Source organism: Streptomyces sp. NPDC059649 (assembly GCF_042734445.1).
In the GTDB taxonomy this organism is placed as follows: Bacteria; Actinomycetota; Actinomycetes; order Streptomycetales; family Streptomycetaceae; genus Streptomyces.
The window spans coordinates 582869-640374 of the sequence record NZ_JBHWDV010000001.1; the positions used below are offsets into that span (position 1 = coordinate 582869).

44 protein-coding genes and 6 pseudogenes (2 of these 50 running past the window's edge) are annotated in these 57506 nt (G+C 69.2%); 26 read left to right on the top strand and 24 right to left on the bottom strand.

Going from position 1 to position 57506, the window contains the following annotated elements; translation table 11 throughout:
- On the top strand, positions 1–467 hold the 3' portion of the coding sequence (locus ACFV1J_RS02535) for a hypothetical protein (protein WP_385855332.1). The gene continues 115 nt to the left of window position 1, outside the view; only the last 467 of its 582 coding nucleotides appear in the window; its start codon lies beyond the left edge, outside the window; it ends in the stop codon at positions 465–467.
- Positions 468–552: 85 nt separating this feature from the next.
- On the opposite strand, the gene ACFV1J_RS02540 is transcribed toward ACFV1J_RS02535, so the two are convergent.
- Positions 553–1755 (bottom strand): hypothetical protein, encoded by a 1203-nt coding sequence (locus ACFV1J_RS02540; protein ID WP_385855333.1) that lies wholly within the window; start codon positions 1753–1755, stop codon positions 553–555.
- Between the two features lie 648 nt (positions 1756–2403).
- Here ACFV1J_RS02540 and ACFV1J_RS02545 point away from each other — a divergent pair.
- Positions 2404–2742, top strand: a complete 339-nt coding sequence (locus ACFV1J_RS02545; protein ID WP_385855334.1) for a peptidoglycan-binding protein — start codon at positions 2404–2406, stop codon at positions 2740–2742.
- Positions 2743–2817: 75 nt separating this feature from the next.
- Here ACFV1J_RS02545 and ACFV1J_RS02550 read toward each other — a convergent pair whose 3' ends face one another.
- From ACFV1J_RS02550 to ACFV1J_RS02560, 3 genes are all read right to left on the bottom strand, one after another.
- The gene (locus ACFV1J_RS02550; protein ID WP_385855335.1) at positions 2818–3669 is read right to left on the bottom strand and encodes an oxidoreductase; all 852 of its coding nucleotides are present in this window, start codon (positions 3667–3669) and stop codon (positions 2818–2820) included.
- A 129-nt stretch (positions 3670–3798) separates the two neighbouring features.
- Complete coding sequence (locus ACFV1J_RS02555) at positions 3799–4680, bottom strand: helix-turn-helix transcriptional regulator (RefSeq protein ID WP_385855336.1); 882 nt, start codon at positions 4678–4680, stop codon at positions 3799–3801.
- A 349-nt stretch (positions 4681–5029) separates the two neighbouring features.
- On the bottom strand, positions 5030–5290 hold the full coding sequence (locus ACFV1J_RS02560) for a hypothetical protein (protein WP_385855337.1): 261 nt from the start codon (positions 5288–5290) through the stop codon (positions 5030–5032).
- Positions 5291–5417: 127 nt separating this feature from the next.
- Between ACFV1J_RS02560 and ACFV1J_RS02565 the strand changes: the two genes are divergently transcribed.
- Both ACFV1J_RS02565 and ACFV1J_RS02570 read left to right on the top strand, forming a co-directional pair.
- Entirely contained in the window at positions 5418–6509 is a 1092-nt protein-coding gene (locus ACFV1J_RS02565) for a hypothetical protein (RefSeq protein WP_385855338.1), read from the top strand.
- 45 nt (positions 6510–6554) lie between these two features.
- Positions 6555–6959 (top strand): hypothetical protein, encoded by a 405-nt coding sequence (locus ACFV1J_RS02570; RefSeq protein WP_385855339.1) that lies wholly within the window; start codon positions 6555–6557, stop codon positions 6957–6959.
- A gap of 175 nt (positions 6960–7134) precedes the next feature.
- Here the strand turns inward: ACFV1J_RS02570 and ACFV1J_RS02575 are convergent, their stop codons facing one another.
- The 3 genes from ACFV1J_RS02575 to ACFV1J_RS02585 all read right to left on the bottom strand — a co-directional run bounded on the left by ACFV1J_RS02575 (position 7135) and on the right by ACFV1J_RS02585 (position 10925).
- Positions 7135–7737, bottom strand: coding sequence for a hypothetical protein (locus ACFV1J_RS02575; protein WP_385855340.1), 603 nt, complete (start codon positions 7735–7737; stop codon positions 7135–7137).
- Positions 7738–7848: 111 nt separating this feature from the next.
- Positions 7849–8487, bottom strand: coding sequence for an LPXTG cell wall anchor domain-containing protein (locus tag ACFV1J_RS02580; RefSeq protein WP_385855341.1), 639 nt, complete (start codon positions 8485–8487; stop codon positions 7849–7851).
- A gap of 995 nt (positions 8488–9482) precedes the next feature.
- Entirely contained in the window at positions 9483–10925 is a 1443-nt protein-coding gene (locus ACFV1J_RS02585) for a cellulase family glycosylhydrolase (protein ID WP_385855342.1), read from the bottom strand.
- A gap of 570 nt (positions 10926–11495) precedes the next feature.
- On the opposite strand from ACFV1J_RS02585, the gene ACFV1J_RS02590 reads away from it, so the two are divergent.
- Both ACFV1J_RS02590 and ACFV1J_RS02595 read left to right on the top strand, forming a co-directional pair.
- The gene (locus ACFV1J_RS02590; protein ID WP_385855343.1) at positions 11496–12461 is read left to right on the top strand and encodes a trypsin-like serine protease; all 966 of its coding nucleotides are present in this window, start codon (positions 11496–11498) and stop codon (positions 12459–12461) included.
- A 197-nt stretch (positions 12462–12658) separates the two neighbouring features.
- Entirely contained in the window at positions 12659–13156 is a 498-nt protein-coding gene (locus ACFV1J_RS02595; RefSeq protein WP_385855344.1) for a protein kinase, read from the top strand.
- A gap of 299 nt (positions 13157–13455) precedes the next feature.
- Here ACFV1J_RS02595 and ACFV1J_RS02600 read toward each other — a convergent pair whose 3' ends face one another.
- Positions 13456–13812: an antibiotic biosynthesis monooxygenase family protein gene (locus tag ACFV1J_RS02600; protein ID WP_385855345.1), complete on the bottom strand. Its 357-nt coding sequence runs from the start codon at positions 13810–13812 to the stop codon at positions 13456–13458.
- 394 nt (positions 13813–14206) lie between these two features.
- On the opposite strand from ACFV1J_RS02600, the gene ACFV1J_RS02605 reads away from it, so the two are divergent.
- A complete protein-coding gene (locus ACFV1J_RS02605; RefSeq protein ID WP_385855346.1) occupies positions 14207–15442 on the top strand; it encodes a hypothetical protein in 1236 nt (411 codons plus the stop codon).
- 478 nt (positions 15443–15920) lie between these two features.
- Here the strand turns inward: ACFV1J_RS02605 and ACFV1J_RS02610 are convergent, their stop codons facing one another.
- On the bottom strand, positions 15921–16814 hold the full coding sequence (locus ACFV1J_RS02610; RefSeq protein ID WP_385855347.1) for an NADP-dependent oxidoreductase: 894 nt from the start codon (positions 16812–16814) through the stop codon (positions 15921–15923).
- A 70-nt stretch (positions 16815–16884) separates the two neighbouring features.
- Here ACFV1J_RS02610 and ACFV1J_RS02615 point away from each other — a divergent pair, with 70 nt between their 5' ends.
- Both ACFV1J_RS02615 and ACFV1J_RS02620 read left to right on the top strand, forming a co-directional pair.
- Positions 16885–17460 carry a TetR/AcrR family transcriptional regulator gene (locus tag ACFV1J_RS02615; RefSeq protein ID WP_385855348.1) on the top strand — a complete coding sequence of 192 codons (576 nt, stop codon included), beginning with the start codon at positions 16885–16887 and terminating at the stop codon, positions 17458–17460.
- Positions 17461–18210: 750 nt separating this feature from the next.
- The gene (locus ACFV1J_RS02620) at positions 18211–19230 is read left to right on the top strand and encodes a hypothetical protein (RefSeq protein WP_385855349.1); all 1020 of its coding nucleotides are present in this window, start codon (positions 18211–18213) and stop codon (positions 19228–19230) included.
- Positions 19231–19318: 88 nt separating this feature from the next.
- Here ACFV1J_RS02620 and ACFV1J_RS02625 read toward each other — a convergent pair whose 3' ends face one another.
- Positions 19319–19492 carry a hypothetical protein gene (locus tag ACFV1J_RS02625; protein ID WP_385855350.1) on the bottom strand — a complete coding sequence of 58 codons (174 nt, stop codon included), beginning with the start codon at positions 19490–19492 and terminating at the stop codon, positions 19319–19321.
- A 381-nt stretch (positions 19493–19873) separates the two neighbouring features.
- On the opposite strand from ACFV1J_RS02625, the gene ACFV1J_RS02630 reads away from it, so the two are divergent.
- From ACFV1J_RS02630 to ACFV1J_RS02640, 3 genes are all read left to right on the top strand, one after another.
- Positions 19874–20437, top strand: coding sequence for an ArsR/SmtB family transcription factor (locus tag ACFV1J_RS02630; protein ID WP_385855351.1), 564 nt, complete (start codon positions 19874–19876; stop codon positions 20435–20437).
- A gap of 101 nt (positions 20438–20538) precedes the next feature.
- A complete protein-coding gene (locus ACFV1J_RS02635; protein WP_385855352.1) occupies positions 20539–21900 on the top strand; it encodes an alpha/beta hydrolase family protein in 1362 nt (453 codons plus the stop codon).
- Positions 21901–22159: 259 nt separating this feature from the next.
- Positions 22160–22282 carry a helix-turn-helix domain-containing protein gene (locus ACFV1J_RS02640; protein WP_385855353.1) on the top strand — a complete coding sequence of 41 codons (123 nt, stop codon included), beginning with the start codon at positions 22160–22162 and terminating at the stop codon, positions 22280–22282.
- A 58-nt stretch (positions 22283–22340) separates the two neighbouring features.
- Here the strand turns inward: ACFV1J_RS02640 and ACFV1J_RS02645 are convergent, their stop codons facing one another.
- On the bottom strand, positions 22341–23318 hold the full coding sequence (locus tag ACFV1J_RS02645) for a zinc-binding alcohol dehydrogenase family protein (RefSeq protein ID WP_385855354.1): 978 nt from the start codon (positions 23316–23318) through the stop codon (positions 22341–22343).
- A gap of 92 nt (positions 23319–23410) precedes the next feature.
- Here ACFV1J_RS02645 and ACFV1J_RS02650 point away from each other — a divergent pair, with 92 nt between their 5' ends.
- From ACFV1J_RS02650 to ACFV1J_RS02665, 4 genes and pseudogenes are all read left to right on the top strand, one after another.
- Positions 23411–23755 carry an ArsR/SmtB family transcription factor gene (locus tag ACFV1J_RS02650; protein WP_385855355.1) on the top strand — a complete coding sequence of 115 codons (345 nt, stop codon included), beginning with the start codon at positions 23411–23413 and terminating at the stop codon, positions 23753–23755.
- Between the two features lie 298 nt (positions 23756–24053).
- A pseudogene (locus ACFV1J_RS02655) lies at positions 24054–24609 on the top strand (ABC transporter permease); the annotation flags it as partial.
- Positions 24602–24886, top strand: coding sequence for a hypothetical protein (locus ACFV1J_RS02660; RefSeq protein WP_385855356.1), 285 nt, complete (start codon positions 24602–24604; stop codon positions 24884–24886). The pseudogene ACFV1J_RS02655 and the gene ACFV1J_RS02660, both read left to right, overlap by 8 nt.
- Positions 24886–25875: a glycine betaine ABC transporter substrate-binding protein gene (locus ACFV1J_RS02665; protein WP_385855357.1), complete on the top strand. Its 990-nt coding sequence runs from the start codon at positions 24886–24888 to the stop codon at positions 25873–25875. The genes ACFV1J_RS02660 and ACFV1J_RS02665 overlap by 1 nt, the downstream gene beginning before the upstream one ends.
- A 1083-nt stretch (positions 25876–26958) precedes the next feature.
- On the opposite strand, the gene ACFV1J_RS02670 is transcribed toward ACFV1J_RS02665, so the two are convergent.
- The 4 genes from ACFV1J_RS02670 to ACFV1J_RS02685 all read right to left on the bottom strand — a co-directional run bounded on the left by ACFV1J_RS02670 (position 26959) and on the right by ACFV1J_RS02685 (position 29637).
- Positions 26959–27660, bottom strand: a complete 702-nt coding sequence (locus ACFV1J_RS02670; RefSeq protein ID WP_385855358.1) for a bleomycin resistance protein — start codon at positions 27658–27660, stop codon at positions 26959–26961.
- Between the two features lie 247 nt (positions 27661–27907).
- Complete coding sequence (locus tag ACFV1J_RS02675) at positions 27908–28204, bottom strand: DUF1330 domain-containing protein (protein WP_385855359.1); 297 nt, start codon at positions 28202–28204, stop codon at positions 27908–27910.
- Between the two features lie 420 nt (positions 28205–28624).
- Positions 28625–28960, bottom strand: a complete 336-nt coding sequence (locus ACFV1J_RS02680; protein WP_385855360.1) for an AzlD domain-containing protein — start codon at positions 28958–28960, stop codon at positions 28625–28627.
- Positions 28957–29637 carry an AzlC family ABC transporter permease gene (locus ACFV1J_RS02685; protein WP_385855361.1) on the bottom strand — a complete coding sequence of 227 codons (681 nt, stop codon included), beginning with the start codon at positions 29635–29637 and terminating at the stop codon, positions 28957–28959. The genes ACFV1J_RS02680 and ACFV1J_RS02685 overlap by 4 nt, the downstream gene beginning before the upstream one ends.
- 66 nt (positions 29638–29703) lie before the next feature.
- On the opposite strand from ACFV1J_RS02685, the gene ACFV1J_RS02690 reads away from it, so the two are divergent.
- Positions 29704–30273 (top strand): helix-turn-helix domain-containing protein, encoded by a 570-nt coding sequence (locus tag ACFV1J_RS02690; RefSeq protein ID WP_385855362.1) that lies wholly within the window; start codon positions 29704–29706, stop codon positions 30271–30273.
- Between the two features lie 446 nt (positions 30274–30719).
- Here the strand turns inward: ACFV1J_RS02690 and ACFV1J_RS02695 are convergent.
- Positions 30720–30897: pseudogene (locus ACFV1J_RS02695) on the bottom strand (IS5/IS1182 family transposase); the annotation flags it as partial.
- Between the two features lie 508 nt (positions 30898–31405).
- On the opposite strand from ACFV1J_RS02695, the gene ACFV1J_RS02700 reads away from it, so the two are divergent.
- From ACFV1J_RS02700 to ACFV1J_RS02710, 3 genes are all read left to right on the top strand, one after another.
- Positions 31406–32587, top strand: coding sequence for an FAD-dependent monooxygenase (locus tag ACFV1J_RS02700; protein WP_385855363.1), 1182 nt, complete (start codon positions 31406–31408; stop codon positions 32585–32587).
- Positions 32587–34125, top strand: coding sequence for a hypothetical protein (locus ACFV1J_RS02705; protein WP_385855364.1), 1539 nt, complete (start codon positions 32587–32589; stop codon positions 34123–34125). Before ACFV1J_RS02700 ends, ACFV1J_RS02705 begins: the two co-directional genes overlap by 1 nt.
- A gap of 294 nt (positions 34126–34419) precedes the next feature.
- Positions 34420–35667 carry a DUF2993 domain-containing protein gene (locus ACFV1J_RS02710; protein ID WP_385855365.1) on the top strand — a complete coding sequence of 416 codons (1248 nt, stop codon included), beginning with the start codon at positions 34420–34422 and terminating at the stop codon, positions 35665–35667.
- 152 nt (positions 35668–35819) lie between these two features.
- On the opposite strand, the gene ACFV1J_RS02715 is transcribed toward ACFV1J_RS02710, so the two are convergent.
- On the bottom strand, positions 35820–37040 hold the full coding sequence (locus tag ACFV1J_RS02715; protein ID WP_385855366.1) for a metallophosphoesterase: 1221 nt from the start codon (positions 37038–37040) through the stop codon (positions 35820–35822).
- Between the two features lie 406 nt (positions 37041–37446).
- Positions 37447–37698: pseudogene (locus ACFV1J_RS02720) on the bottom strand (phosphotransferase); the annotation flags it as partial.
- A gap of 145 nt (positions 37699–37843) precedes the next feature.
- On the opposite strand from ACFV1J_RS02720, the gene ACFV1J_RS02725 reads away from it, so the two are divergent.
- Entirely contained in the window at positions 37844–39049 is a 1206-nt protein-coding gene (locus ACFV1J_RS02725) for an alpha/beta hydrolase family protein (protein ID WP_385855367.1), read from the top strand.
- A 368-nt stretch (positions 39050–39417) separates the two neighbouring features.
- On the opposite strand, the gene ACFV1J_RS02730 is transcribed toward ACFV1J_RS02725, so the two are convergent.
- Positions 39418–39858 carry a VOC family protein gene (locus ACFV1J_RS02730; RefSeq protein ID WP_385855368.1) on the bottom strand — a complete coding sequence of 147 codons (441 nt, stop codon included), beginning with the start codon at positions 39856–39858 and terminating at the stop codon, positions 39418–39420.
- Between the two features lie 188 nt (positions 39859–40046).
- Positions 40047–40220 (bottom strand): annotated as a pseudogene (locus tag ACFV1J_RS02735) (IS982 family transposase); the annotation flags it as partial.
- 70 nt (positions 40221–40290) lie between these two features.
- Here ACFV1J_RS02735 and ACFV1J_RS02740 point away from each other — a divergent pair.
- Complete coding sequence (locus ACFV1J_RS02740; protein ID WP_385855369.1) at positions 40291–40680, top strand: hypothetical protein; 390 nt, start codon at positions 40291–40293, stop codon at positions 40678–40680.
- 161 nt (positions 40681–40841) lie between these two features.
- On the opposite strand, the gene ACFV1J_RS02745 is transcribed toward ACFV1J_RS02740, so the two are convergent.
- The 4 genes and pseudogenes from ACFV1J_RS02745 to ACFV1J_RS02760 all read right to left on the bottom strand — a co-directional run.
- Complete coding sequence (locus ACFV1J_RS02745) at positions 40842–41321, bottom strand: DUF6193 family natural product biosynthesis protein (protein ID WP_385855370.1); 480 nt, start codon at positions 41319–41321, stop codon at positions 40842–40844.
- Between the two features lie 303 nt (positions 41322–41624).
- Positions 41625–43316, bottom strand: a complete 1692-nt coding sequence (locus ACFV1J_RS02750; RefSeq protein ID WP_385855371.1) for a DUF6895 family protein — start codon at positions 43314–43316, stop codon at positions 41625–41627.
- A gap of 34 nt (positions 43317–43350) precedes the next feature.
- Positions 43351–43563 (bottom strand): hypothetical protein, encoded by a 213-nt coding sequence (locus tag ACFV1J_RS02755; protein WP_030410179.1) that lies wholly within the window; start codon positions 43561–43563, stop codon positions 43351–43353.
- A 184-nt stretch (positions 43564–43747) separates the two neighbouring features.
- A pseudogene (locus ACFV1J_RS02760) lies at positions 43748–44248 on the bottom strand (transposase family protein); the annotation flags it as partial.
- Between the two features lie 104 nt (positions 44249–44352).
- Between ACFV1J_RS02760 and ACFV1J_RS02765 the strand changes: the two are divergent.
- The 4 genes and pseudogenes from ACFV1J_RS02765 to ACFV1J_RS02780 all read left to right on the top strand — a co-directional run.
- On the top strand, positions 44353–44553 hold the full coding sequence (locus ACFV1J_RS02765) for a type II toxin-antitoxin system VapB family antitoxin (protein WP_356935954.1): 201 nt from the start codon (positions 44353–44355) through the stop codon (positions 44551–44553).
- Positions 44554–44614: 61 nt separating this feature from the next.
- Positions 44615–45214: pseudogene (locus tag ACFV1J_RS02770) on the top strand (phospholipase domain-containing protein); the annotation flags it as partial.
- A gap of 375 nt (positions 45215–45589) precedes the next feature.
- Positions 45590–53119, top strand: coding sequence for a SpvB/TcaC N-terminal domain-containing protein (locus ACFV1J_RS02775; protein ID WP_385855372.1), 7530 nt, complete (start codon positions 45590–45592; stop codon positions 53117–53119).
- An 88-nt stretch (positions 53120–53207) separates the two neighbouring features.
- A protein-coding gene (locus tag ACFV1J_RS02780) for a neuraminidase-like domain-containing protein (protein ID WP_385855373.1) crosses the window boundary here: on the top strand, positions 53208–57506 show its beginning. 5586 nt of this gene lie beyond the right edge of the window; only the first 4299 of its 9885 coding nucleotides appear in the window; it begins with the start codon at positions 53208–53210; its stop codon lies off the right edge, out of view.

Here is a 57506-nt window from a genome sequence, read left to right on the forward strand (position 1 = left end):
TGGGGGTGGATCTGCACGAGGCCGAGCGGGTGGTCCACGCGCGATACGAGGCCCTCGGCGACCGAGTGCGGCGCACGCCGCCCGACCCGCTCGACCTGCCCTCACTCGCGGCCCGCGCCGCGGCTCTTTCGGGCCGTGTGGCCGCGGTTGAGGCGCTTTGGGACGGCGATACCGTGCACGACTGGTTCGTGATCCTGGTCGCGGTCCTGGACGCCCCGGACGGGGAGGGTCACCTGGCGACCGTCTACCACCGCCCTGATAGCTCTCCACCCGGCGTTGCCGCCGCCGAGGCCGGCCAGGCGCTGGCCGGCCACCTTGGCGTGCCGTTCCACTTCGCTTCCCCGGATGTCCCGGATGACGACGCCCCGCGCTGGCGGACACCCTCGACGTGCCCGGCAAGGTCGCCGACTTCCTCCGCACCGCCGAACCGGAGCCTGTCGAGCGAGCCAGGCTCGACCACGGCGTAGCCCTACGGAGTGGTCAGGGCACCCTCGTGCGAAGCCTGACCATTCTCACCGAGAGCCGCTGTAGCGATGTTGGCCGAGGCCGTGGTCACACAAGGTCCGGCTTCCAGATGACCCGATCGGGATAGACGTGCGCGGTGGGGGCCAGCTCGTACGAGCCTGCGTTGGCTTCCTCGGCGAGTACCCAGCCCACTCCTTGGTAGGCGAAGGGGGTTGTCGCTTCCCGGGGCACGGCGCACTGCCTGGGATCCGTGATGACCGTCTTGCCTGCCGGGACGTTGAGGAGATGGGTGTTCGGCGCCTTTGGGCAGGAGTGGAACTTGCTGGTTTGTGCGTACTCCAGACGGATCTTGACCGTGGTTGCTGCCCGGCCTCGGTTGGTGATCTTCAAGGCAAAGGAGACGTGCTCCTCGTCCACGCGTGCGCATACCCTCCACGTGATCACGTCTGGGCCCGGGAAGGGTGCACTGCACCGGCTGTCTTCGCCCAGAGCCCCCTTTTCCAAGCCTGGGGTCTCCAGCCCGGCGGCTCTTGCCAGGCCGCTGTGGACGGGAGAGTTCGGCAGGGTGTGAGGGGCGTCGCTTGCTGACGGCGGCTCAGCCCCCTTGCCGTCGTCGGATGCCGTGACCACTGCCGCAGTAATGACCGCCGTAGTGGAAACAACGACCGCGGCGACGCTGCCCAAGACATTGATCCAACTGTGTTGGGGGTGTGGTGGTCGCTGCCTGTCGTGGGGGCACGGGGCGCCGGGAAGGTCGCCGCCGGCGGCTGGCGGCGACCAGACGGACGCCTCCTCCTCGGCCGTGGCAGTGGACGATGCCCTGGCTAGGGGCTTACCGGGGAGCGCCTCGGAAGACTCGGGAGTTTCCCGAGAATTCCCGGCCACAGGAAGCGGAGTAATCGATGTCGTGCTGTGCTCTGCTCCCACCTCCTCGCCGGGGCTGTCCTCGTGCACAAGGCTCGCAAGGACAGCGTTCCGCCACCCCGCCCCGCCTTCGTCTTTCAGGCGGCGCGCCAAGTCGGCGATTTCCCTTCCGAGTCCGGGTAGTTGCTCGGTGCGGCGGCGAGCCTTCTTCGCAAGGACGTGGGCGATGGCTGCGCTGTCCTCCTCGCTGGGCAGCCTGTTCCTCTTTCTGCCCACGAGCAGCTGATCACGGCCCTTGAGCCAGTACGCCAGCAGAGGCTCATCAATCCTCTTTCGAGCCTGACCGAGGCGCTCGGCTTCTCTCCGATCCCGCTCCAACTCCGCAATCAACCCTGTGCGTGTGGGCCGCTTGTCGGTGTCGGTCACCTCGCCTACCACGGCCGCCCATGCGTCGAGAGCCTGGACTAAAGCACGCGCCAGCTCCGTGAAGAGCGCGGTCGGTTCCCCCACAAAAGCCTCCGGCTGACGAGAACTCGTTGCGGTGCAACAGAAGGAGCAGCAGGTTACGGCGGTGCAACTTGCAATGCAAAAACGTGAGGCCGCTGGGGCCCTCAACTGGCTCTCGCCCAGGGCAATCTGTTGCCGGCGGACGGATCGTCGGCATCACCGGTATCCGAGTGATCCGAACGAGGCCCGCATCGGCCGGCACGATATTCCCGCCGGCCCATCACACCTGCTGACAGTCAAAAACGACTCAACTGCGAAAGGACACACCATGTGGAACAGGTGCCAGCGCTGTAAGGGCAATGGAAAGTGCACCACCTGTGACGGCTCCGGCTATCGAGGTGTATGGAAGTGCGACAGCTGCCGAGGAAGCGGCGACTGCAAGGCGTGCGACGGTCGCGGCTGAACGAACTCCAGCACCGCCCGGCAGACCCGAAAGCGCAAGTCCTGCCCCGGGTGCAGAGGGGCCTTCACGGACTGGCGAATCCACCGATCGACTCAATCGCATTGATCGCTTCGCGAAGACCCCAAAAGATCCAACCTGAAAGGAAAACACACTTGAGGAAACTCATGACAAGCTCCCTGAGCGTCGCCGCACTGACGGTATCGCTGGGCATCGGAGCGACACCGATCGCCCATGCCGGATCTTCCTACGCCTGTCACTACACCAGCGCTGAGCCTGTGCTGTCACGAGGCGACACCGGCACCGTCGTGAAGCAGCTTCAATGTGAGCTCAACAACTCCATCCTGGGCGGAAACCTCGTCGTCGACGGAACCTTCGGCAGGGGTACCGAAGCCAAGGTGAAGACCTTCCAGAGGTGTGAGGGACTCTCAGCCGACGGCATCGTCGGCCACAAGACATGGGCACGCCTCAACTACTGGACATCCTCGGGCGGATTCGGCTGCTAGAACCACCCGCAGCAGCCCCCGGGCAGTAACTCCGCCCAGGGGCTGCTCGCGGCCTCACGTTGGCCCACCCCAGTGTCAGGCGACTGTTACTCCGCCTTCGGTGGAGTCGGTGGAGCGGCTGAGTTCCTCCCAGGCGTCGAAGTCGTCCTGGACGCGTTGGCGCCCGGCGGCGACCAGGCGAAGCGCGTCCGAGCCGAGCAGGACATGCACGGGAGGCTTCTCCGCGTCCAGGAGGGTGAGGATCGCGTCGCCCGCGCGATCGGGGTCACCGATGCCCTGACCGGCGAGGGCCTGGCGGCGGGTCCGGATCGGGTCGAACAGTGCGTCGTAGTCGGCGATGCTGCGTGGTGCGCGGACCAGTGACCTACCTGCCCAGTCGGTTTTGAACGCGCCGGGAGCTACGGCGGTGACCCGCACGCCGAACTGGGTGACCTCTTGGGCGAGGGTGTCGGTGATGCCTTCCAGGGCGTGTTTGCTGCCTTCGTAGAAGGCCAGTCCGGGGAAGGTGGTGTGCCCGCCCATCGAGGTGATGACGAAGATGTGGCCGCCGCGCCGCTCGCGCATGCCGGGCAGGACCGCTTTCACGGTCGCTACCGTGCCGAAGACGTTGACCTCGAACTGGCGGCGCAGATCGGCCATCGATGACTCTTCGAAGGTGCCCTCGAGCCCGTAGCCGGCGTTGGCCACGAGCACTTCGATCGGGCCCAGTTCCGCTTCGGCGGCCCGCACCGTGGGCTCGATCCGGTCCGCGTCGGACAGGTCGAGGAGGAAGGCCCGGGCGCGGTCGGGGTCCAGTGCCTGGAAGGCGGCCGCGTGCTGCTCGGTGCGTACGGTGCCCGCGACCCGGTGCCCGGCCGCCAGGGCTCGTCGGGCGATGGCCAGTCCGAGGCCGGTGCTGACGCCGGTGATCAGGAATGTCTTGCTCACTACGGGTGTCCTTTCGTGGATGCGTGTCAGGCCGCGGGGCGTGCGTGGGCACGGCGGCATCGACCCCGCGGGTATGGCGGGGTCGTGTCTGGGTGGTGTGGGTGCTGGCTCGCCCGGTTCGGGCGGTGGTCAGGACTCGGCGGCGGTGTCCCGGGTGGTCGCGGTGGCGGGTTCGCTGCCCCAACTGGCCAGCAGTCGCAGGCGTTCCTGAGAGGGCGAGCCGGACGGCGCGCAGTAGACGACGAGCGATTGGCCCGGGTCGGCGACCGAGGTGAAGATCTCGTACTGCAATTCCAGGTCACCGACGACAGGGTGGTGGAGGCGTTTGAGGCCGGTGCTGCGTTCCTGGACGCGGTGTTCCGACCACCACGCCGGGAACTCGGGTGAGCGCATCATCAGCTCACCGATCAGGTGGGCGATGTGCTGGTTTCGCGGCTGGGCGGCGGCGGCCAGCCGCAACCCGTGCACATAGTCGCGGGCGACGCGTTCCCAGTCGCACCACACCAGGCGAGCACGCGGATCCAGCAGCGTCCAGCGCGCCATGCTGCGCTCCCGGCGCGGCAGCTCGGCCACATCGGGAAACAGCAACGCCCACAACCTGTTCCCGCCGACGACAGTGAGGTTCCGGTCGCTGACAAAAGCAGAGGTCAGAGCCAGATCCATCGACTCCAGCACCTGTCGCAGCGCTGGTCGTAGCCGTGACGAGCGCTCGGCCCGGTCCTTGTGCGCGGCTGTGGTGCCCGCGAGGGCGAACAGATGCCGCCGCTCGATGTCATCGAACCGCAGCGCGTCGCAGAGGGCATGCAGGACCTGTTCGGACGGCTGCCGGGCGCGGCCTTGTTCCAGACGGGTGTAGTACTCGGTACTCACCCCGGCCAGCTGCGCGACCTCACCGCGCCGCAGACCGGCGACCCGGCGACCGGCGCCGAACTCGACCGGCAGACCGACCTCATCCGGCGTGAGTCCAGCACGGCGGGCGCGCAGGAAGTCGCCCAAGTCGTTATTGCCCATGCCTCAAGTCTGCGCTTCACCCCGCCGGTCACCAAGGGCATGGCTGGCCCTGCCAGTACTACGCACCAGGTCGTCCGAGGCCGCGAGACTGGGCAAGGTCCGCCGAGAACGGGCTTGAGTTGGCCACGCCCATTGCGTCCTCGGCGGGGCGCCGAGACTGCCGCTGAGGGCGAGTCCGAGGCGCTCCCTCGGGATGACTTCGAGGTCGTCACCCCCGCGCTCAGCGACAACTGCCAGGTGGCCGGAGGACTGTGGTGCACGAAGTGTGGCGCTGTCACTTCCCAGGCAGGACGCGAGGGGCGGGGATGGACACAGCCTGAGAAGTGGAACGTGCCCTGGAGCACGACGCTCACTCAAGGGCCAGGTACTCAGGTGACGGGTGGGCCAGTTCGGGGTGTTCCACCACGTACCGATCACCGTGAAGCGCCAGCATCGCCCAGTGCCACGCCTCATCGTGAAACAAGAGCCCACGGTACGGGGCGTCGTCCGGCTCGTACGGGTACCGCTCCAGGGCAGCTTCCCGCGCCTGCGCCTGCGTGAGCCCACCATGGTGCTGCATCACCCACGCGTAGCCGCGCCGCTCGGACCGCAGACAGTCGAGGTAGTCCACCTCACTCCACTTCACGGCCTCAACCCCAAATGCCCGCCCCGGACCTGCCCTCTTCTCGCTCTGTGTCATTATGCGGACGCGTCCCAGGGGAGTGGGCCGCGGTCTACTGGTTGCCAGGGGGTTGGGAATGGGTGCGGGTACGGAGCCGGACGGCTCGTCCAGATCCGACGAGGAGTGGGAGCGGTTTCTGCGCGAGTCGATGGCCGGGGCCGCCGACGCGCCCAAGGAGCCGTCGGCTCGGGCCCGTGATGTGGCCAGGCGGCTGGGCGCGGAGCCCGTCCGTGGCCCGGAGGGCTGGCGCAGTCACACGCCCGCGCGGCCCAAGCGGCGCACGGGCTGGTACGCGGCTGGGTTGCTGGCCTTGCTGGTGCTGTTGGTGGTGGCGCTCGCGCCGGGGCGGGTAGTGGACCTGTTCGCCGGCGCTGACTCCTCACCGCTGGCGGCCGAGACCGCCCGCCCGACCCAGGCGCCCCCGGTGCAGGCGGCCCAACGCCCCACCAGGGACGAGCCGTTCCGCGGCTCGCCGGCGGCGAACTGGGCGAGCGGAGCGGCCGGGATCACCGTGCCGAAGGCCGGGCCGGTCGGCTGGATGAGCGCCGCCGAGGTCGAGCGGGCCCTCGCCCGCAGCCGGGACTTCCTCGTCGCGTCCGGCCTGGACCGCGGGGTGCTGCGGGGCGAGCGCCCCGAGAAGGCGATTGCACTGATCAACCCGCACCAGAAGGACGTCCAAGACCTTCTGAAAACCGCTTTCCGAAAGCCGAGCGAGAAGAACGACCCCCTCCTCCTCTTCAGCCGCTTCCAGCCCGCCCGCACCCACCTGGTCGGCGACGTCGTGAAGACCCGTGGCCGGCTCACCTACCGGGAGGGCAAGCGCGGCGCGCTCCAGGTGACCGCCGACGTCACCTTCGTCTACCCGGTCACCCGCGCGGACGAGGGCGACGACGAGATCGTGCGCACGATCGTCCGGCGCGAGCTGGTCCTGAGCTGGGACAACCCCGACAAGGTGATCACCGAGCCAGGCACGTTCTCGATCGTCTCGTACAAGTACGACATGACCAACGGCGGCTGCGGCGCCCCGACGGGCTACTTCACCCCTCCCTTCGGCACGGATCGCCAGGCGGACGAGGCCGGCACGGAGATCGACCCGTACGACCGCAGCGTGCCGGTCGGTCGGGGCGAGTCCGCTGGGGACGAATGCGGGAGGGCTACGCGGTCGTAGCGGGCGTTACTCGGTGACGCACCAATCCCGGCGGAAGGCACACGCATGGAGACAACGGAGCGGCGCTTCCCCGTGGGAAAGAAGGCCGAGTACAGCGCGGCCGCCTGGCTGATCGGGTGGGTGGTCTTTCTGGGGTCCGGATGCATGGCCTCGTTGGTGTTGATCAGTACCTGGGCGAACTGCGACATCGGCACCAACGGCTCCTACCAACTCGTTGCATGGGTGGTTGCGTCGATCGGCGTGGCGACCGTGTCCACCGTGCTGTGGGCGGTGATGCGCAAGATAACGGGTCGCCGACGCCTCTTGCTGCCACTGCTGTTGACGATCCTTGCCAGTGCGATGCTGCTCTGGCCGGAGCTGGCAGTGTGGTACGTGTCGCCCGGCCACCCGGACAGCATGTGCGAACCAGGCGGCACGCCCGTGGGGTGGCCCAGTTGGCTGCCCTTGTAAGGCGGGCCGCAAGCAGCGCGGCCAGAAGTCGGCCGGCGGGGTCTCCGCGACGACGCCAACTACGTGATCACACCCGCCACGGCAAGTCCCTCTCACCTGCGACCAGGAGTTACGGGACGGTCCTTGGGGGACTGCCGCCGTCTGGGCGCGACGGCGGCAGCCCTCCCCGCGGGCTTCAGCCCTTGCGGGGGTAGAAGCCGCCGCCGGCGTCGCCGTGGGCCGTGCAGTCCATGTCGCGGTAGCGGTCGACGAAGGTGCCGGTGAGGCCGGTGAACGCGTCGTACGTCTGGTCCAGGGGCAGGTCTTTACTCACCCTGAACCGCAACTGCACATGGACGGACTCGCGGGGCTTCAGCGTCTTCGGGCCGGGGATGGTGCCGCGGGCGTTGCCGCCGGGCTGGCGCAGCGTCTTCCAGGCGCGCTGCGAGGTGTCCCAGTACTGCAGATCGCCGTACGGGCTCAGGTCGCGCTCGCCCGCGTTGTAGACATAACTGCCCAGCTTGGCGCTGAGTTCGAAGGACTTCAGCTCCTTCGCCGAGGCGTTGGTGAGGGTGGCGGTGTAGGTCGTCCAGTGAGTGCCGAGAGTGATCGACTTGGGTATGCCGAACGAGCGGCCCACGAAGGTGTTGTTGTGGTACTGCCCGTAGGCGGTGTCGAGGTCGTAGCACGTGGGGATTTCCGCGGCAGGGGCCGCCTGGGAGGCGGGCGCGGCGGCCACCGCCAGGGGGAGCAGGGCGGCCGTCGCGGCGGAGACCGACAGGGCGCGGCGCAGTTTCATGCAGATCTCTTTCCCGGTTCTTCGGACCCTGGGAGCCCTCGTTTCCAGTGTCATTGAGCTCTGGGGCCGTGGATCCTTGGGTTATCAGGTTCTTTAGGGAAATGGTGGGGCTTACGCGGTGACGTCCGTGGCGCCCGGACCGGCCACGCCCTTTCGACGGCGCACGCCGATGACCGCACCCGCACCGACCACCATCGCGGCTCCGCCGGCGAGAACGATGGCCGGGAGCGCGGACGAGGCGCCGGTCTCGGCGAGGTGGGCGCCGCCCTGCGGGCTGGGGCCACCGGTGGAATCTGAGCCACCCGTACCACCGCCGGACGCGGCGCTCTGGCTGGGCTCGGCCGTGCCACCCGGCTTGCCAGGCCCACCCGGCTTGGTGGTCGGGGGATGCGTCGGCTTCGCGCTCGCGGGGAGGATGGTGAAGTCGTACCAGGCTTCCTTGGCCGAACCGCAGGAACCGTCGCGGTTGCGGTAGTCGCCGGCGGCGAGCGCGTACCCGGCGCCGGGCTTGGCGTCCTTGACCACCCGGGTGCGCAGTTGGAGCGTGATGGTGCTGCGAGGACCGACGGCGAAGAAGCCGAACAGGTCGTCGGGCGTCGCGTCATGGAAGGTCTTCCACCGCCCCGTCTTGGCATCGCGGTACTCGGTCTCCAGCTCCCAGTACGGCCGATCGACATCTTCGGCGGAGGACACGAGCAGGAAGGGCTGGACCTCTCCCAGGGGCTTGCCGGTGGTGTTGGTGAGCGTCATGGAGAAGGGGGTCCAGGCACCGCCCGCAGTCAGCTGGGGCGGCAGCCCGTGGACGGCCACGTGCAACTGGTCGGACTCGAACGCGCAGGACTGACCCGCACCACCGGAATCACCGGCGTCCTTGCCTCCACCGGTGGCACCACCCCCGCCGGTGGTCCCCTCAGTGGTCCCATCGGCGGTCCCGGCGGGCTTCGGCGGCTTCCCTGGGGCGGGACGGGCGGCCCCGTCGCGCCCCAGGGAAGCCGGGTCACCGGCAGCGGCTTCGCCCGGGTGCCGCGGGTCGTGCGGGTTGCCTGTTCCGCCGTCGCTCGTTGCGGAAGCCGCTGGCCGGTCCGCCGGCGTTGCGGCATCGGGGGAGTGGGGAGAGGCGGGCGTGCGAGGACCGGCCTCGGACACCGGCTCCGTTGCGAACGCGGCGGCGGGCGCGGTCAGTACGGCGGCGGGCGCTAACACGGCAGCCGCTGCGGCGGCCGTCAGGGCGCGGCGAATCTTCATCCAGCAGACCTCTCGTATCCCAAGTGCCGCCTGGGCGGCAGAGGTTGACGTTCGTCATGGTCAGGTCATGCATGACGCATGGTGTGCGTGACACATGGTGTGCGTGAGGGCGCTGGCAGACATGCGTGTGCACACCTGCGCCTCATGTAGGAGCACTCGCACTGTGAAAAGGTTCCACGCTTAAGCCACTGAAGTGGTGCATAAGTGCTCATAACGCAACGCTGGTAGCCGTGTCGTCTGGACGGATGCGTCGGTTGGTTGGGTTTGGGCAGGGGGAACCCTCACCGTGGCTGGTCGGCGATGAGTTGTGGGTGAGAATCGAGCCGTTGCTGCCATCGCCCTCCGATGGTCGGCGGCTGCGGCACTGGACCAACGCCGGTGTGTGGCAGCGACTGCACGAGGTGCTGCTGGACGAGCTGCGGGACACCGACTGTCTGGACCTGTCGCGGGCGGTGATCGGGCTTCCTTGCCGGCGCACTTGGCCGTGTGAGGTGGGTGGGCTACCTCGGGCTGATCGTGACCCTGTAGGTGGCTGCGGTCCTGCCGCGGGTGCTCACGGTGACGGTCTGGCCGTGGTGGCCCCAACGGGCGTTGTTGCCTTGGATTTCGACGCGGTAGCCGCGTGGGTAGGTGTCCCTGGGTACGGTGATCCGGGTGGGTCCCTTTGCGTGGTCGCGGGTGCGGAAGGTGAGCGTGTAGGTGCGGGTGGCCGGGTCGTACGCGAACGTGAGCGGGTCGCCCGCGACGGCCTGCGCGTACGGCTGGACGAGCAGTTGGGCGTTGGGCTTCGCGGCGCCCGTATGGTCGAGGAAGCAGTAGCCGCCGCCTCTGCACCACTGCCACCACGTCCAGCCACTGGAGAAGCAGTCCAGGGAGGCCGTCATGTCGGTGACGAACTGGCTTGCGTGGGGAAGGTAGGGGTTGCCGCCCCACTCCCCGACGATCACCGGCATGCGGTGACGGGTCGGGTAGTCGCTGATGGCGGCCTCGTAGGCGGGGATGAAGGTGCCGCCTGGGTCGTAGTCGGCGCCGGTTTCCATCGCGGTCTCGTAGAAGTGCGGCGCGTAGCCGGCGTGCGGGTCGTCGATGTGGCCCATCCGGGTCGGGACGCCGACACCGACGATGACGGTTGGTTCGACGAATATCCACGACCTGTGGTCGACCAGGCGGATCGCCCGGGCAAGGCGGTTCCACAGCTCGGTGAGTTCGGTGGCCTCGAAGCGGGCCGCGGCGGCGGGGAGGTCCTCGCCTTCGAGGAACTTCGCGAACGGCTCATTCATCAGGTCGTAGCCGAGCAGCGCCGGGTGCCTGCCCAGGGCGGAGGCGACCGTCATCCACATGCGAGCGTGCGCGGCGCGGAAGTCGGCGTCCTTGTACAGGTGGTCAAAGGCGGTCTGTACGGATGGCTCGAAGTACTCGGAGAACCAGTCGTCCGGTATCGGCGTGAACGGCAACCCCTCGTCGCGGGTGGCCCAGTCGGGGATGCCGCGGGAGCCGAAGTGGGGTCCGTATACGTCCTGGTGGGCGTCGAGGATGACCTTGATGTGGTAGCGGTTGGCCCAGTCGAGGATGCGGCGCATCTTGGTGAGGTAGCCGCGGTCGTAGTGCCCGGGGGTGGGTTCGAGGTCGTCCCAGAAGAACGCGAGGCGCGCGAGGTTGAAGCCCCGGGCGGCCATGTCTTTGAGGTCGCTCTCGTGGATGTCGGCGAACGCGTGGGTGCCTCGGCTGCTCTTGTCGGCGAGGTTGAAGCCGCGCCACTGGAGCGCGCGGCCCTGGCCGTCGGCGATGAAGGTGCGGTCACCGACCGTGACCCGGTCGGGGGCGCGGTCGGAGGCGCGGTCGGGGGTGCGGTCCGGGTGAGCCTGGGCCTGCGCGGGGAGGACGCCGAGCAGGAGGGCGGCCACGGCGAGGACGGTGGGCGCGACGCGGGAGGCCAAGCGCATGCAGGAGCCCCTTTCGAGGATGGCTGCTGGGCGGCGTGCTACTGGCCGGCCGGATGCTACTGGCGGGTGGGTCAAGTTCCCAGGCATTCAAGGGAGTTCACGGGAGTTGGCGGAAGTTGGCAGGCTTCCTTTCCCGGTCATTGCACCTCTTCAGATGCGAAGGCGCGCGCTGACCTCACGCGCCGATTCGCCTTTTTTGTCCAGCCGCCGGCGGGGCATTCGCCGCTTCGGGCCGTTCCGCGTCGTGGCTGGCTCTCCAGTACGGCCTGCATGAGCGCGATGAGGACCTACGTCTGCGCCCTGGCTCCCCGCTCGGTGACTCTCTCCGGGGGTCTTCTCCGGCGCTCTGTGAAGTGCTCCGTCGTGAAGTCCTCCGTGGGGAAGTCTTTCGTCGTGGAGTCCTTCGTCGTGAAGTCCTTTATCGGGCAGCCATACCCCGGGCCCCGAGTTTTCCCAGTACAGAGGGGGGCTAGCCCCACCATCGACCGACCCGTTGCCCGGATGGTCCGGCAGGCATCGAACAACGAGGCTGCATGCCTACGGATCCATCGAGGAAAAAAGGGACCCTCTGTGTTCAGCTTCAAGCCACTGCGCCCCCGTACCGCCCGCACCGCTGCCGTCGGCGCTCTCGCCGCTGCGGCCTGCGTCACCGTCATGGCCGGCAGCGCAGGAGCCATCGTCAACGGGTCGGACTCCACCGAGAGGTACCCGTTCATGGCCGTCATCCCGTCGTCGGCCCCGGACCAGGGTCTGATCGATGGGAACTGCGGGGCGTCCCTGATCGATCCGCAGTGGGTGCTGACGGCGGCCCACTGCATAAAGGTCGAGGGGCTCAAGCTGGACGGCATCGTGCGGGTCGGCAGCGACCACCGCAAGTCCGGTGGCACCGTCCGGAAGATCGACCGGACCTTCGTCCACCCCGGCTACGTGAACGGCGACAACAAGGTCGCCAACAAGAACGACATCGCGCTGATACGCCTGGACCGCCCGGTCGCCCAGAAGCCCATCAAGATCGCCGAGCAGGCAGGGCCGCCCGGCACACCGACCCGGCTCCTGGGCTTCGGCACCACCGTCGACACCGAGTTCAAGTTCCCGGACCGACTGCAGGAGCTGAACACCCGCAGGGGCACCGAGTCCGAGTGCGCGCCCGGCTACGCGGACCGGACCCGGCTGTGCACGATCACCACCGTGCCCAAGGCCATGGCGTGCCACGGGGACTCCGGCGGACCGCAGGTCCAAAAGGGCCGGAACGGCCGCTGGGAACTGATCGGCGTCACCTCCGGGCCCGGCGCCCCGAACGTGCCGTGCTCGCAGGGCCCTGGCCTCTACACCAGCGCGCCCGCCTACGCGGGCTGGATCAACAAGACCATGAAGACCAACAGCGCCCCGTTGACCGCGGCCAAGGGCTCCGACCTCGCCGAGACCGGCACGAACGACAACACCGCGGCGATTGCCGGCCTGGCCGTCGCACTGATCGCCGCCGGTGGCGGCACCGCCCTCGCAGTACGCCGCCGCAAGACCCGCCACGCCGCCTGAGCCGAACCGCCGCACCCAAGGCGGCCCCCTCGTCACGGGGCCGCCGCCCTTTGTCGCGACGCGGCACTGCCGTCATTTCTCTTGGATGTCGTCAGCGCCGACGAAGGTCCAATCGCGCCTTTCTGCTGCCAGTGCTGAACTGCTCCGACCAGCCTTGGCCCGCCGCGGTGATGTTCAAGGGGAGGGAGCCACCGGCCGTGCAGCCTCTGCAAGAACAGGACCCCGACCGGATCGCTGACTACCGGCTCATCGGCAGGCTGGGGGAAGGCGGCATGGGCGTGGTCTACCTGGCCCGGTCGCCGCGTGGCCGGATGGTGGCGGTGAAGACCATCCGCGCCGAACTTGCGGCGGCTGCGGACTTCCGGCGCCGGTTCGCCAAGGAGACCGCCGTGGCCCAGCAGGTCGGCGGGGAGTGGACGGCCGCCGTGCTGGACGGCGGCCCGGAGGCGGCATTGCCGTGGGTGGCCACGGCGTACGTCGCCGGCCCGACCCTGTATCAGGTGGTGGCGGAGCAGCACGGGCCGTTGCCCGAGCGCTCGGTGCGCGGTTTGGCCTCCGGGTTGTGTCGGGCGCTGGGCGACATCCACGATGCCGGGCTCATCCATCGCGATTTGCACCCTCGGCGGCAAGGCGACGGGCGACTACGGGATGGACGTCACCTTGTACCGCAAAGCGCCGCGTGGCTGCCTGATTAGCGGCGAAGCGCCCGGGATCGCTGTCGTAGTCAGCGGGGATCGCATCGCCCTTACCCGTTCTGGCTCGTCGTCGAGAACTCATACGGTCGAGTCTGGGCCGGACCAACCCGCGATGCATCTCATGAAGGGGCAGCCCATGGGCTCTTGGTGCAGCAACCGTATGTGCGGCCTCGGCGTTGGCAGTGGCGGGCTCGGATCTGACCGTGGCACCGGGAGCGTGACCAGCGTGGGCGGTCCTGCTTTGGACGGCCCCGGACTTGCGGAGGTCCTTGAGCCCGGGGCTGCATGCGCCCCAAGCGCTACATCCGCGTCTCCTCGTGGTAACTGGCGACAACCTCGTACAGGGCTGGGTTTGCCGATACCTCCACGCTTCGGTCGTCTTCGAGGGCGCGCATCCGGGCTTGGAATTCGGGGTTGGACATGGCTGCCTCCCACGCCTGGTGGTTGTCCCAGTGAGCTACGTTGACCAGTTGGAAGCGCGCCTTCGACGTCACGGCCCGGTGCAGCCGTGAATCACGGAATCCAGGCGCAGTGCTCATGATTTTCGCGCGCTCACGCCATTGAGCGATGAACATGTCGACCTGCTCGGCAGGCACCTCGATGACGTTGATGAAGGTGACCGATGCGTCACCGGCTGGTTTGCTGTCTTGACTCATAGAGCGCATTTTCTTACCTCAACTGCACTTGAGGTCAAGGCGCCATGGCGGGCACATGCTGTCACAACCTCTCGGCTGGGGTCGGTGATGGTGAGAGTCGGTGATGGGTTTGGGCATCGAGCTCAGCCTGGACGCCATCGACATCCAGGGCCGTCGGCCCATCGCCGGCCGCGGAGGACGGCGCGCGGACGTCTCAAGGAAGAAGAAACAGCACGAACCTCACGCTGTTCCGCCCGCTGCAGTTGGCTGGCTCCGTGCCCGCATCGTTGGCTTTGCCCGGGTACCAGGCCATGAACCAGTTGTCAGGGATAGCCACGCGGGTAGGGAAAACCCCCTGCTGAGTGGGGTGTTGGCCGCAATGCGCCGAGTGTGCCGGGAACGGCAGAGTCCAGCTATGAACATTTCCCGGTTCGACGGAAGATCCGCCAAGCGCGCCGCCCTCGCCCTGGTGTGTGCCGTGACCGTACTGGCGGCGGCCGGGTGCGACGACGACAGCCAGCGCTCCTCCTCGCCCGCTCACCAGCATTCCGCATCGCGCGGTTCGGTGGTCTCCGTGACCCCGGTGGCGGACCTGGACGCCAAGGAGGTCGCAGTCCGCCTGGCCAAGGCGGGTATCGATGCAACCCAGGTCCGCTACGGCGTGCGAGCTCACCGGATCGTGTATCGCACCGTCGATTTCCAGGGAAAACCCACCATGGCCAGCGAGTTGGTCGCGATGCCGAAGAACGACGAACGCGCCCTTCGGGTCGTGTCCTGGCTGCACGGCACCGAGGTGTACCGAGGAGAGGTGGCCTCGGTGAACGACGAAGCGCCCGACCGGGCCACGGCGCTGCTGTTCGCCTCGACCGGGCGCGCGGTATCTGCCCCGGACTACCTTGGCCTGGGAAAAGGCCCCGGAATCCATCCGTACGGGAATCCGAAGGCGACCGTTACCGCTTCGGTGGACGCCTTGCGGGCGACACGCACCTTCGCCCGCAGGCAGGGTCGCGGTCTTGACCGGCGCGTACTCATCAGCGGGTTCTCCCAGGGCGGCCCCGCCACGATGCTGGTCGGGAAGGCTCTGCAGCAGGGCGTCGATCCGTATTTCCGTCCGGGTGTCCTCGCCCCGGTCGCCGGCCCGTTCGACCTGAGCGGTTTCGAGGCCGCCGCGGCAGACGACAGGGGCGAACGGTCCTCGCTCTACCTCGCCTACTTCGCGACCGCGTGGAACCGGATGTATCGCCTCTACGGCGCCCCGAACCAGGCGTTCCGAGCCCCTTACGACAAGACCGTACAGACGCTGTTCGACGGCGACCACAAGGCGTCGGAGCTCGCGGCCGCGCTGCCCAAGACCTCGAAGCAACTGTTCACCGCAGAATTCCTTCAGAGGGTGCGCCACCCCGCGGGAGATCTGCGACGCAAACTCGAGGAAATGGACACCACATGTGACTGGCGGCCCGACGCCCGAGTGCATCTCTTTCACGCCAGGGGCGACAAGGACGTCTCCTTTGCGAACTCTCTGCACTGCCAGCGCCAGCTGACGGCTCACGGGGCTGACCAACAGCTCAGTGATGTGGGCGAGTTGCACCACAGTACGACGGTCCTCAAGGCTCTGCCACAGATAGTGCGCGAGTTCGACAGGGCCCGCTGAGTCACCCGCGATCGAGTGGCTGCCCATGTAGAACACCCGGCTTCGAGGAGGAGGTGTCCATGTCTGTTCATGGCGCCTTTCGTTGAGGAAGCCGTGCCCGGTGCAGAACCCCGTCGATGCTCTGCCGGTGGTCCCGCCATCCGCCACAACGCCCGTTGCTGACTGGTGGGAACGGCCTCAGCCTTTCCCACTCCTCATCCGTATCCGTGAGATCACCTCGTCCCATGCCCGGACCCACGAGCGAGACAGGCGACAGTCCTAGCCGTCTCCGCACCGGGCGGCGACCGGCCCGTCCGGAAAACGCCGACGGCCTGAAGCGATCTCGGCGGAGGGCGCCGCGGTCGCCCTGGTGGTGGGTACGAGGCGTAAATCGCCCCGGTTTCGTCCGACGCCACTTCACCAGCCACCAGCCACCAGCCACCAGCCACCAGCCGCCAGCGACCGGCCGTTCGGCGCGGGACGCCGGGCGGACCGCGGCTCAGATGACCAGGACCCGGCGCCCCCGGGTGTGGCCGGTGCGGCTGTCGGTGTGCGCCGCGGCTGCCTCGGTGAGTGGGTACGACTTCTCGACGGGGATGTGGAGCTTGCCCCGCGAGATGAGGTCGACGGCCTCGGCGAGCGCGTCCGGCATACTCCCGGCCACGCCGGAGAAGTGGACGCCCAGTTGCGGCGCACCGAGGTCGGCGATGGAGACGACCTTGCGCGGGTCCCCGGTCAGCTCGACGAGTTCGGGGATCACGCCCGAGCCGGCCAGGTCGAGGGCGGCGTCGACCCGGCCCAGGTGCCGCACCCGTTCGACCCAGCCCTCGTCGTAGGTCGTGGCGAGGGCGCCCAGGCCGCGCAGGTAGTCCTGGTTCGCGGCCCCGGCCGTGCCGATCACCGTGATGCCGCGCTCGCGGGCGATCTGCAACACCGCCGACCCGACGCCGCCGGACGCGCCGCTGACCAGCAGCGTCTGCCCGGGTCGCACGCCGACCTCGCGGATGATGCGCAGCGCGGTCTCCACCACCGACGGGTACCCGGCCGCCTCCTCGAAGGCCAGCCCCTCGGGCATCCGGGCCCAGGCCGACAGCACGGCGAATTCGGCGTACGTGTCGGCGCCTTCGCCGAACACGCGGTCGCCGACCTCGACCCCCTCAACGCCCTCGCCGACCTCATCCACCACCCCGGCGGCGTCCAGTCCGACCCCGGCGGGCAGCTCGACCGGATGGGCTCCCAGGACCTGGCCCTCCCGGATCCGCCAGTCGACGGGGTTGACGCCCGCCGCCCGTACGGCGATGCGTATCCGACCGGGGCTCGCGTGGGGCTCCTCGGCTTCCACCAGTTGTAGGACCTCGGGACCGCCGAACTCGGCGAAGCAAATTTTCCTCATGCGGACGACGTTAGACCTAACCGTTAGGAATTCACAACGGTTAGGAATTCATACCTGGTAGTGTCAGGGTATGACCGAGCCGTCCGGACGCCGCGAACGCAAGAAGGCTGCGACCCGTCAGAAGATCGCTGACACCGCACTGCGGCTCTTCCTGGAGCGCGGGTATGACGCCGTGGGCATCCGTGACGTGGCGGCTGAGGCCGACGTCGCCGTCACTACCGTCTTCGCCCACTTCGCCTCAAAGGAGGCCCTGGTGTTCGAGCGCGACCAGGACTTCGAGCAGCGCCTCACGAGGGCGGTAACCGACCGGCCTCCGCACGAGCCGCTCATCCCGGCGCTGCACCGCGAGGTCCAGGCCCTGGTGCGGCACTGCACGGCGGAGGGCAGCGCCCCCGTCCGACGCATGATCGAGGGATCGCCCGCTCTGCGGGAATACGAGGAGTCGATGAGTCTGCGTCACGCGCAGGCGCTGGCAGCGGCGCTGGCCGCCGATCCCCACCTGTCCCGGAGTGCGACGGCCTGCCGGGCGACCGCGCGGTTCGTCATCGACGCCTATGCGCTGGCCTGCCGGGCGGACGATCCCGGGGCCACGGTGGACGAGGTCTTCCGGATGATCAAGGCAGCCTGGGAAGCCACCGCGCCCTGAGCCGGGGACGCCGGCGCGCCGCGGCCGGCGCCGGGGCCGGCGCGCGACACGTCTGGGTTGCCCTGGGTGGCCCGTACCGGGCCCGTTCGCCCGGTCATGTGGCTAGCGCCGGCCTGGGTCGCCGGCTCGGACATCGGGTGGACTGCAGCCAGTTCGAGCTCGTACTGGAGAAGATCCGCGTCCCACGTCCCGAGCCGGCCGACCCCGAAAGACGCCCGGCAGCCTGGCCGCCGACACCTACAGCAGACGCTCGGCAGCCTGGCCGCCGACACCTACAGCAGACGCTCGGCAACCTGGCCGCCGACGGCCAACAGCAACGGACCGTGCCACGACCACCCCCACAGGCACGGCATCCGGCACATGATCCCGGAGGTGACGGACCGTCAGGCCGCCCGCGTGCGGGAGGGCTTGCCCGCGGCCGGCGGCTCGCGGAAGCCCTCGTCATCTGGCTCCACACATGATCGGCCGGACAGCTCCTCAGCGCGCTTCCAGAAGTTCTGTCGGTAACTCGGTAACTCGGTAACTGGGTGGGAACCAGGGCTGGTCCGGAGGCTGCCGTGGCCAGGGGGAGCAGGCCGGGTGAGACACGCAAAAAGGCTTCTGGAGAGGCGCTTGGCTGCCCCGACCGCCTCAGTCGGCTCCTCAGCTCGGCGACCGGCCGACCGCGGTGCGGCCTTGAAGCTGACGCAGCGGCAACTTGGATGATGACGCCGTACGGCAAACACAGTCACCTCACCGGAGGCATTCGTCATGTTGCGCGGCAAGGGCATCCATTACGACACCGGCACCTTTCCCAACGGCGACACGTCGCGCCCCGTCTTCGACGTTCGGGACGTCGAACGGGACATACGTGTTCTCGCGGAGGACCTGCACTGCACCGCTGTCCGTATCACCGGGGGCGATCCGGACCGTATCGAGACTACGGCGCGGTACGCGGCGGAGGCGGGCCTGGAGGTCTGGTTCTCGCCGTTCCCCTGTGAGCTGTCGAACGCCGAGATGCTGCCGCTGTTCACCGACTGCGCCGAGCGGGCGGAGCGACTGCGGCGCGACGGCGCCGAGGTCGTCCTCGTCACCGGCTGCGAACTCAGCGTGTTCGCCCGCGGATACCTGCCCGGGGACACACTGAACGAGCGCATTCCGGTCCTGGCGGGCCCCGGCCGCGAGGCCGCGCTCCAAGGCATCCCCGGCAAGGTCAACGCCTTCCTGGGGGAGGTCGTCGACGCCGTGCGGCCCCTCTTCGGCGGCCGCGTGAGCTACGCCTCCTGCCCTCTGGACGGCGTGGACTGGGCCCCGTTCGACATCGTCGGCCTGGACGCCTTCCGTAGCCTGCGCAATGCGGCCACCTACCGCACCGACCTGCGCAAGGAATGCGGCCACGGCAAGCCCGTCGCCATCATGGAGGCCGGCTGCTGCACCTACCGGGGAGCGGGAGAGCACGGCGGCGCCGGCTGGTACATGGCGAGGGAGGCCGACGGCGTCACCCTCAAACCCGGCCTGGTGCGCGACGAGGGCGAGCAGGTCCGCTACCTCGACGATCTCATGACCGTCTTCGAGGAGGAGGGCGTCGATTCCGTCTTCTGGTTCAGCTTCGCCGGTTTCAGCACACCCCACCGGACATCCGGACCGGACGAGGACCTCGCCTCCTACGGCATCGTCAAAGTCCTGGACGAGCACAGCGGCTATCCCGCCGACAAGCGTGCCTACCCCGACATGCCCTGGGAACCGAAGCAGGCGTTCCACGCACTCGCCACCCGCTACCGGGCCCACTGAGCTTCCTCTCAGTGGTCACCGATCGGGCTCGTGACATGGGACCCGTGACGAGCGAGGCCCTCGGCCGGTGAGCGGGATACCTGGAGTCTCAGATCGCCTCGCTGAAAGCGGCGGGCGACTCACGAGAGTTGGCGCACTGCGCCTGGGGCATCTCCGCGCCTTGAGCGGCCTGGCTGTGCTCGCGAGGGGCGGTGGTGAACTTCGCGCCCTGCAGGGCGCCCCTGCGGGCCTTCTTGCTCGTGGTCGACTGCTTCTTCGGCATGGTGGTCTCCGAACTCGCCGGTTCGTCCCACGCCCTGTCGGCGCTACCGATGCCGAGTCCAGGACGGAATCTGCGGGTCCCGGCAGAATCCAGAAAGGCCCGAACAGCCCCGCCCGCGCTCCTTACCCGGCGTCCCCAAACCGCAGCAGGTCTACGGCTCGCGCTTCGACCACCTCATTGCCCAGGCTCCGCCCGAGGCGTGGCAGCTTCTGCCGGCGGGTGCGGAGCCAAGGGTGACCGGTTCTAGGACTGGGCCGCCGCCCACCTGCCTGCCGCGGCGAGTTCAACGGCGATGAGCCACCAGCAGCGGTAGGTGCGGGCCCGCCGCGAGAGTTGCAAAGACTCCTTGCAAGCAGCCTTTGCAACTCGTAGTCTTCTCACATGGTCGATCAACCACCCGCCCAAGAGATCACCGATGTCGAGGCACTGCGCGCCTTCGCGCACCCGATGCGGCAGAAGATCGAGCAATGCCTGCGCCAGGGGCCGGCCAACTCTGCCGCGTTGGCACGCGAGTTGGGCGAAAGTACGGGGCTGGTCAGCTACCACTTGCGGCAGCTGGCCAAGCACGGCTTCGTCGAGGAGGTCCCGGAGCTGGCGAAGGGGCGGGAGCGGTGGTGGCGGGCAGTGCCGGGGGACCGGCGATTCCCGCCGTACAGCCGACAGACGCCGCAGATGCGCGAGGCGCTGACCGAGATGCATCGACTCAACTTCGCCGAACTGATCGACTCTGCTCGGCGGTTCGAGGAGGCGCGCGACACGCTGGGCCCCTGGGCCGACGCGGCGCTCTTCTCGCGCGCCACGCTCCGGGTCGATCCCGACCAACTCCGCGCATTTTTCGAGGAGTACATCGCGCTCCTCTACCGGTACTCGACCCCGGAACGAGGGAATGCGCCCGAGGCGCGAACCGTGCTCGTCCGGCTGCTCGGAATTCCCGAGACCGACTGACCGCGCGGTCCGACCGACAACGAAGGGGGACGCACGCCGTGTTGCTCTCGGCTACGTCCGCATCACTGATACGCGCCGTACTGGCCACGTTATCCGGGGCATTGGCCACCACCCTCCTCCTGCTGGCCGCGCCAGTGGCGTACGCCCGCGGGGACGGGCTGGTCCGCCAGGAGGTCACGTTCCGGGGCGGCGGTGGGCTCGTTCTGCACGGCACTGTCCTCAGCAAGGACGGAGCATCCGGTCCGGAGCCTGGCATCGTCCTCGTCGGCGGCTCGGGCTCCGGGCCCCGAGAGGAGTACCGGCAGGAGGCCGAGGCGTTCGCCCGGGCCGGGATCACCACGCTCGACTTCGACAAGCGGACCGTCGGCTACTCCCTGCTCCATCGAGACTTCGGTCTGCTCGCCGACGACGCGCTTGCCGGAGTGCGGTTGTTGCAGTCCAGGAGTGGGGTGAATCCACACCAGGTCGGACTGTGGGGGTTCAGCGAGGGGGGCTGGGTCGCGCCGCTGGCCGCAGCACGCTCGACCGACGTCGCGTTCATCGTCACCATCGGCGGGTCCGGCTACGACCCGCTGCGTACCGAGACCTGGAACCTCTCCACGCATCTGCACCACCGGGGGGTGGGCGGACCGTTCCGTCGCACCATTTCCGGCCCGGCCGCCCAATTCATGGGTTCGACCGGTCTCTTCCCCGCGGCCGGCTACGACCCCCTACCGGTCCTGGAGCAGCTCCACCGAACGCCGGTGCTGGCACTGTGGGGCGATCACGACACCCAGGTGCCGCCCCAGGAGAGCGCACAGATCTTCCGCGAGGCCCTGGCCCGGGCGGGCAACCGGCACGCCGTCATCCGCTTCGTCGCCGACGGTGCGCACAACGGGCACCGCACCTCGGACGGGTTCGACCGGATCGGCGGCCCACTCTTCCATGGCAAGAAACTAGGAGAGTTGACCCCGCGCCATGCACAGACCATGACCTCATGGGTGCACGCCGTGGCCGCCGGCCACCCACCGACGTCGAGCGCCGCCCCCGCACCCGGGCAGGCACTCGTCACCACCCCCATACCGGGCCACGCCCGGTACGCCTGGCTGGCCCCGACGCTGCTGCTCCTCGGCTTCGCCGCCTATCCGGTGGGTGCCCTCCTGCGCCGGGGCCCAGTCCTGCGCCCGGTGCGGTGGTTGGCCGGGTTCGGCCTGCTGGCGGTCGTGGCGACGGTGGCCTGTTCGATCGCCGTCTTCGTGGCGGGGGACGGTGCGGCGGCGCCCGTTGTGTGGAGCCGTCCGGCTTCGTGGCTGGTGGTGCAGGCGCTCGCCGTCGCCGTGGTGGTGTCCGCCGGTGCCTCGGCAGCCGCACTCCGGCGCCAACGGCTGACGTCAACCTGGGCGGTCTGGCTGCGTCTGGCCCCGGTCGGCCTGGCCGCGGTCGGGTTCGTACCGTGGGCGGTGTGGTGGGGTGTTGCTGCCTGACGGCCATCGCCCCCGCTACGACTCCGGCAGCCTCCCGAACGCCCATTGATCAACAACTGCAGACAGACGCTAGTGACCTGAGTCAGAGTTGTCGTTGGTTCGGTGTGAGTCGTCCTGGACCGAAGATTGCGCTGTTGTCGGTGACTGATGCCCGGCGGGCCGTATTGGAAGGCTGGGTTCGGCGTCGCGCCACGGCCCAGGCTCTGGCCCTGCGGTCGCGGATCGTTTTGGAGTGTGCTGACGATCACTCATCGCGGAGGTGTCGCGCCGTCTCGGGATCGCGCCCGAGACGGTCCGCACCTGGCGGCGCCGGTTCCTCAACCGTGGCCTGAAAGGCATGAACGACGAGTCCAGGCCGGGCCGGGCAGAGGAGGTCAGGTGACCCGGGTCGGGGCGACTGGATCCGTCTTGGTGGCGTGGAGGGCACCGGAGACGACCGCTCAATCGGTGATGCGCAGCAGCAGCTTGCCGGTGGATGTGCGTCCGCCGATGAGTTGGTGTGCGGCGGCCGCGTGCGAGAGGGGGAATTCGGCGGTGATGGGAAGGACGACCGTTCCGTCGCTGACGGTGCGCAGGGCGCGTTCGGTGAGCGCACGCAGGGTGTCGGGTGCGGACTGGGCGAGGGCGAGCACGGAGAAGCCCCCGACGGAGCGGCCCTGTGCGTACAGCTCGCTCTGCCCGGTCCGCCAGGGCTCGGCGCCGCTGGCGTTGCCGAAGGACACCAGGCGCCCGAAGACGGCCAGTGCCTCCAGGCCGCGGCGCAGCGTGTCGCCGCCTATGGGGTCCAGGACCAGGTCGACGCCCCTGCCGCCGGTCGCGCGGCGGACGTCCGTGTCGAAGGTGTCGGGCCGGAACACCGCGTCGTAGCCGTGCTTGAGTGCGTAGTCGGCCTTGGCGTCGCTGGAGGCCACCCCGTACACCGCGCCGGCGCCCGCTGCCCGGGCCAGTTGTCCGACCGCCGTGCCGATGCCTCCCGCCGAGCCGTGCACCAGCACGCTTTCCCCGGCCCGCAGTCGCCCCACCTCGTGGACCAGGGCGTGCGCGGTGGGCAGCACGGTCGGCAGGGTGGCCGCGGTCCGCAGGTCCAGCCCGTCGGGCAACGGGAAGACCCTCGCGGCCTCCGCGAGCACGACCTCGGCGTAGCCGCCGCCGTCGACGAGCGCGGCGACCTCCTGCCCCGCCCGCAGACCCTCGACGCCCTCCCCGACCGATCGGATGCGCCCGGAGACCTCCAGGCCCGGCCGGTAGGGCAGCGACGCCACCCGGTACCCCTCGGCGCGCGCTTTCACGTCCGCGAAGTTCACCCCCGCCCAGACCGCCTCGATGGCCACCTGGCCAGGGCCCGGCTCGGGCGCCGCAGTCTCCACGATCCGCAGCACCTCGGGACCGCCGTACTCCTGGAACTCGACCGCACGCATATGCAAAACCACCCTTCCATGAGTGTTCAACCGGAAGCGAACACTAGCACTGTAAGATGGTCATCGAACACTGGGCGGAGGAGGACATCGGAATGTCGGACCAACCTGAAGGCGCAAGTCACCGTCCGGCACCCGTGCACACGCACCCCGACGACGTCCCGCTTCTCGCCGCCCTGTCCGCGCTCGCGGATCCCGTGCGCATGCAGCTGATCCGCGACCTGGCCAGCCACCCCGACTGGGCGCTCAGCTGCAGCAACTTCGACGTACCGGTCGGCCGGGCCGCAAAGAGCCACCACTTCTCGGTCCTGCGCGACGCCGGCCTGGTCGAACAGCGCGACCAGGGCCCCAAACGGCTCAACCGGCTGCGCCGCGAGGAGTTCGACGCCCGCTTCCCCGGCCTCCTCGACCTGATCCTCCGCGCCGACGACACCGAGTAACAGCGGCTGGCTCCTCCGCGCGGCCGTCCGGCCACCGGGGCCGGGCTCAGCGCCTGACCTACTTGTCTCTTGCCCTTCCTGGCCGCCTACGTTCCCGGTCCAGCCGTTTCGTACGCCCCGCGTGCCAGCGACGCCGTGATCCGCGTCAAACGACCTGTCACGGACACCGGGAATCCCTCCAACCCGGTACCGGTCCCGTCACCACCGGGGGAGTCATGCCGGATGCCGGAGTGGGTCAGCGGTTGGCGAGGAGTGCGAGTTTGCTGAGCAGCCGGTGATGCGGCTCGCGGCGGGCGCGGCTCAAGTACTCCTTGCCGCTGGCGGGGTGGTGACATGCTGTGCCGTTTGGTGGCACGCTCGAATGCCGACTTCCCTCACCGTCCTCTCCCTGACTCTCCTCGGCCTGCTCGTCCCGGTCGTCGGCCTCGGTGTCGCGCCGCCGTCATGGCGCTGACGCTGTACGGACTGCTGCCGGTGGCGGTGGTCCGTAACGCGGTCGTCGGGTTGCGCGGAGTCGACCGGCCCTCGTCGAGGCCGCCAAGGGCATAGGGAGGTCACGTTCGCCCAGCTGCTCAGGGTCGAAGGTCGAACTGCCCTCGCCCGGCCGCCAATCCTCACCGGTGTCCGGGTGCCGACCCGGATGCTGATGGGCATCGCGGCGATCGCGGCCTTTGCCTCAGGGCCTGGGCTTGGCAACCATATCTTCCGCGGGATGTCCAGCCTGGGCAGTGCGAACACGCTCAACGAAGTAGTGTCGGAAACGCTCGGGATCGTTGTACCGGCCCTGCCGTTCGTTCGACGCCGGGTACGTGCTGATCGGACGGCTCACCATCTCACGGGGGATCCGTGGCTGACTCTGCCGAAATCGTCGAACCGACCTTACCGACGTCCGGCGCCGCGGGCCCCGGCGGATCCGCCCGATCCGCCGGGCCGGACCGGCCGGTCGCCGCCAGCGCGAGTATCCGGCTGGACAACCTCACCAAGCGCCATCCGGACAGCGCCGAGGGCCACCGACCCGGCACTCGTGGAGGCGGCGCGCGCATCGGGACGGTCGCCATGGCGCTGATCATGGACTGGCCGGGGACGCTCGTCGAGTTGCTGCTCCGCCCACGCGGCCCGGAGGTGGACTGATGCGCCTGGTCCAGGTACGGACGGCCGTCGCGGGCGCGGGCGCCCTGCTGCTCGCGGCCGCAGGGCTGAGCGGCTGCGGACTGACCAGCGGCAGCCCGCTGGCCGACTCGGTGCAGCCCGGCTCCATCGGCAAGGGGCGACCGCTGGTGGGCGCCCAACTGACCGTGACCTCAAAGGAGTTCACCGAGCAGATCATCCTGGGCCAGATCATGGGACTGGTCTTCAAAGCGGCCGGCGCGGAAGTCCTGGACCGGACGAACATCCAGGGCTCGATCGGTGCCCGCGAGGCGGTCAAGTCCGGTGCGGCGGACGGGATGTACGAGTACACCGGCACGGCCTGGATCACCTACCTCGGCCGTACCAAGCCGGTCGTCGACCCGTACGAGCAGTGGGAGGCCGTACGCAAGGAGGACCGCCGCAACGGCATCACCTGGCTGCCCGCCGCCCCGCTCAACAACACCTACGCGCTGGTCGCCAACCAGGCGAATGCGCAGAAGTACCGGCTGCGCACACTCTCCGACGTGGCACGTCTGACGAAGAAGGACCCGGGCGCGGCGACGATCTGCGGCGGAAGCGAGTTCTCGGTGCGCGAGGACGGCCTGCCGGGCGTGGCGAAGACGTACGGATTCGCCCTCCGGCGCGGGAACTTCAAAAAGATGGACGACGGCGTCGTCTACACCCAGGTCGCCGAGGGCGCGGCCTGCACCCTCGGCGTGGCGGCCACCACCGACGGCCGCATTCCCGAACTCAAGCTGAAGGTGCTGCAGGACGACCGGCACTTCTTCCCCAACTACAACGCGGCACCCGAGATGAACAGCGCCACAATGAGGAAGTACCCCGCCATCGCCGACCTCCTCACCCCGATCACCAAGCGGCTGACGGGGGCGGAGGCCCAGCGGCTCAACGCGCGGGTGGACGTGGACGGGGAGGACCCGCACGAGGTGGCGAAGGACTGGCTGGTGCGGGAGGGCTTCATCCGGGAAGGCTGACAGACGGATCCGCACGAACGACCGACGAGCAGGGGAGAGCGCCGAGTGCCCTGACGCTCGCGCAGACGCTGCCGTCCGGAGGGCCGGGACACCATGATCCGAACGGCGCGCCGTAGGGCCGGCGTTGCGGCCCATGGCGGTCCGTATGGCTCGGCAGCCCTTCTCTGGCCTCCTTGCGTCCCGGGCTTGGCCATAGGGGCCTGTGGTGGAGTGTGGGCCTGAGGGCGGGTTGCACTCCGCCGGGCCCCCGTCCTGTTGGTTGGCGGCCGGTAGCGAGCGGTTGGTGGGTGCTGGTGTCTGCCGGGTGTGGGATCTGGCGCGTAACCCAGGGTGCCACCGTGCGCTGGGAGGGCATCAAGGCATGCGTCGCTGCGTGCGGCGGAAGCCCGCCGTGCCCCGGTGCGCGCCCTGACCGCCTTGGTAGCCCTCCGCCGACTTGAGTTGTCCGGCCTCACAGCGTTCACCCGGCGCACTGCCGGGCCCCGCTCGGCTACCGGAGCGCTGATCCGGGGCGTGCACTTTCGCCCGGGGGCTAGCCCAGTAGGCCGCCGACGCTGGCAACCCCCCGTCCCCAGATTCCTGGAGCGGCTGCGCGATTTGGCTGGGGACCCAGACGGAGCCGCAGCTCGGGCCCACCAGGCTGCCGACGCTGGCGACACCTCCGGCTTGCGCTTCCTGTAATCGGTGGTTCCGTTCTTGGTCTGCCAGCAGTGCGGTGAGTTCCCGTATGGCGTCGGCCGCGTCCCCGGGCGACCCAGTAAGCGCCCGGACCGGGTGCGGGCCGACCAGGCGTACGACTCTCGCGAGAATCGCGCCTACCTCCGCAGACGCGGTATCAAGGCGACGATCCGACGATCCCGGTCCCGGCGGACCGCGTCCGCAAACCGGAAGGACCGCGGCTCTCGCGGCGGCCGGCCGCCGAAGTTCGACAAGACTGACCAAAGGCAGCGGCGTGCGGTCGAGTGCGGCATCAATCGGCTCGAGCGCCACCGGGCGGTCGCCGCGAGAAACGACAAGCTCGCGCCGCCCGCTACGGGGCGACCGTGCCAGTCGCGGCCCTCAACGCGTGGCTGTGAGCAGACCTTAGTTGCGCAGCTCTTCAAGACGGGTGAGGTCGTCGTGAACCGCCTCTCGGTCCTCGGCGGTGAGGCGGACTGCGGCGGCCTTGGCGAGCGCCGTCGTCGCGGTCCCTTCGTCACCGAGACGCCCAGCGACGTCCGCTCGCAACACGAGGAGGCGGAGCAGTTGTACGGGCGTGGGCCGCTCGTCCTCAAGGTGAAGCACCCGGTCGATGACCTTCGCAGCGGCGGCCGGGTCCTCTTTCGAGTCCGCGAGGAGGGAGGCGTGGTGGAGGGCACGGGCGAAGGTCTCCTCGGGGGGCCGCCGATGATGCTGGTCCTCGCTCGTCTTCTGCCCGATGCGGAGGCAGTTGCCGCCCGGATCGGTCATGAGGAACTGCCGTACGCCGTACGACATGTCCTTGAGCGGCCCAATGCGCGGCAGCCCTCGGGAGGGGATCTTCCCGTACGCCATCTTGAGTCCCGCGCGGAAGGCGGCATGCAGCCCGTCGACGTCATCGGTCAGGACGTAGCACGTACTGACCGACTCAGCCGGCTCGTACTGCTTCATCCCGAAGAACTGAAGCTCGATGCCGCCGCGCTCCACGACCGCGTACGGGTTGGGGCTCTTCTGCTGGAAGGTCACCTCGAACCCCAGGGCGGTATAGAAGTCGAGAACGGGCTGAATGGTCCGGCACGGCAGGATCGGAATGGTTTTCTCAGCCATACGCACACTCTAGTCAAACTTGACCAGATGGGGCCAGTGGTCCGGTCCGTATCGCTGGATGCCGGCGATGCCTCATGGTCGAGGTCCACTTTGCTGTCCGGAAGGGCGCCCGGATGCGAACTGGTGAGCATCAGGGTCACGCGGCCCAGCCGTCAGGGCACCTGGATCTCGCAGGACGCCCTGATGCATCAGACTCACGACCACGGCCTCTGTGCTGTTCCTGCGTCTTGCTCCGGCGCCGTGCCCGCTACTCAGATACCCCCTCGACGAGAAGAAGCCGCCGTTCCAGGGCTGACTTCCGGATCTCAAGCGCCTCCGCATACTCGGAAGACGCGTACCACTCCTTGACCCGATCCGTATCCGGGAACTCGACGACGACCACACGCTGGGAAGAGGGCCAGGTACCCTCCAGGGCTTCGGGCAGAGCGCCGCGGACGATATAGCGGCCGCCGTAGCGACGGATGGAAGCCTCCGTCAATGTCCGGTAGGTGTCAGCGAGTTCCTCGTCCAGCACCTCAACCTCAGAGATCACGTAAGCAGGCATGTCAACCATGCTGCCAGGTGCGTCAACCCGCGAATCCGGCCAGCAGCCGGGTCGAGCAAGCGCCCATAGTTCCGGCAACCGCAACGAGCCTGGCCAAGTCCGAGGCGCCGTCGGACGCCGGACCTTAAATGTCAAGGGGTCGGGCCGGTGCTCAGCGGGCTGCTGGTTAGGCCCTGTCCGGTGGGTCAGACCATCGCGCGAGTGGGACCGGCCGAACGGGCCGACGGTCAAGTCACCGTGCGGAAGTCGAAACGGACCACGAGGAGGCAGACGCGTCAACACGCTGCTGCTCCGGAAGTTCCTTGCCGAGCCAGCCTGGGCGAAGAGGCTCACTGTCGAGAATCGGCGTGGCTGACCGCGCTGTTCTGATTGGCTGGCCGCAGGCAGCACGGCTCAGGCAGCACGGCTCAGGCAGCGCGATCAGCGCACCCCGACCAGGCGCAGCCCCGCGGTCGCCACGGCCGCGGCCAGCACCACAACCAGGAACGGCACTTTGCGCCAGGCGAGCACACCCGCCACCGCGACCCCGAAGGGCCGGGCAATGCCGGCCGCCCCGTGCCCTTCCGTGAGCGCGGTCGTGGCCACCAGTGCGGCCAGCAGCACGATCGCGGACGTCTCCATCAACCGTGCGGCGCGCGGTGGGAAGGTCAGGCGGGAGCGCAACAGCGGGCCCGCGAGCCGGAAGCCGTATGTCCCCGCGGCGAGCACGAGCATCGCGACGACGAGGGTGCCCGGGCTGTGCATCGGAGAGTTCATCGCACAGCCTTCTTCCGCGCCGTGGTGAGCGACAGTCCGGCCAATGCGAGGAGTACGGGAAGGCCGGCGGGCAGAAAGGGGACGGCGGTGAGCGCGATGGCCGAACCGGCCAGGGCGGCGCGCCGTTTGTCCCTGTCCCCGCGCAGTGCCGGGAGGATCAGGGCCAGCAGGACGGCCGGGAACATCGCGTCGAGACCGAAGGCGCCGGTGTTGTCGATGACCGTGCCGGCCAGGCCGCCGATTGCGGCTCCGGCCGGCCAGCAGACCACGATGCCCAGGCCGCAGGCCCAGTAGGCGGCGCGCCCCCGGGTGGTGTCCTTCTGGGCGAGGGCGAAGACGACCGTCTCGTCATTCATCAGGTGGGTACCGAGGAAGCGCCACGCGCCGCGTCCGAGGACGTCGGGTACCGCGAGCCCGAAGGGCAGATGCCTGGCATTGACCAGGAGTCCGGCGAGGACCGCGGCCACCGGGCTGCCGCCGGCCGCGATGATCCCGATGAACAGGAACTCCGACGATGCGGCGACCACGAGCAGGCCCAGTACCACCGGGAACCAAACGGGGAAGCCGGAGGCCACTGCGATCGCGCCGTACGAGAGACCGATCACGCCCACGGCCAGGCACACGAGCGCGATGTCGCGCAGCAGTGGCCGATCGAGTGTTCGCCATGACGAATGCATGGTCGATAGAATGAACACCCTGGACGATGTTCGTCAAGGCGAACGAATGACTTCTGGAGCGAACACATGGCTCAAGCAGGCAGCACCGCGAAGCCCCCCATGAACTCCATCGCCGCCACCCTGCGCCGCGGCCGCCAGGCCGCAGGGCTCTCCCTGACCGAGCTCGCACATCGAGCAGGCATCGCAAAATCCACCCTGTCCCAGCTGGAGGCCGGGCAAGGAAATCCCAGCCTGGAGACGCTGTGGGCGTTGTGCACGGCCCTTGAGCTGCCCTTCTCCCGGCTTCTCGATCCGCCCCGGCCCCGGGTCCAGGTGATCAGGGCGGACGAGGGTCAGGCGGTCATCTCGGCCCAGGCCGACTATCGCGCCACCCTGCTCTCCGCCTGCCCGCCCGGCGCCCGCCGCGACCTCTACCGCATCGACGCCGAACCGGGCACGCCACACACCTCCGTCCCGCACGCGCCCGGCGTCGTCGAGCACGTCCTGCTCACCGCCGGCCGGGCCCTGGTCGGCCCGGCCGACGACCCCGTGGAACTGAGCCCGGGCGATTACGTGGCCTACCCGGGCGACCAGGCACACGTCTTCGAGGCGCGGGAACCGGCGACCCGGGCTCTCCTCGCCTCCGAGTACCTCTGATGCCTCGTCAGTTCTCCAGACGCCAGGGCGCCTTCCACGCTCGACGCACTGGTTGCCCAGTCCGGCGCAACTTCGCTCGACCTGGGCTGCGGACCGGGCAGAGACCTCAGCCCCTTCGCCAAGGCGGTCACCCCGTCCGGGGGGCGATCGGCATCGACTCCAGCCAGGAGGTGGTTGAGCAAGCACGCGGCGTACGGGAGACCTCTCCGCGGTCGAGGTAGAACTGGGCAATACCCACGATCCCCTCGAGGACTGCGGCATCGACCGTGCCCGGGCCTACCGCGTGCTCCAGCACGCGCCGGCATCAAGGTCTCGCGTGCTTACGCCCGCCACGTCGTGGACAAGGTCGTACGCAACGGGGTCATCCACCGTCGACTGGCCCGGCTCGCGCTGGATGCGGGGTTCGCGGTACCGGCCGGTCGACCGGGTCATGTCGGTCTGTTGATAGTCAGCGCGGGTCCGCGGGCCCCCGGCTGGGCGTGGGACACGGATGCGGTCCTGGACCGGGATCAACTACGGCGCTTCACCCCACTGTTGGGGCGCGATCAGGGTGGACAGCGGGCGGCATCCGCCGTCACTCGCCAGGTGGATCTTTGTGGTGCCCCCTCCGCGCATACCGAGCGCCAACTCACCCTTGCCCGGCCCGAATTCATCGAGCTGAAGAACATGGACACCCGGGCCTCATCGACCGGCCTCTGGTCAACGATCGCACCGCCCGGCCTCCTGCTTGCTGTCCCACATCCCCTCGGACCACGCGGACGCCTTCCGCACCGCGCAGCCCTGGCTGCACCATCGCGACCACGTTGCCTTCTACGGGAAGATCAAAGTGGCGAAGCCGGCTCCAGCAGCGTTCTGCGGTCAGTCCAGCAGTCGCCCCGTGCAACGCTGCGGCACCAGCGTGGGATGTGTAGCTCAAGGGGCGACCGACAAGATGATCTCGACGAAGCAACGGGAACGACGCTCCGGCCACTACTCCCAAGCAGGTCCGCCCGTCGGCACGTTGACAGGCTTCTGTCGACATGTTGCTATGAGGCGCTGCTCAGCTGGGCCTGCGTCGCATCGCATGCCGCTAGGCGCCGGATCGACCGCCACTTGACCGGGGGCGGCGCCCCCGAACCCAGAGCGAGGACCTATGCCGCAGCGCGCCGCGACCATCATCGGCGGTGGGGTCGGCGGCCTCGCGGCAGCCATCGCCCTGCACCAACGGGGCTGGCGCGTCGAAGTGCTGGAACGTGCGACGGAGTTCACCGAGATCGGCGCCGGTATCTCCCTGTGGCCGAACGCGCTGCACGCGCTCCAAGTGCTCGGCCTGGCCGACGCCGTCCGGGCGCTCGGTGCTGTCGAGGCCACCGGCGGGGTACGCGATCGCCGGGGCCGCTGGCTGTCCCGTACGGACAACGCGAAGCTGGCCCGCCAATTCGGCCATCCCTTGGTGGTCCTGCACCGCGCGGATCTGCTGCGGGTGCTCACCGAGGCGCTGCCTGCCGACAGCTTGCGGTCGGGCAGCGAGGTGTCCGTGGTCCGCGACCACGACCACAGCCTGGTCGTCGAACACCGTGGGGGCGTGTCCCGGCCCGATCTCGTGGTCGGGGCCGACGGGCTGCGCAGTGCGGTACGACGCGTGCTGTGGCCCGAGGCGGCCGGTCCCCGGTACGCCGGTTACACCGCCTGGCGCATGGTCACCGAGCCTCTCGCCGAGCCGCCCGCGGAGGGTGCGGCGACCTGGGGGCGTGGGGAGCGATTCGGCTACACGGCGCTGCCGGGCGGTCGGATGTACTGCTTTGCGACCGCGTCGCTACCGGCGGGAACCACCTCCGGCTCGTCGGAGTACGCCGAACTGCTGCGCCGTTTCGGCTCCTGGCCGGCTCCCGTCCCGGCCCTGCTGGCCACCGTCCCCGCGGACGCGGTGCTCCGCCACGACCTGTACGACCTGCCGCCGCTGCCCTCCTTCGTCCGCGGCCGGGTCGCGCTGCTGGGCGACGCTGCCCATGCCATGACCCCCAATCTGGGCCAGGGCGCGTGCCAGGCACTGGAGGACGCGGTCACCCTCGCCCACTGCCTCGACGGCACCCCGGACGTGGCCGCCGCGCTCCGCTCGTACGACCTGCTGCGCCGCCCGCGGACGCAGGCCATCACGCGCCGCTCCGCCCGGCTCGGCGCGGTCGGCCAGTTGTCGTGGCCGCCTGCGGTGCTGGTGCGCGACACGGCCGCCCGACTGACGCCGATGTGGGCGACGCTGCGTTCCATGACGCCGGTGCTCAGTTGGACGGCACCCGTTGACCCGGTGACCGCGACGGAGAGCGAGAGCAACTGATGCCGGACTGGACGTATCACCCGCTGCGCGGCTTGGCGGCCGCCGCCGTCGGCCGGCGCCGTTCGCAGCGAACCGCACTGCGGCTGCTGGCGTCGATCGGCTCCCGTCCGGCCGGTGCGCGGCTGATCGCCCGGGGATTCGGCCATCGCCATCCACCGGAGCGGCTCGCGGGCGAGATCGCCGGCGTGCCGGTGGCCGTCCGGCTCGGCATATCCGTCCCGCCCTCGCTCGCCCGCGAGGCGGTCCGCGCCCTGCACCCGCTCGGGGCCGGTGTCGTCGAGGTGGCTCCCGTCTCGGCGGGCGACGCCGAGACGGTACGCGAGGCCGCTGCCGGCCGCTCGATCCCGGTTGTCGCCCGCGTGTGCGATCCGGAGGCGGAGGCCGCCCTCAAGTCCCATGTCGACGGGTTCACCAGCAGCGGCGAGCCGGACGTGGTGCATGTGTCCGACCCGTCCGTCACCGCCGCGGCCGCCGCGCTCGAGAAGCCGGGGGCCATCGTGCTCGCCCGGCCCGAAGTGCTCGTCGAGGCCGGACCCGGCTGGTTCGCACGGGTCACCGAGGCAGCCACGCCCACCGAGCCCGCCCCGCGGCTACGGAACGTCGGCCGCGATCCTCGCCGCTGGCCCGCCTGGTGGTGGGCACTGCTCGTCGGGCTCGGTATGACGGGCGCCGGACTCGGAGCCGCGGCGATCACGCTGGGGCCGGTGCTGCTCTGGTACGACCGTGACTACCTCGGCATGAGGCTGCGCGACCTGCATGCCGCCAACCACCACCTCGTGCACTTCCTCCAGCACGACCGGATCACCATGGCCGGCACGATGGTGGCGATCGGCGCCCTCTACACCGGCCTTGCCGTGGGCGGCATCAGACGTGGTTGGCCCTGGGCCCGTGAGGTGTATCTGCTCTCGGGGGTGATCGGCTTCCCCACCTTGTTCTACTTCCTGGCCACCGGCTTCGTGGAACCCCTGCACACGGCCACTGCCGTCGTGCTGTTCCCGATGTTCGTGGCCGCGGTCCGGCGGACCCCGCACGCACCGCGGTGGCGCCTGGCGCCTGAGGGGCCGGAGCCGGAGCGCCGACGGGCGCTGGTCGGCCAGTTGCTGCTGATCGTCACGGGAGCGGGGCTGTTCCTCGGCGGAGCGGTGATCTCGGTGGTCGGTCTGACCGGTGTCTTCGTGCCGACCGACCTGGCCTTCCTGGGCACCAGCGCGCAGACGTTGGAAACCGTGAGCCCTCGGCTTGTGCCGTTCGTCGCCCATGACCGCGCGGGGTTCGGCGGCGCCCTGATGGCCGCCGCGGTGGCGATCGTCCTGCTCAGCGCGTGGGGCTGGCGGCGGGGTGAAGCCTGGGTGTTCTGGACCCTGGCTGCGGCGGCGGCCGCCGGCTTCCTGCCGGCTGTCGCAGTGCACGGCGCGATCCACTACCTGGACTTCATCCACCTCGCGCCGGTCTACTTCGGCATCGCGATGACCGGCACCGGACTCCTGCTCGCGCGTCCCTACCTCTGCGCCAGGGCATCGGCGAGGCCGAAGGACTGACGGGCCGCCCCGGCGAGCGCTCCACCTCCGCCCCAACGGACAGGCAGCTGCACCTGGATGGCCTTCTGGTCCCCGGCGGAGATCCGAGAGGTTCTGCGGCGCACGCGGACGCAACCACCGCTTCGTTCCGGGGCGAGTGGGAGGGACCATCTGCAACTGAACGCAGCGCTCGGGCACGGCACCGACTCCGGCTCGGGCGCCCGCTGCGTTGGTGTCTCGGTGTCTCGGTGTCTCGGTGTGTCGAGACTGTGCACCACTTGGTTCGAGTGCGGGGGCTGTGATCGCATGGTGGCGATGCTCTCCAACGAACCTTCAGCAAACCGCAAGACACAGGTACCCGCGAGCCGTGCTCCCCAGGACGGCCCGGCCTCGGACAACCAGGGCCCGGACAGGCCGTCGGCCCAGGGCAACACCGTCGGCGCCGACTCCTGTCCAGGCCCCGGCACCGCCGCTACTGCGACCGCCGCCGGCAGCGGCACGGACTCGGCCATGGCCACTGGCGCCGATACCAGCGCCCTCGGCGCAGCTGGAGCCGGAACCGCAACCGCAGCCGCAACCGGCGCAGACACTGACCATACGATCACCGGCGACGAGAAGGAGCACACACGGGCCGAGCGCAAGGCACGTCGGATCGTGCGGAGGACGGCGAAGGTGGTCGTCACGCTGGCCGTCGTTCTTGCGTTTCTCGCGCTCGGTGACCGGTGGGCCGTGCTCTACGCGGAGAACCTGGCGGCGCAGCAGGTGCAGAAGGCGCTGAAGCTGCACGCCGAGCCCGAGGTGCACATCGACAGCTTCCCGTTCATCGGGCAGGTGCTCGCGGGCACCATCGACCACGTCGAGGTCAACGTCCCCGACGTCGACGCCGGGCCGGTCTCCATCGCTCAGGCGAAGGGGACGATGGATCACATCCGGATCGTCGGCAGCCTGCCGTCCTCGGTCAAGGGCGCGGTGCTGAGCCGGGTGCGCGGTGACATCCTGCTGGACCTCAAGGACCTGAACCGCGAAGTCGGCGCTTCACAGATCCACTTGAGGCCCGTCCCCGAGGAGAACACGGTGCTGGCCAGCGGCGACCTGCCGGTGGGGGGCAAGCAGGCCCAGATCCGGGGGCGTGCGCAATTGCGGCGCACCGGGGACCGCGGCCTGCGCATGACTGTGCAGGACACGCGCGTGGTCATACCTGGCGTGCTTACGTATGTACCGGGCAAGGGCGGTGGCTTGCAGTTGACTGCACCCGTCGCCGACAAGATGGACGAGGACGAGCTGCAACAGGCGACCGGGAAGCACGTCCTTCCGCAGCAGATGATGAAGGGTCGCGTGCTGGACACGCTTGTGGACCATCCGTCGCTGCTCAAGCCCACTGGCATCGACCCTTCGCTCATCCAGGGCCTACAAAAGCTCCGGGAACCGAAGGTCGCGCAGCAGATGGAGTTTTCCGTGCAGCTGCCGGACAACCTGCCGGGCGACATTCGGCTGCGCGACATCTCCGTGACGAAGAACGGCATTCGCGCGCAGCTGACCGGTAGCGACGTACCGGTGGGCTGACAACCCTCAAAAAGGGATGCACACGGCCCGTCACCGGTCGACCGGTGACGGGCCTGTTCGCGAGTTCAGCAGCGCTGGGCTCCGTCCCAGGGGCGCGGGTCGCACCCCTCGGTCGTGGACAGCTCCAAGCGGATGTGTTGGCCGGCCCAGTGCTACGGCGAGGTGGGTAGGTGTGGGGAGCGGAGCACGAGCAAGGTGATCTCGCTGGGGGCGAAGACGCGGAACGGCGGGCCCCAGAAGCCGGTGCCGCGGCTGGTGTAGAGGAGGGTGCGGGTGCCGTGGTGGCTGAGCCCGGCGAGGGCGGGTTGGTCGATGCGGACCAGGTGGTGGAAGGGCCAGATCTGGCCGCCGTGGGTGTGGCCGGAGAGTTGGAGGTCGATGCCGTCGGCTGCCGCCCGGTCGACGAACTTGGGCTGGTGTGCCAAGAGCAGGACGGGCAGCTCGGGGTCGGCGCCGTCCAAGGCTCCGGCGAGGTGGGCGAGATGGCCTGCCAGGCCGGAGGACTCGGCGGTGACGTCATCCACGCCGGCGACCACCAGGGTGTCGCCTCCGCGTTCGAGCAGCAGGTGGCGGTTGCGGAGCGGCTCCCAGCCCAGCTCGCCCATCAGGTCGACCCAGCCCTGGGCCTCGCTGTAGTACTCGTGGTTGCCGGTGACGTATACACGGGCCCGGGTGGCCCGCACGGTACCGAGTGGGACGGCCTGGGCGCGGCGGCGTTCGGCCGTGCCGTCCGCGATGTCGCCGGTGTGGCAGACCAGGTCGGCCTCCAGAGCGTTCACCGTCTCGCATACCCGTGCCGACCAGCGAGCGCGATCGAGTGGGCCGTAGTGGGTGTCGGTGATGAGGACGACACGGATACCGTCCAACCCGGCGCCCAGTCGCGGGAGTCGTACGTCGAGTCGGCGCACGCGTGGCACGCGGCGTGCCTCGGCGTACCCCCAGGCGAGCAGTACGGCGGTTACGCCGAGGGCGGCCCAAGTGACGATTCGGGCTCGGTCCTGGCTCCCGCCGACGCCGGCCATGGTCAGGGCGAGCCGGAAGAGAACCCCGATCAGAACGGACCAGGTGAACAGCACCCAGCTGGCACCCAGCAGGGTGTCACCGATGATCGCCGCCCGGTCATGCTGGCGCCGGCCGTGGCCGCGCATCATCGCGAGCGGCATACCGATGAGGCCGAGGACGAACAGGGCGGTGCCGACCAGCGTGACGGGCAGCGGCCAGTGCTGGCCGCTGTGCAGGAGCACCCAGCAGGGCACGGCCCACAGCAGGATGGGGGCAATCAGGGGGAGGTAGCGCATCAGGCGGTGCAGTCGGTTCTGCCGTGGCGCTTGCGCTTCACCCTCGGCGGGCCGGGCGTTGCTGGTGTCGGTCACTTCCCCTCCCTGACCAGGCTGTTGTCTCGCGCACTGTATCCGGTCGCCCTCGGGCCGGCCGGACGGGCGTCTGCCCGGGAAGTTTCAACCTGGCCCGGTCCGGCATCGGGCCCCGCGAAGTGGTTGAGGCCAGCCGAACGTTCGCACCGCGCGTCGGTGCGGGTCATCGGCCATGGCCCCGAGCGGAATCGGGAGCGCGCCTTGCGTCGCGTACCAAGCACCGACGCAGGTCACTGTCACACGAGCAGCGCCTCGAGCTCCGGAAGTCGGCCGAACAGGTCGGGGAGGCCGCGCACCCCGTTGCGCACGGACTCGTGCGACAGCGCGAGGTCAGGGCCGGTGCTCGCCTCGACACCGGCGAGGCACCGGAGGGTGTTCCACCTGGTGTGCCCCAGTCAGCCGCCGATCATGAACACAAACCAGCTTGGACCTGACGGCGGCAGCGTTCCGCCCCCCCCGCGACATAGCCGTCGAGAACCGAGCGGAAGATGGCGGGCTTGATGTCGTCGAAGCCAGGTCCCTTCGCGAGGCTCAGCGCGGTCGAGCCGAGCTCGCTGTACAGGTCGAGCATCCCCGAGAGCTCCCAGTCGAGCACCACCGGCCGACCCTCTCGAGCGAGCAGGTTCCACGGTTGGATGTCCCTGTGGATCAGCACGACGGGGCCTGGCCGTTCGCAGGTGTCGCCGGGGGAGTTGAGGCCCGCCCACTAGGGGACCGATTCCTGGATCTCCCGTTTCTCAGGTGAATCCCCTACATCCCTGAGAGGACGTCAACTGCCTTACGTGCTGCCTACAGTCCTGGCCATGACCGGTATTCGTCGCACTGCCACGGTGGCGGCACTCCTGTTCGCGCTGCCGCTACCCGTCGTGGCCGCTGCTCCTGCGCTGGCCGCACCCACCGCCCCTGCCCCAGGCACAGCCCCAGCCGCCGCGCCTGCCCGGCCCACCGTGCCGGCGGGCGTCCACGTTGATCTCCCGCGCCCGACCGGACCGTACGCACCCGGCCGCGAGATCCTGCACCTCGTCGACCACAACCGGCCTGACCCGTGGGTTCCGGCTGCGGGCCCGCGCCAGTTGATGGTGTCGATGTACTACCCCGCCAAGAAGGGGACGGGCGGCCCGGCCCCGTACATGACCCCCGATGCCGCCAGACTCATGCTGGATGTGAAGGTGCCGGGCAACACCATCCCCACCGAGGTGGTCACCGGGACCCGAACGTGGGCCAAATCCCAGGCACGCCCGCAGCCCGGCCGGTTCCCGCTGGTGGTGCTCTCTCCCGGCTTCACCATGCCGCGCACCGAACTGACCAGCCTCGCCGAGGATCTGACCAGCCGCGGGTACATCGTCGCGCTCATCGACCACACCTACGAGAACACCGGGACGACCTTTCCCGACGGTCAGACGCTCACCTGTGTCATGTGCGACAGGCCGAAGTCCCCGGAGCTGTGGGCGGCCCTGAACGAGAGCCGGGCGAAGGACGTCTCCTTCGTCATCGACCAGTTGACCACCCACCGGCACCCGGCCTGGCGCTACGCCCGCATGATCGATCGCGACCGGATCGGCATGGCCGGGCACTCCGTCGGCGGCTCCGCGACCGTCCCGGCCCTGCTCACCGACGACCGTATCCGGGCCGGAGTGAACCTGGACGGAACCATGGACGTCCCGGTGCCCGCCACCGGGCTCAAAGGCAAGCCGTTCCTGATGATCGGCCACCCGCTGGGCGGCGGTCGGGAGGACCCCAGCTGGACGGAGAGCTGGACCCATCTCGACGGCTGGAAGCGCTGGCTGACCGTCGCCGGATCCCACCACGCCACCTTCACGGACCTCCCGCTGTTCTTCGAGAAGCTCGGCCTCCCTGAGCCTCCCGGCACCACGATCGTCGCCGAGCGCGGGGTGCAGCTCACCCGGGAGTACGTGGCGGCCTTCTTCGCCCTGCACCTGAAGGGGATCGACCAGCCGATCCTCAACGGGCCGACCCCCGAGAACCCGGAGATCAGCCTCCACCCATAGCCGTTGCTGTCACGCGTCGCTGTGCAGGCCGTCGGAATACTGCGCGGGCGACGCGATGGGCCTCTGTCCCGTGCCACCGACCGGGCCCCGGCGGGGGAGGCCATCGACGGCCGGCGCCGCGTGTACGACGCAGTCGCGTGCCGTGCGAGCCGCTCATCCAGCTCGCACGGCCGCCGCCGAACCGCGGAACGCCGACTTCCCCTCCGCACCAGCGACTGGGCGGCCGTGCGGGGCCGCGAAGTCCTCCCGCGCCCGACACCGCCGCCGGCGGAATCCCGGGCTCGTACAGCAGCCGGCACGCCCCTATTCGCGGATGCGTCATAGCGGTGCCGACCGTCGACACGCTCCGCGCGGCAGGCAGGCCGGCGTCAGCCGATCTGTTCGGCCAGGGCGACGATGATGCCTGCGGGGCCGCGGAGGTAGCAGAGCCGGAAGATGTTCTCGTACTGCGCCACCTCGCCGAGGAGTTCGGCGCCGTGGGCGCGCAGACGGGCGATGGTGTCGTCGATGTCGTCGACGGCGAACATGACGCGATGCAGGCCCAGTGTGTTGGGCGGAGGGTTCCGCGGCTCGGCGTCGGATACCGCGGGGGCGTGGTACTTGGTCAGCTCCAGCTTGCTGTGGCCGTCCGGGGTCCGCATCATCGCGATGTCGCTCCGGACGCCGTCGAGTCCGACGGTGCGGTCCGCATAACGGCCCTCGATCTGCGCCCTGCCTTCCAGCTCCATGCCGAGCTCGGTGAAGAAGACGACAGCCGCGTCCAGATCGTCGACGACGATGGCGACGTTGTCCATCCGCTGAATAGCCATGTCTCTGAGCCTAACCACTCGATACGAGGTAGCCCGGGGTCGGACGTGACACGACACGGCCGCGCAGATTGCGTGAATTATGACGTCCTTCTCGGCCCGCGCGGCCTCGCCCCATCCTGCTTTCTGCGGCCTTGATCATGCACATCTCGGCGACTTGATCGAGGAAGTGGCTGGCCCGTGGGCGGCACGGAGGGGAAGCCGAGTATGGCCTGCATCGTGGCGAGGGTGACCAGTTCGGCATCGCTCAGGCGGGGCGTAATGCCGACCGGCGGGCGCCACGGCGCCAGCCCAGAATGCTCCATCAGGATGTCGTCGCTCGTCGCATAGAGTGCTGTCGCGAGGGTGTCCACGTCGTTCGTCACAAAACGATCTTGGACACCCTCGTTCTCGTCTCCGCAGGCACCCCTTGGACCACACCACCAGGAGGAACCAGTGTCATACCCGCGACTGCTCACCCCCGAGGAGAAGCTCGCCGACGCGAAGGAGCAGCTGAGCCTCCCGCGTATCGTCGTGATCTGCGGCTCCACCCGCTTCATGACCGAGATGACCGAGGCCGATCTGCGGGAGACCAAAGCCGGAAAGATCGTCGTCAAACCGGGCTGTGACATGAAGTCGCCGCACGAACTTCGGTCCGATCCTGCCGAGGCCGAGGCGCTGAAGGTTCGACTCGACGATCTGCACCGAGCGAAGATCCGGCTCGCTGATGAGGTGCTCGTAGTCGGCGACTACATCGGAGACAGCACCCGAGCCGAAATCGTTTACGCCCGGTCGCTCGGCAAGCCCGTGCGGTTCACACACCCCGAAGTCGACCCTGACGCCTGACCGTCCGCTGCCACCTCGACAACCAGGGCCGGCAGCCCGCCGCCTGACCGTCTCGCGGTGGCTTCGGCCGCCGCCCACCCCACACCCTCCGCAGGCATCCCTTGGAATTGATCATCTAGAGGCCGCGGGGTGCTGATACCGGCGAGCATGGCCACACGCCGTCACACGTGCTCATCCGCGGCGGCGGTGATGACGGGTTCGGGGCCGGTGGGCAGGAGTTCAAGCACTCGGGCAACAGCCTCTTCGGCGGTCTCGACTTCGCCGATCACGGCGAAGGGACTGCGTCGGCGAACCTTGAACCGTCCATTGTCCAGGGGCTCGATCGATCCCCCCTGCACGGTCCAGGGGTAGCTGGTGGAGCTGCTGAAGAGCAGGGTGAAGTGGCTGGTGAACGGATACAACCGCCGCAGTCGTGGTTGAGTGGCGGCGGCCTCCAGCAGCGGAACGATGCCCGGATACGGGCGCCCGGGTGAGCGGACCTGGTGTACTGCGTGCTTCCATTGCCAGCTGAGTCGTAGGGATTGCCAATGGGCCTCGACGACGTCAGCTGGCCCGTGGCCGCGTGCTGCAGCTATGTCTGGCAGAACTGGTCTTGGAGGCAGGGGCAACTGCTGATCGCAGGTTTCGTCATTCGCGTCCACGGTCATAGTGTCGCGGCCGTTGCCTGAAACCGGTGCTCTGATGACGAATATCGGCGGGCCCGCAGCCGGACCATGACCCGGCGCGAGCCCAACGGCCTTTCGTTGAGGCTTTGTTGCTACGTGCTGTGTATGTGCGCCGCACCTGTTTCCGACAGTCCGCGGAACCGCACAGGTTCCTCGAAGTCATCGAGGCCGGACGGTCGATTTCCATCACACCCATGTCCACCGGCCACCATCGCGCCCGGTGCCACGGTTTGAGACCATCCGCGTGGCTTGCTCGCGGAGCGCGTCCCGTCTCCAGGTTCAGGGGCGGGGCTGGGGGGCGGTGAGGGCTGTGCCGCAGGCTGTGTGCACGGTGGCCAGGGTGGTGACAACACTCTGGGTCCACGACAGCATCATGCGTTCGCGGATTGCCGGATCGTCACAGGCCGGCCGGCCGAAGGCACCGCATGAGCTCTGTTGGGCGAGAAGAAAGGCGATGGCGTCGCGGGTGACGCGGTGCTGTACCCGCCCGGCACGGGCCGAGTCCCGGACGATGCCGGCGATGTGCCCCAGGTGGTAGTCCTTGCAGGCACCGGACAATTCAGCGGCAGATGTCTTTGGCACGGAGTGCGGCCCGTCGACTCCGGCGTCGATCAGTGCGACCGCACGCTGAGGAGCGATCAGCCCCAGACCGACGAGGCGTTGGACGTTGTGCGCCGCCTGTGGCGGAACTTTGTCGAGGAGTGCGACGGCAGCGGCGGTGGACTTGAAGAACGTATCGAGTGACGGGCATGTGATCCCGTGCGTCCGCAGGCCGAACGCGAACTCACCCACGACCTCCATCCCGTGCTCCTGCCACACGTCAGATTCCGCGTTCGCGAGACGTTCGGAGAAATCGAGGAGCAGGGGACGAGCGAGCTCGGGTTCGCCAAGAGCCTCGGCCGCATGCGCGACAGCCGCTGCGGCCGGCAGACATCCGGCCGGGTCATGGCGCTGACTGGTGTCCGCCAGCCACAACACCGCCCGCCGCAGCGGCTGCTCCACGCTGAACCGGGGCTTCGGTGCGGACGGCCGCTGCCTGCGCATCACCTTGGGGCTGCGGTCCAGGAGCGCGGCCAGGGCCACGACGATGGTGGTGTGGTAGCCGGTGGCCCAGTGCTGGTATGCGTCGTCGCCGTCGGCGAGTCCGGGGTGGACCACGCCAGGCGGCCCGTTGACCCGCCCCTCGGCCTCTTGTGCCGCCGCGAGGAACTCCCATGCCCTGCTGGCTTCCTCGGAGTCTCGCACCCCGAGGCACAACAGGCAGCACAGAATTTCTGCCACCAGGTCGGCATTTCGTTGGTCAAGGGTGAGAACGAGGAGTGCTTCGAGCAGCTCCACCGCCTCGCCCAGATCGAAGTCCGGTGGCCAACCGGGCTCACGCAGACCGAAATCCGTGGCGTAGAAGATCGTGTGGGTGATGGCGTAGATGTCGCGGTCGGCGAGTTTGACGACGTTCGGCTTGTTGCAGAGCAAGGTGAACGGCAGAACCTCGTCCATGGCCGGCAGCGAGTGTGGGACACCGCACAGCTCCAGGGTGTGCAGCAGATCGAGCTGCCGGTACGGGATCCGCTCGAAGGCCGTCGCGTACCCTCCGGCAGCGGCCTGAGTGAGGAGTTGCCGGAATTCCTGGTCGTCGCGTCCGCAGAGCCGCAGTGCCGCATAAGTCCCCGCGTACAGCAGAAGGGCAGCTTCGTCCCGGGCGATCAACTCCCGATAGGAGGGACGAGCCGCGATCTTCTCGATCTGATCCAGGAGGGCCGTGTAATGACCGTCCAAGGGTTCCGGGTCGAGACGCGCCCGAAGCCCCACAAGGAAGGCGGTCTCGATAAGGGCCTTGCGGGCGAACAGCACCCGGCCGGTGGCGGCTTCGGCCGGATCGATGAGATCCCGGCGCGCAGCGAGCCAGGCGACTGCCCGGGACTCCACCGCGCGCCTTTGTGACGAGCCGTCACCGGGTTGCGTCGTGTCCATCAGATGCCTCCCGGCGGTCGGCGCAGTCAATGGCTCAGTTGCCCGCAGCGCCGTCGTCGCACTCCGCGACCTGGTTGGCGACCACAAGGACATATCGCTCCCAGGCGAGCACGTAGCCGGCCACGTCGTCGAGTTGGCTGACCTGGTCGACGACTTGCTCCAGCGGAATGCGGAGGTCGACGAGTCCGCTCGTCCGCAGGAAATCTAAGGCCTTTCGGGCATCGACTGGCGGGGGAGGACAGGACATGGTTACTCCTTCGGAGTGGTGCGGATGGATATATCGAGTGTCGCGTTTCGGTGATGGACTTGTCACGACTTTCGCCTGTCCCGGAAAAGTGACGATTCGATAGGTCCAGGTAAGACACGTATAGCGCGCGGAGAAAGCACCCGTTCGGCCTAATGCTCTCGAAGGGTGCGTGGCTTCGTGGCTTCAGGTGGTGCGACCGGAGGAGGCCGAACATTTCGTGGCGGCAGAGCCTTGAGAGGGGCATCCGCAGCTTGCTCCGGGGAGCGATCGCGTCACGGTATTTCGACCACCGGTCAGATTCGTTCGGCGCGGCCGGGCCGGGCTCGCGGCGGTGCGGGATGACCAGGCCGGTGCCCGGTAGCCGCCGTCCGCGAGCACCGTGGTCCTGCCGACGGCGTCTTTCGCACCGGACGGTTCCCACGCCTTGCAGGTGGTCGCCGCGCGGTCGGCGGCCGACTTCGAGATGTCGAACAGCGGGCGAGCTGCCGCAGGGTGAGGTTCGTGCGCCAGTACGTGGCGACCAGTAGAACCCTGTCTTCCATCGGTAGGCTCCATGGCCGGCCCTTGCGGACGGGGTCCGCGCCTTCACGTCACAGTGCTGTGATCAGCTTGCCGAACTGATGCGGGCTCAGCCTGGTGAATGGGGAATCCAGGACGGCTCCGAAGCCGTGTTCACACCAGCCACAGCAAGGTCATCCCACTCGCGCCCTTCACTGAGATCGAATCTTGAGCGCAAGCTATGGAACCGTGAGCAGCTGGAGTGCGGATGCGACGCGATGAGGGGGCACGGTGGCCAAGGTCAATATCAGTCTCGACGCCGAACTCGTAGTGGAAGTGATGGTCCTGGCGGGGATCGGGTCGCCCCAGGACGCGATCGAGGCGATCGTGCGGGACTACATCGCCCGTGGCCACCGTACGGAGGCCCGCACCGAGCTCAAGGACCAAAGTCTGCGCGAGCTCGACGTCAAGCCGCAGGAGCCGCAAGGCTGAGCCCTCCCGTGCCGCCGCTCAAACTGCCAGGCGACGCATCCAAGAGTCCGCCGGTACAGACGGCACCGAGGGGAGCCCCGCCGGTCTTCGTTCCTACGGTTGCGTCGTGGGACCAGCAGGCCGGTGGGCGCGGTGTCGGGTCCCGCACGGCTTCGGCTTCCGTGTCCCGATGATCGTCATCTCGCCCTGGACGCGCGGCGGCTGGGTCTCCTCAGAGGTCTTCGAACACACCTCGGTGCTCCGGCTCCTGGAGACTTGGACCGCGGCTCTGGGCATGCCCGCCAACTGCCCCAACATCAGCGCGTGGCGGCGCAAGGTGAGCGGTGACCTGACCGAAGGGCGACACCACCAAGGCGGGCAAGTTCGCCGAGGTGAGCACCCGTTACGCCGTGGAACCCGGTACGGGCAAGCTCGCCATCTACGTCAAGATGACCAACACGGGCTCGTCCTCGGTCAAGTTCACGATCACCTCCAACCGCTACCGAGGCGACGGCCCCTGGACCTACGCCGTCGTTGCCGGCGCTTCGACGGAGGACTATTCAATGCCGTCGCGTACCAGAACGGCTGGTACGACTTCACGGTGACCGTCGATGCCGACGCGGCCTGGTCGCGCCGCTTCACGGGGCACCTGGAGACGGGCACGGCCAGCGTCAGCGGCTGATCCCGGCGTTACAGGTGCGGCGGGGCGCACTTGGGCATGACCTGCTGACTGCCGACGATGAGGGGCGGCCAGCAAAGAGTAAGGAGGCACTTCCCGTTTCGCTCATATTCTGTCGAAAGGCGTCAATATCGAAACTTTCGAGCACTCATGACTTCAGGTACATAGGATGCCGCTCAACAAAACCTGATCTGGAGCTGCCGCGGGTCGCGTCCACGGACGTGGTGTACAGCATTGCTAAAGGCATTGTGTCGGTGATGGCGATCCGGACGGCAGCCTCGGCTTATACCGAGCCGCTGGTCCGATACTCGGTCGCCACATCCCCCAGGGGAGGCGGACGTGCTCGGTGGAGTTGGCCCGAACGAATCCGCACCCATCGTGGGGCCAACCACGCCGCCGCAACCCTCCGGCGACACCGCCCCGGGCCTGCGGAACGGGCCGGCGATCTCGCTGCCCAAAGGTGGCGGCGCGATCCGGGGGATGGGGGAGAAGTTCACCGCGAACCTGGTCACCGGCACCGGCGGGCTCTCCGTTCCCCTCGCACTCAGCCCGGGACGGTCCGGGTTCACCCCATCTCTGACGTTGGGTTACGACTCGGCCGCCGGCAACGGTCCGTTCGGGATCGGTTGGGGGATGGGGCTTCCGGCGATCACTCGCAAGACCGACAAGGGCATCCCGACCTATTCCGACGACGTCGAGGACACGTTCATCCTGTCCGGCACGGAGGACCTGGTGCCCGTCCTGGCCGAACGCGAGGGCGAGTGGACCCGGCATCATCGGTCGCGCACGGTGGACGGCGCGGATTACGTGGTGCGCCGATACCGGCCGCGCGTGGAAGGCCTCCATGCGCGAATCGAGCGGTGGACCCAGGTACGTTCCGGCGAAGTCCATTGGCGCTCGATCAGCCGGGACAATGTCACCACTGTCTATGGGCGTGATGCGGCCAGCCGGATCACCGACCCGGCCGACGCACGCCGGGTCTTCAGTTGGCTGATCTGTGAAAGTCATGACGATATCGGCAATGTGGTCCGCTATGAGTACAAGGCCGAGGACGACGCTGGGGTCGATCTCCATGCCGACTGCGAACGCAACCGCACCACGGCCGGTCGCGCCGCAAACCGGTATCTGAAGCGAATCCACTACGGAAACACGGTCTCCCGGCTGGTCTCCGATGACTCGGACTACATGTTCGAGGTCGTGTTCGACTACGGCGAACACGACGAGAGTACGGTCGAGGTCCGGCCCTGGACCTGCCGGCTGGACCCGTTCTCCTCCTACCGGGCCGGATTCGAGATTCGCGGCTACCGGCTCTGCCGACGGGTGCTGATGTTCCATCATTTCCCGGACGAGCCCGATGTCGGTCGTGACTGCCTGGTGCGCTCCACCGAGCTGGCCTATCGCGGCGATGCCGAACGGGGCGGGGTGACGGGCGCGTTCCTGGAGTCGGTGTCCCACAGCGGCTGGCGGCGGCGGGCTTCCGGTGGATACCTCACCAGGTCGTTGCCGCCGCTGGAATTCTCCTATTCCCAGGCCGAGATCGACACCGAGATACGCACGCTCGACGCGGCCGACCTGACGAACGCGCCGATCGGTGGGGATGGATCGGCCTACCGATGGACGGACCTGGAGGGCGACGGGCTGGCCGGGTTACTCACCGAGCAGGCCGGGACCTGGTTCTACAAGCCCAACCTCGGCGGTGGCCACCTCGGGCCGATGCGCGTGGTGCGCAGCCGCCCGGCCGACGGCCGGACCGAGCTGCTGGACCTGGACGGCGACGGCCGCCCGGCCGTGGTGGATTTCGGTGGCTCCACACCGGGGTTCACCGAGCGGTCCGACCAGGATTGGGAGGTGTTCCGGCCGTTCCGGTCCCGGCCGAACCTGGCGTGGGACGACCCGAACCTGCGCTTCGTGGACCTCAACGGCGACGGCCGCGCGGACGTGCTCGTCACCGGCGAACCGGGCTGGACCTGGTATCGATCGCTGGGCGAGGAGGGATTCGACACCGGCCGTCGGGTCTGGCCGGCAAGGGACGAGGAAGCCGGGCCTCGGCTGGTCTTCGCCGACCGCTCCTCGTCGATCCACCTGGCGGACCTTTCCGGTGACGGGCTCGCCGATCTGGTCCGGATCCGCAACGGCGAGATCTGCTACTGGCCGAACCTCGGATACGGCCGGTTCGGCGCGAAGGTCAGCATGGACGGCGCTCCCCGGCTCGACAATCCGGACCAGTTCGACCCGGCCAGGATCCGACTGGCCGATGTCGACGGTTCCGGTCCGACGGACCTGATCTACCTGCACCGCGACGGGGTCCGTCTCTACCTGAACCGCTCGGGCAACGCATGGAGTGCTCCGCACCCCCTGGCCGTGGCCTTTCCCCGGATCGAGAACGCCTCCAAGGTGGCCGTGCTCGACCTGCTCGGCTCCGGCACCGGCTGTCTGGTGTGGTCCTCGCCGCTGCCCGCCGACTCCGGCCGGCAGCTGCGCTATCTGGACCTGATGCGCGGCGGCAAACCCCATCTGCTGACCGGGGTCCGCAACAACCTGGGTGCCGAAACACATATCCGCTACGCCCCCTCGACCCACTTCTACGCCGAGGACGCCGCCGCCGGACGCCCCTGGCTGACCCGGCTGCCGTTCGTCGTGCACGTGGTCGAGCGGGTGGAGACGGTGGACGCGATCGGTCGCCACCGGTTCGTCAGCCGTTACGCCTACCACCATGGCTATTTCGACGGTCCGGAGCGTGAGTTCCGGGGTTTCGGCATGGTTGAGCAGACCGATACCGAGGCGTTGGAGGCGTTGGCCGAGGCGGGCACTGTGGACGAGGCCACCTACCGGCCACCCACGCTCACCCGGACCTGGTTCCACACGGGTGCCTTTCTCCCCGGACAGCGGATCTCACGGCAGCTCGAACGCGAATACCACAGCGATGACCTGGTGCTCCCCGACACGGTGCTGCCGGACGGCCTGACCGCCGACGAGGCCCGGCAGGCATGCCGGTCCCTGAAGGGATCGGTGCTCCGCACCGAGGTGTACGCGCTCGACGACAGCGACGCCGAAAGCCGCCCGTACCGCGTCACCGAGCACAACCACCTGATCAGGATGGTGCAACCGGCCGCCCCGCAGGCCGACTCGTCCGGCATGCGGCACGCGGTCTTCGACGTACATCCCAGGGAAACCCTGACCGGGCACTACGAGCGCACGTTGGACCCGCGGATCGGCCATGAACTCACCCTCGCCGTCGACGCGTACGGCAATGTGCTGCGGTCGGTGACCATCGGCTACGGCCGTACCGGCTCCTCCCTCGACCTCGCGGAGCGGGACGCGGGGCCGCAGCGGCGCACGCACATGGTGCTCACCGAGCACGACTACACCAACGCCGTCGCGGAACCCGACAGCCACCGGGCACCCCTGCCCTGCCGGACACGCGCCTTCGAAGTGCTGGGACTCCACCCCCGGACTCCGGCCGGGAGGACCCCCACCGCCGGGGCCCGGTTCACCCATGCGGAGCTGACCGGCGCGCTGACCGGCATCGACCGGACGATCCCCTACCAGGACTGGGACGCTCTGCCGCCGGAACCGGCACTCCGGCTCACCGAGCACGTCCGCACCCTGTACCGGAGCGACGATCTCTCCGGGCCGCTGCCCCTCGGCACGCTCCAGTCCCGCGCGCTGCCCTACCAGGAGTACCGGCTCGCCTTCCCCGACGGACTGGTCACTGCGCTGTACGGGGAACGGGTCGACGAGCCGATGCTGCGGACCGCCGGATATCTGCGGTACGAGGGCGGATGGTGGATTCCCTCGGCGCGGACCGCGTACGCGCCACCGGACACGGGCGAACTGGACCACGCCGTACGCCACTTCTTCCTGCCCCGCCGATTCACCGATCCGCTCGGTGGGACCTCGACGGTCTCGTACGACGACTACGACCTGCTCCTCGCCGACAGCACCGACCAGCTCGGCAACCGCTACACGGTGGGTGAACGCGACGCCGACGGCAGGGCACTCCGCCAGGGCAACGACTACCGCGTGCTGCGGCCGGCCCTGGTCACCGACCCCAACCGCAATCGGGTCCAGGTGGCCTACGACGTGCACGCCAGGGTCGCCGGGACCGCGACCATGGGCAAGCGCGAGGAATCCCTCGGGGACTCCCTGGACGGCTTCGACCCCGACCCGTCACCCGCGCTGGTGGCCCGGTACCTCGCCGATCCGCTCGCGGCCGGGCCTGCGTTGCTCAAGTCGGCGGGGACCAGGTTCTGTTACGACGAGTCGGCCTTCCGGCTGCGCGGAGAACCGGCCGTGGTCGCCACCCTCGCCCGGCACACCCACCAGTCCGACCTCGCCCCTGGTGAGCAGAGCAGGATCACCCACACCCTCGCCTACGGAGACGGTTTCGGACGCGAGGTCCAGTCCAAGGTCCAGGCCGAACCCGGGCCGCTGTCCGAGGGCGGCCCGGCCGTCGAGCCCCGCTGGGCCGGCACCGGATGGACGATCTTCAACAACAAGGGCAACCCGATTCGTACCTTCGAACCGTTCTTCACCGCGACCCACGCCTTCGAGTCCGCGGTCATGGCCGGGGTGAGCACGGTGCTTCTCTACGACCCGCTGGAGCGGGTGATCGGCAGCCTGCATCCCGACCACACCTATGTGAAGACGGTGTTCGACCCGTGGCGCCAGCGGGTGTGGGACGGCAACGACACCGTGCTGACCGACCCCCGGCAGGATCCGGACATCGGCGGCCAGGTCCGCCGACTGCTGGCCACGGAGCCCGGGTGGACCACCTGGCATGCCGCCAGGGCCGACGGCGCCCTCGGCCCCGAGCAGCGGCGTGCCGCCGAGAAGGCCGCACTCCACGCGGACACCCCCACCGACACCCATCTCGACTCCCTCGCCCGCCCGTTCCGCACCGTGGCGCACAACCGGCACGCCAAGGACGGGACGCCCGTCGAGGAGTACCTGGTGACCCGGACGCGCACGGATGTCGAGGGCAACGTCCGCGAGGTGCGCGACCCGCTCGGCCGCGTCGCGATCCGCCACGACTACTCGATGGTGGGCATGCAGGTGAGCCGGGCCGGCATCGACTCCGGCACCGGGGCGCTGCTGCCGGACGTGCTCGGCAACCCGCGCTGTACCTGGAACAGCAGGGGCTTCCGGTTCCGCACCGAATACGACGCCGGCCACCGCCCGGTACGCGCCTACGTCAGTGGTCCCGGCCTCGCCGGTGAGGCTCTGCACCAGAAGACCGAATACGGCGAGGATCCGGCCCGCAACCTGCGGACCCGGGTGGTCCGGCGGCACGACGGTTCCGGTGTCAGCACCCACGAGGCGTACGACTTCCGCGGCAACCTGCTGGAGGCGACGCGCCGGTTCCCGGTGGAATACCGGCGAGCGCCCGACTGGCGGGGAGAGGTCGCGCTCGAAGAGGAGGTCTACACCGGCCGCACCCGTTTCGACGCGCTGGACCGCCCCATCAGCATCACCAGCCCGGACGGCACCGTGGTCCGGCCGTACTACAACGAGGCGAACCTTCTGGAGCGTCTCGTGGTCACGTCCGACGGTACGGACACCGTGCTGGTCGCGGCGGTGGAGTACAACGCCCGCGGGCAGCGCACCCGGATCGACTACGGCAACGGCGCGCGGACCCGCTACACCTACGACCCGCTGACCTTCCGCCTCACCGCGCTGCGGTCGCGCCGTGAGCGGTCGCGTTCCCGCCGCGAGCGCAGGACGGTGCAGCACCTGACGTACTGCCACGACCCGGTCGGCAACATCGTCTCGATCCGGGACACCGCGCAGCAGAAGACGTTCTTCCGCAACCGGGTCGTCGAGCCCGGCGCGGACTACACCTACGACGCGGTGTACCGGCTCATCGAGGCGACCGGCCGGGAACACCTCGGCCAGACCGATCCCGGTGACACCGGTGACGCGCCCAGGGTGGGACTCGCCCAGCCCGGTGACGGTGCGGCGATGGGGCGTTACCTGCAACGGTACGTATACGACGCGGTCGGCAACATGCTGGCCCTGGAACACCGCGCCTCCACCGCTCCCGGCTGGACCCGCCGGTTCAGCTACTCCGAGCCCAGTGCGCTGGAACCGGAGGTCACCGGTAACCGGCTGAGCGGTGCGGGCGACGGCGACTTCGCGTACGACGCCAGGGGGAACACCACCGCGATGCCCGGCGTGCCGGTGCTGCGCTGGGATCCCGAGGACCAGCTGGAGGCCACCGTCCGGCAGGTCCGCGGCGCCGGAACCCCACAGACGACGTACTACTCCTACGACGCCACCGGACAACGCGTCCGCAAGGTCACCGACTCGTCGTGCGGCGAGGGGGGAACGGCGAGGAGAAGCAGCGAACGCCGCTACATCGGCCCGTTCGAGGTCTACCGGGAGTACGGCGCGGACGGCGCGGTGACCCTGGAGCGCCGGACGGTGCACGCCATGGACGACACACGGCGCGTCGCGCTGCTGGAGCGGCGGGCCCGCGGCACGGATTCCGGTCCGGAACAACAGGTCCGGTATCAGCTGGCGGACCATCTCGGATCCGCCACGCTGGAACTGGACGAGCATGCCCGGATCCTCACGTACGAGGAGTACCACCCTTACGGTGGCACGGCCTACCAGGCGGTACGTGCCAGGACCGAGACGCCCAAGCGCTACCGCTTCACCGGCCGGGAGCGCGACACCGAGACCGGCCTGTACTTCCACGGTGCCCGCTACTACGCCCCGTGGCTGTGCCGTTGGACCAGCTGCGACCCGATCGACACGCCTCAGGCCAGCTCGTACGAGTACGCCCATGGCAATCCGGTGCGCCTGATCGATCCCGACGGTCGGCAGACACAGACCCCGACGCTGATGGACGTCTGGCAGTACGGCGTGAAGGTCGCGAACCGCGCACAGCTCGGCCGCAATGTTCAGGTGGACCATCCCATCCAGGTGGCGGCCAGGATCGCCCAGCGCACGTCGCCGACGGGAGCCTCGTTCTATTCCCGCGCGGTCTCCAAGGCCAGCCAGGAGCTGGGCGTCCTGGTCGAGACGGGCAAGGGCCTGTTCCACACCGAAGTCGGCAAACTCCAGAAGGTCATCACCCAGCAGGTCAAGAGTGGCGCCCTCGCGAGCGAAAGCGCACTGATCGAGGCCACCCGTGACGCCTACCGCACCGCGGGCCGGACCACGAACACCGCGGTCAACTGGCAGGCGTTGGACAAGGCCATCCTGACCAACCAGGCGGCCATCCATCGGTCCCTCGGCGACACGGTGAGTGAGGTGCAGGCGCTCGGCGGGGGAGGGTCCGCCCCGGCATCGACGGCGTCCGTCGCCGCCGAGGTGGAGCAGTCGTTCGCCCAGACCTTCAACCTGACGGAGCAAGCCGTGGCCGGCACCGCGGCCGCCGCCGCGCCGGCGGCGACGGAGACCGCGTCCGTCGCCAAGACCGTTTCGACGACCGCGCAGGTGGCCTCCGAGACCGGATTCGCCGCCAAGGCGCTGGGGACGGGCGCACGGGCCCTGCGGGTGGCTGCGCCGGTGCTCAAGGTGGTCGGGAAGGTGGCGGCCCCGCTGGCGGTGGGCGCCACCGCCCTCCAAGTGGCCACCGCGAAGACCACGGCTGAGAAGGTCGACGCCGGAATCGGTGTCGTGTCGACGGCCGTCGGTTTCGCGGGCGCGCCGGGGGCCGTCGCCGCGGTCGGCATTCAGGGCACCGCGTACGTCAGCGGCAAGGTGGGCGAAATCGTCACCGAGAAGACCGGCAGCGAGACCGCCGGGGTGGCCGCGGCCACGTTGACCGGAGCGGCGGCGGGGGCCGGGGTCGGCGCCGTGGTCGGAAGCATCGTGCCCGGAGTGGGTACCGCGGTCGGGGCCGGGGTGGGCGCGGTCGTCGGGGCCGGCATCGGATTCGTCAAGTCGTACTGGAAATAGCCGTACTGGAAGCAGCCGGAATCGGGGCAGAGGGGCGAAGATTGACATGCCGGATTTGATGATCGTTCGGTTGCATCCGACGAAGCCCATGTCCGCGACGGACTTCCGGGCAGCCCTGGACAAGCTGACCGTGACCGCCTTCGACCTGACCTTCGCCGATCCCAGGAAGGGCGTACCGATCGGCTCGGCCAAGGGGCTCGCCGTCACGCCCGCCGATGTCACCAAGCACGACGTGAACGTGACCAACACGGGGATCATCCAGCACTACCAGGACATCGCCGGCGGCGGCCTGCCGCCCGTGACCACACGGTTCCAGGAGGCGATAGCCACCGCGGTGATCGTGGTGACGCCACCGGCGGGCCATCCGGAATACCCGACCGCCCCCTCGTACGACCTCCGGCTGGAGCTGACCCGCGACGGCGTCCCCATCGGCGACGGGGAGCTGGACTTCAACATCAAGGTCACCAGCGTGGGCACGCTGCCGGTGCTTCAGCCGGCGTACTTCGCGATGCCCGCGAGCGCCTACGCGGCGGTGCCGGCGACGTCGCCAGGCGGAGACCAGGTCGAGCTGCCCAAGGACGGTACCCCGCCGAACTTCGCCGACCTGGTCACGAAGATCGACAAGGTGCTGGCGAAGGATCCCGGCACGGGTGGCTCCCTCGTGCGGCGCCCGCCGCTCAGCCCGGCGCAGAGCCGGCATGTGGCAGCCGAACTGACCTGGGACCGGCTGGTGTATCCACCCCCGGACCTGCCGCGCCCGCTCGGTGAGATGTACACCGAGCCGCCCGTGGCCGTCGGCCTCGACGTGCAGAAGGCGGAGAACGACCGGCAGCGGTTCGAGGCGGAACTGGCCGGCTATCACGCCACCGTCGACGCGAGGGCCGCACGGCTGGCCACCTTCGTCTTCGCCGCCTCGGCGGCCGTGCAGGGCGAACGGCTGGCCGCGGACGCCGCCCGGGCGAGGCTCACCTTCCCGATCCTGACCGGCACGGAGACCGGGGCCGCCGCGGTCACCTTGGTCCCCCAGGCCGGCTCGACCGCTCTGGACCCGACGTTCGCGGTGCCGGCGGCGTACCTGTACGCGCTCGGCGCGACACTGCCGATGACGGTCGATCCCCAACACCGCTACGACGCGGCCCGTTTCGGCGCCGAGGCGCAGTCCCTGGCGCAGCTGCGCATCGCGATCGAGAACGGCGTGGTCGCCGCGTCCGAGCCGTTGCTCACCAGGCCCGCCGAACCGGCGATCGGTCCGGATGCCGCGGCCCGCCGACTGCGCGCGCTGGGCTCGGTCACCACGTCGGAGCCGACCGTCGCGCTGGCGCCCCCGGTGTCCCACGTGGTGCGGTCGTGGAGCACGCATCCCGGGGCCGCGGAAGCCATCGACGTGGGGTTCTGGGGCCCGACCGCGGCCGCGTCACCCGGACCGTACCTGGAGCTGGTGCTGCGGGCGGTCACCGGGAACCACGATCCGCTGGTGGTCGCGGTGGGGCAGCCGCCGCTCTCGGTCACCACGGTCGCCGGGCTGGTGGCGGTCACCGATGAGCGGTGGCGCACCCTCCTGCGGGGCGATCCCGCGCTGCTCCCGCCGTTCACCGAGCCGGGCACGGTCTCGGAGCGGGCGCAGGCCTTCGTCCGGCACCTGCGCAAGTTCTTCACCGTCCCCGTCACGCCCCCGACCGCGGAGGCGCCCGCCGCCGGTACCCTTCCGACGCTCGGCGTGCCCGCCTCGGACGTGTTCGCCCGCATGATCGCGGCGTACGGCGACCACGGCGGTGGCACCTTCGTCTTCGGAGAGCCCCGGAACGACGCCGCGTTCGAGGCCGCGCTGGCCGACACCTTCGGCACGGACGTCGCGGCACAGCGCTGGCTGGAGCAGGCGGTCGCGGTGCTCGACGCGTTGCACGAACTGACCGCGTTCGCGGCCGGGGACGAACTGCGGTTCTCGCTGATGGAATCGCTGTACTCGGCCGGCTTCACCCGCACGTCGCAGCCGGCCGCGCTGCCGGCGGCCGATTTCGCCGCGGCGCTCGTCGGCACCGTCGCGCACCCCTTCGCCGCGCAGATCCAACAGGCCGCGGGGGGACCCGCCGATCCGGCCGGCCCGCCGGACGAGAGCTTCGCGCCGGTCAACCCGGACGGCACACTGACCGACTGTGTGCCGCCGGAGCACCTTTCACCGTTCGGTCCACCGAAGTACCTGCATGATCTGCTGCGGATCTCGGCCGCGTCGACCTGCGAGCACCCCACCACGCCGGTCAACGTGGCATCGATCGGCGAACTGCTCGTCGACCGCCGCGGCCCGCTCGGCGACCTGCAGGTGACGGCCGCCAATTTCGGCACCCCCCTGCCGGTGATCGACCTGGTGAACGAGAGTCTGGAGAAGCTGGCGGGCGGCGGTGCGCAGGGCGCGATTCACGACACCGCCGCGGACCGGCTTGCCGGGCACGCGCTGGGGCAGCCGCACGATCCGGCGACGCTGTTCGCCGTGGTGCCGGAGCACTCCTCACCGGCCACCGAAGCCCTACCCCAGGCGCACCTCGACGCCTACGCCCGGCTGCGCAAGGAGTTCACCGCACCCGTCCTGCCGTACCACCAGCCCTTGGACGTGAACAGGTCCTATCTGCGTTTCCTGGGCACCAGCCGGTACGCCGCGATGCGCCGGTTCCGCAAGGAGATCACCGAGTTGGTGCTGGACCCGGCGCACGAGCCCGCCGGGTTCCAGAGCCACCGGTGGCGCTACCCGGTCCGGCTGGAGATCGCCTGCGAGTATCTGGGCATCTCCACCGAGGAGTACGACCTGCTCTATGCCCGGGACATCGCCCTCAAAAAGGGGAGGGGGCGGCTGAGCCTGTACGAGGTGTACGGGTTCGTCAAGGAGTCCGTCGGCGAATCGTCCTGGACCGACGCCGTGTTGCGGGTACCCGAGTTCCTGGAGCGCACCGGCCTGAGCTACTGCGAGTTCCTCGACCTGTGGCGCAGCGGCTTCGTCGCGTTCCAGAGGGCCGCGCCGGAGGGAGAGGACTCGGACTTTCCCGACTGCGAGCCGTGCTGCCTCGACGCTCTGCGCATCAGGTTCACCGATGCCACCGACGAGCAGGACCCGCGCGCCGCGTTGCGCCGGCTGATCGTTTTCGTTCGGCTGTGGCGTCGGCTGCGCGAGGGCGCGGCGCCGGGGATCACCTTCGCGATGCTGCGTGATGTGTGCGAGGTGCTGCGGCTGTTCAAGGGTTCGGCGATCAACGCGGACTTCTGCCGCCAGCTCGCGGCGCTGCTCATCCTGCACACGGAGCTGTGCCTCTCCCTCGTGGACACCTATCGGGCCGACGCGGCGTCGCCGGTCGAGAGGGTGCCGCTGCTGGGGCTGTGGGCCACCGAGCCCCCGGCCGCCGGGGCCGTCGAGCTCGTGCTGGACCGGATCGGCGATCTGGCACGGGCCCGCTATTCCTGCGGGCACCGGGAACCGCGCTTCGCCAAGGCGCTCGCCGGGAACCTCACGGTGTTGTCCCGGCTGGCCGGGTTCGACCCCGACACCGCGAGCGATACCTGGTACGCGCTGCCCACGCACACGCTGCGGTTCGTGGAGGTCCTCGGCAAGATCTACGCCTCCGACTTCACCGTGGGCGAGATCATGTGGCTCTTCACTGTCGAAGAACACCGCGACGGTGACGACCCGTTCGCTCTCCAGGACCGCAACGAGTCGGCCGACGATCCGCTGTCACTGCCCGAGCCGGCGGGATCGACCGGGTGTGACGAGGCGCAGACGCTGTGGGCGCTGCGGCGGTCCCTGCTGGCCGTGCGCGTTGCCGAGGAGGACGCCGAAGCCTGGACGTGGCCCCGGATGACCGCGGCCTTGCGGGACGAGTTCGGCTACGTCCCGGCTTCGAGCGGACCCGATGCCTGGCAGGCGCTCGGGGAACACTTCTTCCCGGCCGTGCTGGAGCGGTGCGGCTGCCCGGTCGAGGTGCGGGGGCGCCAGTACCGTACGCCGCTGGCGGCCGCGGACACCTCGCCCCTGATGTGGCGGCGACCGGAGGAAGGGCCGTTCGGCTACGACACCACCGCCCAGGAGCTGTGGACCTCGCTGCCGGTCTCCGACACCGAGGTGATCGAGGAGCTCAGCCACCTGCGGCCGCTGCGGGAGGCCGAGCAAGTCGCCGTGCGTAACCTGTACTTCGCGCCCCGGGCCGCGCTCGCCCCGTTCGCGGCGATCTTCGACAATGCCGAGTCGGCCATCGACACCCTGGTCTCCGAACCCGACGAGCAGGCCAGGTTCGCCTCCTTCCAGGCGCATTTCGCCCGCTTCCACGCACGCTGCAAGGTGATCGTCGACCATCTGGCGGCGCATGTGGCCGCGGTGACCGGATGCCCGCCCGACGCGGCCGCGGCG

Excerpts from the sequence above, each read along its gene's own strand:
- ACFV1J_RS02630 (WP_385855351.1), top strand. The coding sequence starts at position 19,874 with ATGGTCGATCAACCACCCGCCCAAGAGATCACCGATGTCGAGGCACTG.
- ACFV1J_RS02545 (WP_385855334.1), top strand. The coding sequence starts at position 2,404 with ATGACAAGCTCCCTGAGCGTCGCCGCACTGACGGTATCGCTGGGCATC.
- ACFV1J_RS02730 (WP_385855368.1), bottom strand. The coding sequence starts at position 39,858 with ATGGCTATTCAGCGGATGGACAACGTCGCCATCGTCGTCGACGATCTG.
- ACFV1J_RS02680 (WP_385855360.1), bottom strand. The coding sequence starts at position 28,960 with ATGAACTCTCCGATGCACAGCCCGGGCACCCTCGTCGTCGCGATGCTC.
- ACFV1J_RS02725 (WP_385855367.1), top strand. The coding sequence starts at position 37,844 with ATGACCGGTATTCGTCGCACTGCCACGGTGGCGGCACTCCTGTTCGCG.
- ACFV1J_RS02585 (WP_385855342.1), bottom strand. The coding sequence starts at position 10,925 with ATGCGCTTGGCCTCCCGCGTCGCGCCCACCGTCCTCGCCGTGGCCGCC.
- ACFV1J_RS02685 (WP_385855361.1), bottom strand. The coding sequence starts at position 29,637 with ATGCATTCGTCATGGCGAACACTCGATCGGCCACTGCTGCGCGACATC.
- ACFV1J_RS02625 (WP_385855350.1), bottom strand. The coding sequence starts at position 19,492 with ATGCCGAAGAAGCAGTCGACCACGAGCAAGAAGGCCCGCAGGGGCGCC.
- ACFV1J_RS02580 (WP_385855341.1), bottom strand. The coding sequence starts at position 8,487 with ATGACGCTCACCAACACCACCGGCAAGCCCCTGGGAGAGGTCCAGCCC.
- ACFV1J_RS02555 (WP_385855336.1), bottom strand. The coding sequence starts at position 4,680 with ATGGGCAATAACGACTTGGGCGACTTCCTGCGCGCCCGCCGTGCTGGA.
- ACFV1J_RS02565 (WP_385855338.1), top strand. The coding sequence starts at position 5,418 with ATGGGTGCGGGTACGGAGCCGGACGGCTCGTCCAGATCCGACGAGGAG.
- ACFV1J_RS02650 (WP_385855355.1), top strand. The coding sequence starts at position 23,411 with ATGTCGGACCAACCTGAAGGCGCAAGTCACCGTCCGGCACCCGTGCAC.
- ACFV1J_RS02615 (WP_385855348.1), top strand. The coding sequence starts at position 16,885 with ATGACCGAGCCGTCCGGACGCCGCGAACGCAAGAAGGCTGCGACCCGT.
- ACFV1J_RS02605 (WP_385855346.1), top strand. The coding sequence starts at position 14,207 with ATGAACATTTCCCGGTTCGACGGAAGATCCGCCAAGCGCGCCGCCCTC.
- ACFV1J_RS02700 (WP_385855363.1), top strand. The coding sequence starts at position 31,406 with ATGCCGCAGCGCGCCGCGACCATCATCGGCGGTGGGGTCGGCGGCCTC.
- ACFV1J_RS02705 (WP_385855364.1), top strand. The coding sequence starts at position 32,587 with ATGCCGGACTGGACGTATCACCCGCTGCGCGGCTTGGCGGCCGCCGCC.
- ACFV1J_RS02750 (WP_385855371.1), bottom strand. The coding sequence starts at position 43,316 with ATGGACACGACGCAACCCGGTGACGGCTCGTCACAAAGGCGCGCGGTG.
- ACFV1J_RS02755 (WP_030410179.1), bottom strand. The coding sequence starts at position 43,563 with ATGTCCTGTCCTCCCCCGCCAGTCGATGCCCGAAAGGCCTTAGATTTC.
- ACFV1J_RS02665 (WP_385855357.1), top strand. The coding sequence starts at position 24,886 with ATGCGCCTGGTCCAGGTACGGACGGCCGTCGCGGGCGCGGGCGCCCTG.
- ACFV1J_RS02670 (WP_385855358.1), bottom strand. The coding sequence starts at position 27,660 with ATGGCTGAGAAAACCATTCCGATCCTGCCGTGCCGGACCATTCAGCCC.
- ACFV1J_RS02620 (WP_385855349.1), top strand. The coding sequence starts at position 18,211 with ATGTTGCGCGGCAAGGGCATCCATTACGACACCGGCACCTTTCCCAAC.
- ACFV1J_RS02710 (WP_385855365.1), top strand. The coding sequence starts at position 34,420 with ATGCTCTCCAACGAACCTTCAGCAAACCGCAAGACACAGGTACCCGCG.
- ACFV1J_RS02600 (WP_385855345.1), bottom strand. The coding sequence starts at position 13,812 with ATGAGTCAAGACAGCAAACCAGCCGGTGACGCATCGGTCACCTTCATC.
- ACFV1J_RS02675 (WP_385855359.1), bottom strand. The coding sequence starts at position 28,204 with ATGCCTGCTTACGTGATCTCTGAGGTTGAGGTGCTGGACGAGGAACTC.
- ACFV1J_RS02610 (WP_385855347.1), bottom strand. The coding sequence starts at position 16,814 with ATGAGGAAAATTTGCTTCGCCGAGTTCGGCGGTCCCGAGGTCCTACAA.
- ACFV1J_RS02575 (WP_385855340.1), bottom strand. The coding sequence starts at position 7,737 with ATGAAACTGCGCCGCGCCCTGTCGGTCTCCGCCGCGACGGCCGCCCTG.
- ACFV1J_RS02690 (WP_385855362.1), top strand. The coding sequence starts at position 29,704 with ATGGCTCAAGCAGGCAGCACCGCGAAGCCCCCCATGAACTCCATCGCC.
- ACFV1J_RS02570 (WP_385855339.1), top strand. The coding sequence starts at position 6,555 with ATGGAGACAACGGAGCGGCGCTTCCCCGTGGGAAAGAAGGCCGAGTAC.
- ACFV1J_RS02645 (WP_385855354.1), bottom strand. The coding sequence starts at position 23,318 with ATGCGTGCGGTCGAGTTCCAGGAGTACGGCGGTCCCGAGGTGCTGCGG.